45 protein-coding genes and 1 pseudogene (1 of these 46 running past the window's edge) are annotated in these 57,671 nt (G+C 34.8%); 26 read left to right on the top strand and 20 right to left on the bottom strand.

Features of this window, described 5'->3' with window-relative positions; all coding sequences use genetic code 11:
* A protein-coding gene (locus FUA22_RS17535; RefSeq protein ID WP_147769904.1) for a GSCFA domain-containing protein crosses the window boundary here: on the bottom strand, nt 1–368 show its 5' portion. 592 nt of this gene lie to the left of the window's left edge; the window shows 368 of its 960 coding nt (coding positions 1–368); its start codon is at nt 366–368; its stop codon lies beyond the left edge, outside the window.
* Between the two features lie 164 nt (nt 369–532).
* Nucleotides 533–3,175: an alanine--tRNA ligase gene (gene alaS / locus FUA22_RS17530; protein ID WP_147769903.1), complete on the bottom strand. Its 2,643-nt coding sequence runs from the start codon at nt 3,173–3,175 to the stop codon at nt 533–535.
* A 130-nt stretch (nt 3,176–3,305) separates the two neighbouring features.
* Here alaS and FUA22_RS17525 point away from each other — a divergent pair, with 130 nt between their 5' ends.
* From FUA22_RS17525 to FUA22_RS17500, 6 genes are all read left to right on the top strand, one after another.
* Nucleotides 3,306–4,277 (top strand): M23 family metallopeptidase, encoded by a 972-nt coding sequence (locus FUA22_RS17525; protein WP_147769902.1) that lies wholly within the window; start codon nt 3,306–3,308, stop codon nt 4,275–4,277.
* Nucleotides 4,277–4,606, top strand: a complete 330-nt coding sequence (locus tag FUA22_RS17520) for a MerR family transcriptional regulator (RefSeq protein WP_147769901.1) — start codon at nt 4,277–4,279, stop codon at nt 4,604–4,606. Before FUA22_RS17525 ends, FUA22_RS17520 begins: the two co-directional genes overlap by 1 nt.
* A gap of 88 nt (nt 4,607–4,694) precedes the next feature.
* Nucleotides 4,695–5,282 (top strand): LemA family protein, encoded by a 588-nt coding sequence (locus FUA22_RS17515; protein WP_147769900.1) that lies wholly within the window; start codon nt 4,695–4,697, stop codon nt 5,280–5,282.
* On the top strand, nt 5,282–5,719 hold the full coding sequence (locus FUA22_RS17510) for a TPM domain-containing protein (RefSeq protein ID WP_147769899.1): 438 nt from the start codon (nt 5,282–5,284) through the stop codon (nt 5,717–5,719). Before FUA22_RS17515 ends, FUA22_RS17510 begins: the two co-directional genes overlap by 1 nt.
* The gene (locus FUA22_RS17505; protein ID WP_147769898.1) at nt 5,719–6,528 is read left to right on the top strand and encodes a TPM domain-containing protein; all 810 of its coding nucleotides are present in this window, start codon (nt 5,719–5,721) and stop codon (nt 6,526–6,528) included. The genes FUA22_RS17510 and FUA22_RS17505 overlap by 1 nt, the downstream gene beginning before the upstream one ends.
* A 27-nt stretch (nt 6,529–6,555) precedes the next feature.
* The gene (locus FUA22_RS17500; RefSeq protein ID WP_147769897.1) at nt 6,556–7,035 is read left to right on the top strand and encodes a TPM domain-containing protein; all 480 of its coding nucleotides are present in this window, start codon (nt 6,556–6,558) and stop codon (nt 7,033–7,035) included.
* A gap of 38 nt (nt 7,036–7,073) precedes the next feature.
* On the opposite strand, the gene FUA22_RS18630 is transcribed toward FUA22_RS17500, so the two are convergent.
* From FUA22_RS18630 to der, 4 genes are all read right to left on the bottom strand, one after another.
* Nucleotides 7,074–8,288, bottom strand: a complete 1,215-nt coding sequence (locus tag FUA22_RS18630; protein WP_241664851.1) for an outer membrane beta-barrel protein — start codon at nt 8,286–8,288, stop codon at nt 7,074–7,076.
* Nucleotides 8,242–9,081, bottom strand: coding sequence for a hypothetical protein (locus tag FUA22_RS18625; RefSeq protein ID WP_241664850.1), 840 nt, complete (start codon nt 9,079–9,081; stop codon nt 8,242–8,244). The genes FUA22_RS18630 and FUA22_RS18625 overlap by 47 nt, the downstream gene beginning before the upstream one ends.
* A gap of 408 nt (nt 9,082–9,489) precedes the next feature.
* Nucleotides 9,490–9,906, bottom strand: coding sequence for a carboxypeptidase-like regulatory domain-containing protein (locus FUA22_RS18620; RefSeq protein ID WP_241664849.1), 417 nt, complete (start codon nt 9,904–9,906; stop codon nt 9,490–9,492).
* A gap of 185 nt (nt 9,907–10,091) precedes the next feature.
* Nucleotides 10,092–11,396, bottom strand: a complete 1,305-nt coding sequence (gene der, locus FUA22_RS17490) for a ribosome biogenesis GTPase Der (RefSeq protein ID WP_147769896.1) — start codon at nt 11,394–11,396, stop codon at nt 10,092–10,094.
* 143 nt (nt 11,397–11,539) lie between these two features.
* Between der and FUA22_RS17485 the strand changes: the two genes are divergently transcribed.
* A complete protein-coding gene (locus tag FUA22_RS17485; RefSeq protein ID WP_147769895.1) occupies nt 11,540–12,043 on the top strand; it encodes a GTP-binding protein in 504 nt (167 codons plus the stop codon).
* A gap of 9 nt (nt 12,044–12,052) precedes the next feature.
* Here FUA22_RS17485 and era read toward each other — a convergent pair whose 3' ends face one another.
* On the bottom strand, nt 12,053–12,937 hold the full coding sequence (gene era, locus FUA22_RS17480) for a GTPase Era (protein WP_147769894.1): 885 nt from the start codon (nt 12,935–12,937) through the stop codon (nt 12,053–12,055).
* Nucleotides 12,938–13,060: 123 nt separating this feature from the next.
* Entirely contained in the window at nt 13,061–13,789 is a 729-nt protein-coding gene (locus FUA22_RS17475; protein ID WP_147769893.1) for an FKBP-type peptidyl-prolyl cis-trans isomerase, read from the bottom strand.
* Nucleotides 13,790–13,968: 179 nt separating this feature from the next.
* Here FUA22_RS17475 and FUA22_RS17470 point away from each other — a divergent pair, with 179 nt between their 5' ends.
* Nucleotides 13,969–15,054 (top strand): sterol desaturase family protein, encoded by a 1,086-nt coding sequence (locus FUA22_RS17470; protein ID WP_147769892.1) that lies wholly within the window; start codon nt 13,969–13,971, stop codon nt 15,052–15,054.
* 55 nt (nt 15,055–15,109) lie between these two features.
* Here FUA22_RS17470 and FUA22_RS17465 read toward each other — a convergent pair whose 3' ends face one another.
* Complete coding sequence (locus tag FUA22_RS17465) at nt 15,110–15,778, bottom strand: bifunctional 4-hydroxy-2-oxoglutarate aldolase/2-dehydro-3-deoxy-phosphogluconate aldolase (protein ID WP_147769891.1); 669 nt, start codon at nt 15,776–15,778, stop codon at nt 15,110–15,112.
* 12 nt (nt 15,779–15,790) lie between these two features.
* Entirely contained in the window at nt 15,791–16,837 is a 1,047-nt protein-coding gene (locus FUA22_RS17460) for a sugar kinase (RefSeq protein WP_147769890.1), read from the bottom strand.
* Nucleotides 16,838–16,991: 154 nt separating this feature from the next.
* Here FUA22_RS17460 and FUA22_RS17455 point away from each other — a divergent pair, with 154 nt between their 5' ends.
* Together FUA22_RS17455 and FUA22_RS17450 are read left to right on the top strand one after the other, a co-directional pair.
* Complete coding sequence (locus FUA22_RS17455) at nt 16,992–18,014, top strand: LacI family DNA-binding transcriptional regulator (protein WP_147769889.1); 1,023 nt, start codon at nt 16,992–16,994, stop codon at nt 18,012–18,014.
* Between the two features lie 70 nt (nt 18,015–18,084).
* Nucleotides 18,085–18,381: pseudogene (locus tag FUA22_RS17450) on the top strand (glycoside hydrolase family 127 protein); the annotation flags it as partial.
* A gap of 264 nt (nt 18,382–18,645) precedes the next feature.
* Here the strand turns inward: FUA22_RS17450 and FUA22_RS17445 are convergent.
* From FUA22_RS17445 to FUA22_RS17425, 5 genes are all read right to left on the bottom strand, one after another.
* Nucleotides 18,646–19,056, bottom strand: a complete 411-nt coding sequence (locus FUA22_RS17445) for a nuclear transport factor 2 family protein (protein ID WP_206667124.1) — start codon at nt 19,054–19,056, stop codon at nt 18,646–18,648.
* 340 nt (nt 19,057–19,396) lie between these two features.
* The gene (locus FUA22_RS17440; protein WP_147769887.1) at nt 19,397–21,178 is read right to left on the bottom strand and encodes an arylsulfatase; all 1,782 of its coding nucleotides are present in this window, start codon (nt 21,176–21,178) and stop codon (nt 19,397–19,399) included.
* A gap of 23 nt (nt 21,179–21,201) precedes the next feature.
* Nucleotides 21,202–22,362: a mandelate racemase/muconate lactonizing enzyme family protein gene (locus FUA22_RS17435; protein ID WP_147769886.1), complete on the bottom strand. Its 1,161-nt coding sequence runs from the start codon at nt 22,360–22,362 to the stop codon at nt 21,202–21,204.
* A 140-nt stretch (nt 22,363–22,502) separates the two neighbouring features.
* Nucleotides 22,503–24,227 carry a RagB/SusD family nutrient uptake outer membrane protein gene (locus FUA22_RS17430; protein ID WP_147769885.1) on the bottom strand — a complete coding sequence of 575 codons (1,725 nt, stop codon included), beginning with the start codon at nt 24,225–24,227 and terminating at the stop codon, nt 22,503–22,505.
* A gap of 12 nt (nt 24,228–24,239) precedes the next feature.
* The gene (locus FUA22_RS17425) at nt 24,240–27,446 is read right to left on the bottom strand and encodes a SusC/RagA family TonB-linked outer membrane protein (RefSeq protein WP_206667123.1); all 3,207 of its coding nucleotides are present in this window, start codon (nt 27,444–27,446) and stop codon (nt 24,240–24,242) included.
* Between the two features lie 642 nt (nt 27,447–28,088).
* On the opposite strand from FUA22_RS17425, the gene FUA22_RS17420 reads away from it, so the two are divergent.
* Genes FUA22_RS17420 through FUA22_RS17375 form a run of 10 tightly spaced genes read left to right on the top strand, consistent with a single transcriptional unit; the run spans nt 28,089 to nt 38,699 of the window.
* Nucleotides 28,089–28,856 (top strand): 2-keto-4-pentenoate hydratase, encoded by a 768-nt coding sequence (locus FUA22_RS17420; protein WP_147769884.1) that lies wholly within the window; start codon nt 28,089–28,091, stop codon nt 28,854–28,856.
* A gap of 1 nt (nt 28,857) precedes the next feature.
* Complete coding sequence (locus FUA22_RS17415) at nt 28,858–30,573, top strand: IlvD/Edd family dehydratase (protein ID WP_147769883.1); 1,716 nt, start codon at nt 28,858–28,860, stop codon at nt 30,571–30,573.
* 17 nt (nt 30,574–30,590) lie between these two features.
* Nucleotides 30,591–31,928, top strand: a complete 1,338-nt coding sequence (locus FUA22_RS17410; protein ID WP_147769882.1) for a GntP family permease — start codon at nt 30,591–30,593, stop codon at nt 31,926–31,928.
* A 19-nt stretch (nt 31,929–31,947) separates the two neighbouring features.
* A complete protein-coding gene (locus tag FUA22_RS17405) occupies nt 31,948–32,289 on the top strand; it encodes a 5-carboxymethyl-2-hydroxymuconate Delta-isomerase (RefSeq protein WP_147769881.1) in 342 nt (113 codons plus the stop codon).
* 14 nt (nt 32,290–32,303) lie between these two features.
* Nucleotides 32,304–33,092 (top strand): 2-keto-4-pentenoate hydratase, encoded by a 789-nt coding sequence (locus tag FUA22_RS17400; RefSeq protein WP_147769880.1) that lies wholly within the window; start codon nt 32,304–32,306, stop codon nt 33,090–33,092.
* A gap of 10 nt (nt 33,093–33,102) precedes the next feature.
* Nucleotides 33,103–34,038, top strand: coding sequence for an acetaldehyde dehydrogenase (acetylating) (locus tag FUA22_RS17395; RefSeq protein WP_147769879.1), 936 nt, complete (start codon nt 33,103–33,105; stop codon nt 34,036–34,038).
* A gap of 2 nt (nt 34,039–34,040) precedes the next feature.
* Entirely contained in the window at nt 34,041–35,057 is a 1,017-nt protein-coding gene (dmpG, locus tag FUA22_RS17390; protein WP_147769878.1) for a 4-hydroxy-2-oxovalerate aldolase, read from the top strand.
* A 9-nt stretch (nt 35,058–35,066) separates the two neighbouring features.
* Complete coding sequence (locus FUA22_RS17385; protein ID WP_147769877.1) at nt 35,067–35,525, top strand: (2Fe-2S)-binding protein; 459 nt, start codon at nt 35,067–35,069, stop codon at nt 35,523–35,525.
* 2 nt (nt 35,526–35,527) lie between these two features.
* A complete protein-coding gene (locus FUA22_RS17380; protein ID WP_147769876.1) occupies nt 35,528–37,714 on the top strand; it encodes a xanthine dehydrogenase family protein molybdopterin-binding subunit in 2,187 nt (728 codons plus the stop codon).
* A 19-nt stretch (nt 37,715–37,733) separates the two neighbouring features.
* Nucleotides 37,734–38,699 (top strand): hypothetical protein, encoded by a 966-nt coding sequence (locus tag FUA22_RS17375; RefSeq protein WP_147769875.1) that lies wholly within the window; start codon nt 37,734–37,736, stop codon nt 38,697–38,699.
* Nucleotides 38,700–38,742: 43 nt separating this feature from the next.
* On the opposite strand, the gene FUA22_RS17370 is transcribed toward FUA22_RS17375, so the two are convergent.
* The 5 genes from FUA22_RS17370 to FUA22_RS17350 form a co-directional block, all read right to left on the bottom strand.
* Nucleotides 38,743–39,057: a c-type cytochrome gene (locus FUA22_RS17370; protein ID WP_206667122.1), complete on the bottom strand. Its 315-nt coding sequence runs from the start codon at nt 39,055–39,057 to the stop codon at nt 38,743–38,745.
* A gap of 97 nt (nt 39,058–39,154) precedes the next feature.
* Nucleotides 39,155–41,212, bottom strand: coding sequence for a glycoside hydrolase family 127 protein (locus FUA22_RS17365; protein ID WP_147769873.1), 2,058 nt, complete (start codon nt 41,210–41,212; stop codon nt 39,155–39,157).
* A 19-nt stretch (nt 41,213–41,231) separates the two neighbouring features.
* Nucleotides 41,232–43,325 carry a glycoside hydrolase family 127 protein gene (locus FUA22_RS17360; protein WP_147769872.1) on the bottom strand — a complete coding sequence of 698 codons (2,094 nt, stop codon included), beginning with the start codon at nt 43,323–43,325 and terminating at the stop codon, nt 41,232–41,234.
* Nucleotides 43,326–43,538: 213 nt separating this feature from the next.
* Nucleotides 43,539–44,396, bottom strand: a complete 858-nt coding sequence (locus FUA22_RS17355; RefSeq protein WP_147769871.1) for an AraC family transcriptional regulator — start codon at nt 44,394–44,396, stop codon at nt 43,539–43,541.
* A 41-nt stretch (nt 44,397–44,437) separates the two neighbouring features.
* Complete coding sequence (locus FUA22_RS17350) at nt 44,438–46,081, bottom strand: tetratricopeptide repeat protein (protein WP_147769870.1); 1,644 nt, start codon at nt 46,079–46,081, stop codon at nt 44,438–44,440.
* A 511-nt stretch (nt 46,082–46,592) separates the two neighbouring features.
* On the opposite strand from FUA22_RS17350, the gene FUA22_RS17345 reads away from it, so the two are divergent.
* The 6 genes from FUA22_RS17345 to FUA22_RS17320 all read left to right on the top strand — a co-directional run bounded on the left by FUA22_RS17345 (nt 46,593) and on the right by FUA22_RS17320 (nt 57,179).
* Nucleotides 46,593–47,594 carry an L-rhamnose/proton symporter RhaT gene (locus FUA22_RS17345; protein WP_147769869.1) on the top strand — a complete coding sequence of 334 codons (1,002 nt, stop codon included), beginning with the start codon at nt 46,593–46,595 and terminating at the stop codon, nt 47,592–47,594.
* A 50-nt stretch (nt 47,595–47,644) separates the two neighbouring features.
* Nucleotides 47,645–50,887: a glycoside hydrolase family 2 TIM barrel-domain containing protein gene (locus tag FUA22_RS17340; RefSeq protein WP_147769868.1), complete on the top strand. Its 3,243-nt coding sequence runs from the start codon at nt 47,645–47,647 to the stop codon at nt 50,885–50,887.
* A gap of 27 nt (nt 50,888–50,914) precedes the next feature.
* Complete coding sequence (locus tag FUA22_RS17335; RefSeq protein ID WP_147769867.1) at nt 50,915–51,235, top strand: VOC family protein; 321 nt, start codon at nt 50,915–50,917, stop codon at nt 51,233–51,235.
* A gap of 130 nt (nt 51,236–51,365) precedes the next feature.
* Nucleotides 51,366–53,474, top strand: a complete 2,109-nt coding sequence (locus FUA22_RS17330) for a glycoside hydrolase family 127 protein (RefSeq protein WP_147769866.1) — start codon at nt 51,366–51,368, stop codon at nt 53,472–53,474.
* Between the two features lie 129 nt (nt 53,475–53,603).
* Nucleotides 53,604–55,448, top strand: a complete 1,845-nt coding sequence (locus FUA22_RS17325; RefSeq protein ID WP_147769865.1) for an FAD-dependent oxidoreductase — start codon at nt 53,604–53,606, stop codon at nt 55,446–55,448.
* A 15-nt stretch (nt 55,449–55,463) separates the two neighbouring features.
* Complete coding sequence (locus FUA22_RS17320; RefSeq protein ID WP_147769864.1) at nt 55,464–57,179, top strand: sodium:solute symporter family transporter; 1,716 nt, start codon at nt 55,464–55,466, stop codon at nt 57,177–57,179.
* The last annotated feature ends 492 nt before the right edge of the window (nt 57,180–57,671 follow it).

The following is a 57,671-nucleotide window of genomic DNA, read 5'->3' as shown; positions in this document are numbered from 1 at the left end:
ATGATATGGGTGGAATTGGCAAGCCGTTTAGCTGTTAATTTGATTTGGTCGTTTAAACCGTTTAGCAAATTGTCTTTTGACGAACTACTTAATTTTGAATGGGCATCAAAACAATGCCATTGCTCATTATTGAAAAAGACGTCATCCTCAGTATACACTTTTCCTTGTAAAGCATTTTCAACCAAAGTCTCGATAGCTTTTGGATGAAACAAAATTCCAAAAGGGTTTATTTCATTCTTAAATTTAAAATAAGCCAACTTCTCACCTATATTTTCAACAAAACAGGAGCCCAATAATAGAATATCAGACTTGTAATCTATAAGATTATTAGATTGTTTAGATAATGGTATTTTGGTTTGAAGGTTCATTAAAAAAAATCTTAATGTAACATTTTCAGTTACTATAAGTCTAACATAGTAAATCTCAGAACAATGAAAAAATTAAAAAAGACTACCAGTTTAAAAAATAAACTTTTAAGGTTTTACAAATGTGAAATAAAAACGTTTAATAAAATTCTAGGAATTAAATAATCCTAATTCACAAACTCCTTTGCAGCCTTAAGAGCCTCTTCAATACCGTTCGGATTTTTACCTCCCGCAGTTGCAAAGAATGGCTGACCACCACCACCACCTTGAATATATTTTCCAAGTTCACGAACTACTTGTCCAGCATTTAATTCTTTATTGGTAACTAGCTCTTTGGAAATATAACAAGACAATAACGCTTTTCCGTTTTGTTCTGCTCCAAGTAATAGGAATAAATTGTCAAACTGACTTCCTAATTCAAATGCAACATCTTTAATACCAGCAGCATCTAAATCTACTTTTTTAGCTAAAAACTGAACACCGTTAACATCAGTCAATTCACTTTTTAAATCGCCCTTAATGTTTTTAGCTTTGTCTTTTAAAAGTACTTCAATTTGCTTTTTTAAACTAGTATTTTCCTCTTGTAAACTTTGAAGTGCTTTTACTGGTTCTTTAGCATTATTAAGCAAATCTTTCATTTCAAAATAAGCTCTGTTATTTTCATGATAGAAGTCCTTAACAGCATCATTTGTTATAGCTTCTATACGACGAATACCTGCTGCCACTGCACCTTCTGAAACAATTTTAAAATGCCAAATTTCAGATGTGTTTTTAACATGTGTACCACCACAAAGTTCAATAGATTGCCCAAATCGAACCGCTCTTACTGTATCTCCATATTTCTCGCCAAATAATGCCATAGCACCTTCAGAAATGGCTTGTGCCATTGGAATATTCCTCTTTTCCTCTAAAGTCAACTTTCCATCAATTCTGGCATTTACAAAATTTTCTACGTCTCTTAATTCCTCAACAGTCATTTTAGAAAAATGGGAGAAATCGAAACGTAAATATTTAGAATGTACCGCACTACCCTTTTGCTCAACATGAGTACCTAAAACCTCTCTTAAAGCTTGGTGTAACAAATGCGTTGCTGTATGGTTGCACTCTGTTCTGTACCGTTGTTTAGAATCAACAACTGCCTTGAAGGTTTCGTTTAAATGTTTTGGTAAATTTTTAGCAAAATGAATGATAACATTATTTTCCTTTTTGGTATCTAGAATATAAACCAAATCACCGTGAGTATCTTCTAAATATCCTTTGTCACCTACTTGACCTCCTCCTTCGGCATAAAACGGTGTTAAATTGAAAACAAGCTGATACATATCACCTTCTTTTTTAGAAGTCACCTTTCTGTATCTTGTTATTTTTACATTTGCTTCAAGCGCATCATAACCAATAAATTCTTGATCTGAATCTTCATCTAAAATGGTCCAATCATCCGTAGACATTTCGCTAGCTGCACGAGAACGAGCTTTTTGCTGGTTCATTTCACTATTAAAACCAGCTACATCAACTTCAAAACCTTTTTCTTTTGCAATTAACTCTGTTAAATCAAGCGGAAACCCATAAGTGTCATACAATTCAAATGCGTTCTTACCTGATAATATAGGCTTTATATTACTATCACTCATCTCCTGATAATTCTTCACTTCTTGCATTAAACTTTCTAGAATAAGTAACCCTGCAGCAATTGTTCTTAAAAAAGAGGTCTCTTCTTCCTTTATAACATTCTGAATGAGTTGCTTTTGAGATTTTAATTCTGGGAAAGCCTTCCCCATTTTCTCACTCAACACATCAACTAATCTGTAAATAAAAGGTTCTTTTTTATCTAGAAATGTAAAACCGTAGCGTACTGCACGACGCAATATCCTTCTAATTACATAACCTGCTCCTGTATTACTTGGTAATTGTCCATCGGCAATAGAAAATGCAACCGCACGTACGTGATCTGAAATCACGCGAATAGCAATATCTGCTTTTTCATCTTTACCATAATCTTTATTGGTAATGGTTTCAATTTCTCTAATTATAGGCGTAAAAACATCAGTATCATAATTACTTTGAACACCTTGCAAAACCATACATAAGCGCTCAAAGCCCATTCCTGTATCAATGTGTTTATTAGGAAGTGGCTCTAAAGAACCATTGGCTTTTCGGTTGTACTGCATGAATACCAAATTCCATATTTCAACCACTTGAGGATGATCCATATTCACTAATTCCTTGCCATCAATTTTAGCCTTTTCTTCGGCAGAACGAATATCAACATGAATTTCACTGCAAGGTCCGCAAGGTCCTTGATCTCCCATTTCCCAGAAATTATCCTTTTTATTACCTTTTAAAATTCGGTCTTCAGAAATATGCTTTTTCCAAAAATCAAAAGCTTCGGTATCCATTGGCAAACCATCATCATCACTTCCTTCAAAAACTGTTACATAGAGAATATCTTTGTCTATTCCGAAAACCCCTGTGAGTAATTCCCAAGCCCAAGCAATAGCTTCTTCCTTAAAGTAATCACCAAAACTCCAGTTCCCCAACATCTCAAATAAGGTGTGATGATATGTATCATACCCAACTTCTTCCAAATCGTTATGCTTACCTGATACACGCAAACACTTTTGAGTATCGGCTATTCTATTGTTTTTTGGCTCTGCATTTCCCAAGAAAAATTCCTTAAATGGTGCCATACCAGAATTTACAAACATTAAGGTGGGGTCATCTTTCAACACCATAGGTGCAGAAGGAACTATACTATGCTTTTTATCTTCAAAAAAACTTAAAAACTTAGATCGAATCTCTTGTGACTTCATTTATATATAGATATCCTCTTTCGTTAAATTATAGAAATTGTAAAACAATTTTTATCTTTGGTCGTTTAGCATAAAAAACCCAAGTTTTTAACTTGAATTTATTTCATGCAAAAATAGTATAAATAACGTAATGAGTAAGGTAAAATATTATTACGATCCAGAATCACTTTCTTACCGTAAAATTGAACGGAAAAAACGGCGTACTTTCAAGTTTGCCTTGGTGTTTCTTTTAGCAGCGGCTTTATTTGGTTTTGGTTTTGTTTTTATAGCTAGCCAATACATAGAGTCTCCAAAGGAAAAAGCCTTAATACGTGAGCTACAAAACTTAGAATTACAATACGACTTGCTAAATAAAAAAATGTCTGAAGCTGAAGCCGTTTTAGCTAACATAGCAGATAGAGACAATAATATTTATAGAGTCTATTTTGAAGCTAATCCCATTCCTGAGGCACAAAGAAGAGCTGGTTTTGGAGGGATCAATAGATATAAAGACTTTGAGGGCTATGATAATTCTAAGCTTATTGCTGAGAGTAACAAACGACTAGATATACTTCAGAAACAAATTGTGGTTCAATCTAAATCGCTTGATGAAATTGCAGTATTAGCTGAAGAAAAAGAAAAACTATTAGCTGCTATTCCTGCTATTCAACCAGTGAGTAATGAAGACTTAACAAGAATGGCTTCGGGTTATGGCATGCGCTCAGACCCATTTACTAAGGCAAGAAAAATGCATTGGGGAATGGATTTCACTGCTCCAAGAGGCACACCTGTTTATGCATCGGGTGATGGTAAAGTGGTTAGAGCAGATTCTAGAGCTACAGGTTATGGTAAACATATTAGAATAGATCATGGTTTTGGATATGTTAGCCTTTATGCACATTTGTATAAATACAATGTAAGAAAGAATCAAAAAGTAAAACGTGGTGATTTAATTGGTTTTGTGGGCAGTACCGGACGCTCACAAGCACCTCATTTACACTACGAGATTTTCAAAGATAAAAAACGAATTAACCCTATTAATTTCTATTACGGCAGTTTAACGGCTGAAGAGTTTGCTAAACTTTTAGAACACGCCTCTTTAGAAAACCAATCTCTTGACTAATGCATATAGATTTACCTGAAAAAAGATATTATGGCATTGGTGAAGTAGCTAAGGCTTTTGGGGTTAACACATCTTTAATTCGGTTTTGGGAAAAAGAATTTGATGTATTAAAGCCTAAAAAAAACGCAAAAGGCAACCGCAAGTTTACACAAGAGGATATAAAAAATCTTAAATTTATTTATCATTTAGTTAAAGAGCGCGGGTTTACTCTGGAAGGTGCTAAAATTCATCTTAAAGAAGATAAAAAAGAAGCTCTTAATAATTTTGAGATTGTTAGTAAGCTTGAAGATATTAAAGATCAATTAATTAAAATAAAAGAGCATCTTTAATTAAAAAGACACTCGCTGAGGTGTAACTTTTTACAAATTTTGGTGTCACATAGAAAATCGTTAATTAATAATATTAAACAATTATATCATGAAGAAATTTTTACCATGGATTATTATCGGAATTTTAGTATTTGGTTTATACTCTTGGGGAAAAGGATTTAATAACACAGCTGTAGAACATGAAGCTAATGCTAAAACAGCCTGGTCTAATGTGGAAAGTGCTTATCAAAGACGTGCCGACTTAATACCTAATTTAGTTGCCACCGTTAAAGGTTATGCAGCTCATGAAAAAGAAACTTTAGAGGGCGTAATCAAAGCACGATCTGAAGCTACAAAAACTACAATTGATGCCAATAACCTAACCCCTGAAACTATGGCGCAGTTTCAACAAGCACAACAAGGGTTAAGTGGAGCTTTATCTAGGCTTTTATTAACTGTTGAACGCTACCCTGATTTGAAAGCCGACAAAAGCTTTTTAGAACTGCAATCACAATTGGAAGGCACTGAAAACAGAATCAATGTAGAACGCAATAAATACAATGAAAAAGTGAATATTTATGATATTCACACAACCAAATTTCCAGGGAAATTATTAGCAGGTTTATTTGGCTTTGAAGAAATGCCAAGATATAAAAGTGATCCAGGAAGCGAAAAAGCACCTAACGTAGAGTTTTAATGTCTAAAATAGAAGCATTTCTTTCACCCGAAGAAGAACAAGACATTGTTGAAGCCATTCGACAAGCAGAATTAAATACCTCTGGTGAAATTCGAGTTCATATAGAAAAAACCTCAGAAGGTGATGCTACCGAAAGAGCCTTAGAGATTTTTTACACCCTCAAAATGGAGAACACCAAAGAACAAAATGGTGTGCTGATTTATGTTGCTGTAGAAGATAAATCTTTTGTAATCTACGGAGACAAAGGCATAAATGATGTGGTTGCTGATGATTTTTGGGATAGCACTAAGGATGTTATTCAATCTCATTTTAAATCTGGAAACTTTAAACAAGGATTGGTTGACGGCGTTTTAATGTCTGGTGAACAATTAAAAAAATATTTTCCATATACTGACTCTGACACAAACGAACTCTCAGACGAAATTTCAAAAGGCTAATGCAAAAAATTAAACTCACACTTCTTTTTGTTTTACTAAGTTTTGGAGTAAATCATACCATTTTTGCTCAATTTGACATTCCTGATAAACCAGAGTTTCAAACTAGTGTTTATGATTATATCAACTTATTAGAATCCTCTCAAAAAAGTAGTTTAGAACGAAAATTGGTTAAGTATTCCGATACAACCTCAACCCAAATTGTTGTTGCCATTATTAGTTCAACTAATGGTGAAAACATCAACTTTTTAGGAGCGCAATGGGGAGAAAAATGGGGTATTGGGCAAGCCGAAGAGGATAATGGCATTTTAATTTTGTTGGCTAGAGACGACAGAAGAATTGCGATTAACACTGGCTATGGTGTTGAGCATCTCTTAACTGATGCCATGTCTAAACGAATTATTGAACGAGACATTATCCCATTCTTTAAACGAAATGATTATTATGGCGGGTTAAACAAAGGAGCTGATGCTATTTTTGAAGTCTTAAGCGGTGAATACCAAGGAACACGACAATCAAATAATGATTTTCCTATAGGTTTCTTTTTAATCTTCCTTTTTATTTTTGTTATCATTCTTATTTCTATTTCTAAAAACAAAAGAGGCGGAAAAGGTGGAAATAGAGGGCGCAGGACAGATGGAACCAGCATCTTAGACGCAATAATTTTAAGCAACATGGGACGCTCCTCTAGCAGAGGCAGTAGCGGCTGGGGAAGTTCTGGCGGAGGCTGGTCTTCAGGTGGCGGCGGAGGTTTCGGTGGCGGCTTTGGAGGTGGCAGCTTTGGAGGCGGTGGTGCTTCTGGAGGTTGGTAAGTTCAATCTTATTTACTTTTAATAATTATGAAGAAGTGTTTACTTTTTATTTCATTCCTAACAATAATACTTTCTTGTAAAACTAATTCCCAAAACCATTTAGAACTCAGTCAAAGCGTTGTTCAGGATAATGCTTCATTTTTTTCCAAAGAGGAGGTTTCACATTTAACTAATAAAATAATTGATTATGAAGCTACATCTACTAATGAAATATGCATTTTCACTTTAGATTCTTTACCAAAAAACTTTACCGCTCTTCAATACGCTACTAAAATTGGCGCAGAACTTGAGATTGGCAAAAAAGAAAAAGACAACGGTCTTTTAATTCTCATTTCAAAATATGACAGACAAATAGGTATTGCAACAGGGAATGGTACCGAGAAGATTTTAACCGATGATTACTGTAAACAAATCATTGATATAATCATTGTTTCTGAATTCAAAAATGGGCTATATTACAAAGGCATTGATAAAGCTCTTGATTCTATTATTAATGACTGGAAATAAAAGAGTTAATTGTAACTGATAAATAAATTGTTAAAACATTAATACACCACCCTATAACCTCTGCCTCCTCTAACTTCTCCAGCTTTGCCTAATGTATTAAACTTCCAACTAAAACTTAACATAAAATACCGCTGTAACACTGTACTTTGTCTATCTTCTATAAAGTTTTGGTTTACTATACGTCTGGCATTATTATTCTGATTGAGAATATCATATGCCTTTAATGTTAAGGCAGCTTTATCTTTCATGAAACTATATGCTAAAGTGGCATTCCAAAACCATACACTTTTTTGAAATCCATCTGCAATATTAGGGTTGTAATTATAATTAATATTATTACTCCACTCAAAATGTTTACCAAAATTATTTCTCGAATTTAAGTTAACCCTATGCATTGTAATTTTTTGATTATTGAAAAAATCGGTATCAAAGGTGTTATCTGAAAATGCCAAATTATAATGAGAATTTAACTCCATAACATCTTTCCACATAAACCTTAACCCTAAACTAGGACCAATATTTTTTGTAAGTGTTGCGTACTGAACATCGTTTGTGAAATTCACAAATCTAGTAGTAGAATGTGATAACCCAATACTTGCATTTACAGTTCTTAAACTGTCAATTTTTATTTTTCTATTGAAGCCAGCATTAACGTGTAGGTCATAATTTCCATTTACATTTTCAAAAGTAGTTTCTCTTACTAAATCTTCATTTACACTAGTTTTAGAAACCACTGCGTTATTTCTAAAACTAGCATAAGTGTACATATGGAAACTTACGCCTTTTTGAAAATTATTTTTACTGAAATGCAAATTGAAATTATGATTATCAGTTGGTCTCAATTCCGGGTTACCAATAACTATGTTTAAAGGATCTGTAACGTCTACAAAAGTTTGCAATTGCCTTAAAGACGACGCATTATTATATAGATTGTAACTTAAACCTACTCTTGTTTTAGGGTTATTATAATTAATTCGATATCTAATAGCTGCTGCATTAAATTTTCGCTTTAAATCAAACTCAGGCCTTAGCGCATCTTTGTTTTCTAAAGTTCTCGATATAAAATCTGTTTTTATTGAAGTAGAAAACTTTTTCTTTTTATACTCTAAAGCTACCGTGGGTGTACTGGTAATATTGGCGTACTCAAAATCTGAATTAAATGCTGTATTTGTAGTTGGTTCATACTGCTGAGTTGTTTCATTAAAATCAAAGGTTGTTCTTTTGTTTTGTATTGTATTGTATTGTATTGTCACGGTAAGCATAGTTAATGTCTAAAAATAATTCTTTTGCTTTTAACGGTAGTCTATAGGAAGCCGCCAAAATAAAGGTGTTATTTCTGTTATCTGTTTCACGTCGCTGATTTAGATTAATGGTTTCTGGATTATTGCCAAAAATATTCACTTCATTGGCTAACAAATTTTCGTCATCTGTCTGTATAGTTCTATTGAAAATATCAAACTTTAAAAAAGAACCATTCTTACCTAAACGTTTAGCAATATTTGTATTATTCTGAAACTCTTTTTCATCGCTCTCAGTAAAAGAATTATTTGCTGAAGAATTGATAAGTTCATTAATTTCATTAAATGAATTTTCCGAACTATTCGAACTATTGAAACGACTGATTTTTCTTAATTGAGGCCGTAATGTTATTAAAAGCGTAGAGTCTATCTTAATCTTAAAATTTGAGTCTACACCGTGTTGTTCAGCACTTTGGTTTGAACTGGAGTTGGAATTTGTAAAAAACCTGCTGTCTGGCAAAATATTTTCGCGCTCTGAAATTGTTTGGTTAGTATTATCAGTATTAGATACAAAGTAACTTGCCGAAGCACCCACAGCATCTCCCCAATCATCTGCGTAGTTCACACCATAATTTCTAGACGTTATAACACCTCTAAGACCGTAATTAAACACTTGACTTCTGGTATCCCATGTTGCTCTTCCCCCAAACATTTTGTCAATTTCACCATAACTAAAACTAGGTTCATTCAAATTATTACTACCGGCTAGAACGCTTACTCGTAAATCATCATTAAATTGATTATACATGCCAGCAAATTGATACCGTTTATCTGTTCCGCCTCCTCCGGCTAAACGTCCAAAAACACCTTTATTGTTTTCCTTTTTAATGGTTAGGTTTATTGTTTTATTCTCACCGCTACCTTCTTCTCCTACAAATGCTTCCGTGTCAGTTTTTGTGTCAGAAACTTGAATTTTTTCAATGATATCCTTACTTAAATTTCTTGTTGCAATAGTGGGATCGTTACCAAAAAAAGGCTTGCCATTTACAAGAATTTTATTTACAACTTTACCATTTACTTTAATTTGCCCATTGGCATCAACCTCAACACCAGGGAGTTCTTTTAATAAATCTTCAATATTTGCATCTTTCTTGGTTTTAAAAGATTTTACATTGAATTCAAGCGTGTCTTTTTTTATGGTAATAGGAGCCTGAGACTATACAACAACTTCATCTAAAGTATTTGTACTTTCCTTAAGAAGAATAGTTCCTAGATCTATTATAGAATTATCTATTTTAATTAGTTTTTTATAGGTTTGATAACCTATATAGGAAACAAAAAAATTAGCTTCACTATCATTGGTTTTATTCTCTAACGTAAACTGCCCTTTTTGATTTGAAATAGTATACGTTATTAACGAGCTATCTTTTACACGTTGCAAATAAACTGTGGCAGATTCTAATGGGAGTTTACCCTCTTCTGATACCAGTGTTCCCGAAATTTCAAACGGTTTAACCCCCGCTTTAGTAGTGGCTGAATTTATAGACCTACCTGTACTAATTTGATAAGATGATGCTTGGGAAAAAGAAAACAGCACACAAAAAAGTGATAAACACAAACAGAAATTCCTCATGGTTTTGATTGATTGATTGATTGATTGATGGTTCGTTAATTGATTGATGACAGTTTATTCTAAATTGACGTATTTACCACAAAATTTATACCGTAAATTACTACAATCAAGAAAACCTATAACGAAGGTAAAACTAGTTTAGTATGAATTTTCTTAAAAAAAGATAAACTATTATTAAAGAAATGTTATTTCTTACGCATATAAACGCTTACAGGAACCCCTGAAAACCCGAAGTTCTCTCTTAATTTATTCTCAAGAAAACGTTTATAAGGGTCTTTAACATATTGTGGCAAGTTACAGAAGAAAGCAAACTGAGGCTGAGGCGTAGGCAATTGCATAATGTATTTAATCTTTACAAATTTGCCTTTGTATGCTGGTGGTGGGTAATGTTCTATTAGAGGTAAGAAAACATCATTAAGCTCGCTAGTTTTAATACGTTTAGAACGATTTTTATAAACATCAACGGCTGTTTCTATAGCTTTATATATACGTTGCTTGGTTAATGCAGAGATAAAAATAACTGGAACATCTGTAAAAGGCTCCATTTGTTTTTTAATTGCTTTTTCGTATTCTTTTACCGACTTGTGGTCTTTCTCTACCAAATCCCATTTGTTAACCAAAACTACAATGCCTTTGCGGTTACGTTCTGCCAGCCAAAAAATGTTTTGCACCTGTCCATCAAAACCTCTGTTAGCATCTAAAACCAATAGACAAACATCGGCGTGTTCTATAGCTCTAATACTACGCATTACGGAATAAAATTCTAAGTCTTCTTTCACCTTAGACTTTCTACGGATACCAGCAGTATCAACCAAATTAAATTCAAAACCAAAACGGTTATACTTGGTATCTATAGAATCACGTGTTGTACCAGCAATATCAGTTACTATGTATCGATCTTCTCCTATTAGCGCATTAATAAATGATGATTTACCTGCATTAGGTCTACCAACCACGGCAAACCGAGGTAAATCTTCTTCAATAACCTCTTCTTTTTCAGGTAAAGCTTCAATAAGAGCATCTAACAAATCACCCGTTCCACTTCCATTAATACTGGCAATGGTATAATAATCTCCTAATCCTAAGGAATAAAACTCAACGGCATCCTCTGCACGTTTGGCATTATCAACTTTATTAATCGCTAAAAAAACAGGTTTGTTTACTTTTCGTAATAATTTAGCAACGTCTTCATCCATTCCGGTTACGCCGGTTTCTACATCAACCATAAAAATTATGGCATCAGCTTCATCAATAGCTAATTCTACTTGTTTATCAATTTCAGCTTCAAAAATATCATCACTTCCAATTACATATCCACCAGTATCTATCAAAGAAAATTCTCTTCCATTCCAGTCACTTTTCCCGTAATGTCTATCTCTTGTAACACCGCTAACAGCGTCAACAATGGCCTCACGACGTTGTATAAGGCGATTGAAAAACGTTGATTTCCCAACATTTGGCCTACCTACAATAGCTACTATATTACTCATATCTTAAATGGTTTCTACTATATTTGAAACATTTTGCAAAAATAGAAAATATCCTGCCATAAGTACTTCTTTTTAGTAACTATTCGTGTATACAGTATTTTAAATAAAAAATAGTACTTTCATGACTCTAAAACATCAACTAAATGCCAACTACTAACGACATTGTTTTACGCCCAAGATTTAAAAAAGAACTTAATGAGCACAACGAAGTGGTTTTAAAAGCTTTTGAAGATTCTAAAAAGGAACAGTCTGAATTTATTGTTACCAGATTAGATAATCATGTTTTTATAAAATTCCCTAAAAAAGAACAGCAGTTTTGGACCCCTCAATTACATTTAGAAATTGACGAAATAGATGATAAAACAAGTATGTTACATGGGTTATTTGGCCCCAACCCCACGGTATGGACTATGTTTATGTTTTTCCACTTTATAGTGGCTTGTTTGTTTATTGCCTTTGGAGCTTGGGCTTACTCTAACTGGAAATTGGAAAATGATTTTGCGCTACAGATTAGTATAATGATTTTAATGATTATTATTTGGGTTGCTCTTTACTTTGCCGGAAGTATTGGAAAAGCATCTAGTAAAGGTGAAATGCACAGGCTTAATGACTTTATGAATCAAATAATTGCAAAAGAAAAGTCATAGTTTTCTAAATCAGTTATTATTATAACCAAAACGTTTTAATTGGTTTTGATTACTTCGCCAATTCTTATTCACTTTTACATAAAGTTCTAAATGAATTTGTTTCCCAAAGAATTTTTCTAAATCTTTTCTAGCTTCAACCCCAACACGTTTTAGAGCACTACCTTTATGACCAATAATGATACCTTTCTGAGTATCACGTTCTACCATAATAACAGAACGGATTCTAATAATCTTTTCTTCTTCAAAGAACTCCTCAGTTTCTACCTCTACAGCATAAGGTATTTCCTTTTTATAATGAAGTAGAATTTTTTCTCTAATACTTTCATTTATAAAAAAACGCTCTGGTTTGTCTGTTAACTGATCTTTAGGGTAAAATGGTGGTGATTCTGGAAGCAAATCTATAATCCTATTAAATACTTCTTTAACTTGAAATCCTTCTAAAGCAGAAATAGGATAAATCTCTGCATTGGGTACTTTTTCAGCCCAAATTTGCATTTGATTTTCTAATTGCTCTTGGTCTGAGTTGTCAATTTTATTCAATAGTAATAAAACGGGAATTTTAGAATTGGTTATTTTTTTAAAGAAGGCTTCATCCTTTAAAGCCTGTTCTCCAATTTCAACCATATAAACTAATATATCGGCATCTTCAAAAGCAGACTTAACGAAACCCATCATTGATTCTTGTAACTCATACGCTGGCTTGATAATTCCTGGAGTATCACTAAACAACACCTGAAAATCATCGCCATTTACAATACCTAAAATTCTATGTCTGGTAGTTTGTGCTTTTGACGTAATTATTGATAATTTCTCACCAACAAAAGCATTCATTAAAGTTGATTTACCCACATTAGGATTACCTATAATATTTACAAAACCTGCCTTATGAGCCATATATTGCCTATTTATTTTGACGCAAAGTTACAACCTTACCTGATTTATTGTACTATTAATTTTTAAAACAAAAAAAGCAGGAAGATAACTTCCTGCTTTAATATATTTTCAATTAAGTATTTACTACTTAACTATTTCTATTAATTCTACCTCAAAAACTAAAGGAGTAAAAGGTTTAATGTGTTGTCCTCTTTGTTGAGCACCATAAGCCAATTCTTGTGGTATAAAGAATTTATATTTAGAACCAACAGACATTAATTGCAAACCTTCTGTCCATCCTTTAATAACTTGACCAACACCAAAAGTAGTAGGCTCTCCTCTATCAACAGAACTATCAAAAACAGTTCCGTCAAATAAAGTACCATGATAATGTACTTTTACTCTATCGGCAGCAGTTGGTTTATCACCTTCAGCTTCTTCCAATACAATATACTGTAAACCACTTTCTGTAGTTTGAACACCTTCTTTGGCAATATTTTCTGCTATAAGTTTTTCTCCAGCTGCTTTATGCTCTCCAAATTGCTCTTCAGCTTTTTTAGCGGCCTCCTCTTGTTGTTTAGCCATCGCTTCTTGCTGCTTTTTCTGCATGTAAGATTGGATGATTCCTTGTACTAAAGTTTGGTCTATTTTAACATCAGAAGAATCAACTACATTTCTATAACCTTGATAAAAAAGATCGTGGTCAAATTCTTCTTGAAAAGTAGAACCTACATTTCTGGCAACATCCATTCCTATTGCATAACTCAATGAATCTGTAGCCGTCTTTAAAGACTTATTTTGAGCTCCATTTTTATTACATGACACTACTAATAACGCTACTGCAAATACGCTTAAAATTTTTCCTATTCTCATTTCTATTTGTTTATTGTTTTTTAATGCGTTGCGAAAATAACAAAATTAATCCAGCATAAAAACAGAAGTATCACATTTATAAAAAGAACAGCAATTACTTGTATTTGAACAGCTTATTTGCCTTAAACATATAATATTTATTAAATTGAAGCACAGTTAACTAACTAATATTAAAATAAATGTCTCATCAACAAAGCTCTTCTTTCTGGAAAAAGGTTTACAGTTATATTGAAACTCCTTTTTTAATAATAGAAAAAATAGGTTATAAATATATTTTGGGGCCTTTTAGATGGGTGCTTTCTTTAATTGATCCTTTAGCAGAAAAAATTGAAGGCACATTATTTAAAAGAATTCTTCAAGTAATAATCTACCCATTATTTTTAACCCTATGTATTTATATTGGGTTTGAACTTATAGAAGGTGGTTATACTATAAGGACATTTTTTGGAACCATTGTGATGTTTTTAATTTTCGGTGCCATTTTTGCGCCTTTAGAACATTTAATTCCTTTTAGCAAAAAGTGGCTAGATGATAAAGAAATGCCAACCGATGTTATGCTGTTTTTTGGGGGGAAATTTTGGGGAGACTATATTAACGCTCCTATAAAATTGGCAACCATAACATTAGTTGTGCAGGAAATATCACCAACTATTGGTCAAAATATTTGGCCTTCTGGTTTGTATCCTGTTTTACAAGTTTTCATCTTATTATCTGCTAAAGATTTCTTTAGATATTGGTATCACAGATGGATGCATGAATCTGAATTCATGTGGAGCTGGCATGCAGTCCATCATTCTTCTACTAGATTATATTGGTTTAATGGTACACGCTCTCACCCTTTAGAAGGCCTTATAGCGAGTATATTATGGGGAATTCCATTGGCATTCATTCAAGCGCCTGTAGAAATTGTTTTTGTAACAGGTATTTTAGGAAGAACAATAGGGCGGTTTCAGCACACCAATATGGATTTAATTTTAGGCCCTTTTGATTATATTTTTTCATCGCCAAAAAACCACAGATATCATCATTCAAAGAAAGTTGAAGAGGGAAATTCTAATTATGGTGGTGATGTCATCTTTTGGGATATTTTATTTGGAACCTTTTATCTTCCTAAAGGAAAAACTCCAAGTGATGATATAGGCGTTGGTGGCATGCCAAATTATCCACAAACATTTTTAGGGCTTATGTTAGCGCCTTTTAACTACCGGAAAATAAAACGTGAAGCCGAAGCAATTGAAGCTAGAAAAGTAAATGCAGATAAGTAATGATAAAAAAAAGAGCCGCAATACATTGCGGCTCTAATCTTCAAGAAACGTTTTCCTATTTTCTTACTGATTTAACGATTGCTAAAGCAGCTTTTACATCCTGCTCTAACTTTGCATAATCTTTATTTGCAATAATATCTTTTGATATTAATTTTGATCCCATTCCTACACACGTAACACCAGCATCAAACCACCCTTTAAGGTTTTCCTCTGTTGGAGAAACTCCACCAGTTGGCATTATGCTTGTCCATGGTTGAGGACCTTTAATTCCTTTTACAAACTGAGGCCCGTAAATATCACCAGGGAATAGTTTTACTATTTCACACCCTAATTCCTCAGCTCTAGTAATTTCTGTTAATGTACCACATCCAGGTGACCAAAGTACTTTTTTACGGTTACAAGCAATTGCAATATCTTCTCTTAAAACAGGTGTTACTACAAAGTTAGCACCTAAAGACATATACAAAGACGCTTGTCCTGCATCTGTAACTGAACCAACACCCATAATCATACCAGGTAATTCAGCAACAGCATATTTAGTTAATTCACCAAAAACTTCGTGTGCAAAATCACCACGAGCTGTAAACTCCATTAAACGCGCACCACCATCGTAACACGCTTTTAATACTTTCTTACTTAATTCTAAATCGTTACTAAAGAACAAAGGAATCATCCCTGTTTCTTTCATTGCTTGTGCAACTTCTAATCTTGAAAACTGTGCCATCTTTTAAATATTTTATCTTGCTACACGTCCAGAAGCGTCTCCGCCCATTAATTTTTCAACCTCAGCAACAGTTACTAAGTTAGCATCACCCTTAATAGTGTGTTTTAAACAAGATGCAGCAACAGCAAAATCTAATGCATTTTGATCATCTTCAGGATACTTTAATAATCCATAAATTAATCCACCCATAAATGAATCTCCTCCACCTACTCTATCAACGATATCCGTGATTTGGTACTGACGCGTTTCGAATAATGTTTTACCATCATATAATACACCTGCCCAAGTATTGTGAGAAGCAGAAATAGAACCTCTTAATGTAGTAATTACCTTTTTAGCTCTTGGGAATTTCTCCATCATTTGTTCACAAACAGATAAGAAAGCTTCTGCTTTAACATCATGACCTTGAGTTTGCACTGTGATTCCTTCTGGCTTAATTCCAAAATGCATCTCAGCATCTTCTTCATTTCCTAAAACAATATCACAATAAGAAGTTAACTCAGTCATTACAGCTTCTCTATGTGCAGCATCACAATATTTCCAAAGTTTAGCTCTATAATTCAAGTCCGTAGAAATTGTAATTCCTTTAGCGCTTGCCGCTTTTACAGCTTCTAAACAAACATCAGCAGACCCTTGAGATATAGCAGGTGTAATACCTGTCCAATGAAACCATTCAACACCATCAAAAACAGCATCCCAATCAATCATTCCAGACTCAATTTCAGACATTGCAGAATGTGCTCTATCATAAACCACTTTACTTCCTCTTGAAACCGCTCCAGTTTCTAAAAAGTAAATACCTAAACGATCTCCACCCCAAACAATTTTATCAACACCAACACCTCTTTTACGCATTTCCATCATAGCACATTCACCAATATCATTCTTTGGAAGACGTGTTACAAAATCAACATCAACACCATAATTTGCTAATGAAACTGCTACATTAGACTCACCTCCACCATAAATAACATCAAAGCTATTTGATTGAGAAAATCTTAAAAATCCTTGTGGAGCCAATCTTAACATGATTTCTCCAAACGTGACTACTTTACCCATTTTTTAATTCTTATTTTAATATAAATTAGTTTGCTTAAACGTTTAAGCATATTTTTAAAAATAAATCAAAACTCATTAAATAGACTAAGGGGTTTTGATTATTTCTATTAAAGCAATATATTTGCTTAAACGATTAAGCAAATATATAACAAAATTGGGAAACAAAAAAAAAGCCACCATAAAAGATATTGCAAACGTATTGAATATCTCACCAGCAGCGGTATCTAAGGCACTTCATAATGATTCCCGAATTAGTGAAAAGACCAAAAAAGCAGTAAGACAGGTTGCTAAAAATTTAAATTATCAACCAAATCATTTAGCCAGTGCTTTGAGATTAGGAAAAAGTAACCTGGTTGGTGTCATTGTACCAAGAACTAATAGTAACTTCTTTTCTTCTGTCATTCAAAATATTGAAGAGGTTTTAAACAAAGAAGGCTACAACATTATTATTACTCAATCAAACGAATCGTATAAAAAGGAATGTGATAATATAGACACTTTACTATTTACACAGGTAGATGGTATTATTGCTTCCATGGCCAATGAAACTGTAGATTTAGATTATTATGAAAAGGTAAAGTCAAAAGGCATTCCTTTAATACTATTTGACCGAGGTGAAAATGATTTGAACGTTGACTATATAGGAATTAACGATTACGATAGCAGCCATATGATAATTGAGCATTTAGTTAACCAAGGTTGCAAACGAATTGCCCATATTGGAGGATTTAAACGAACCAGAATTTATAATAATAGAATAAAAGGGTATACCGATGCTATTAAAAAGCATAATTTACCATTGGATGATGAACTACTTATTGAAAGTAGTTTAACAATCAAAGATGGCAGAAACAAAATGCTACAATTATTAAATCTAAACAAAAGACCTGATGCTGTTTATGTTGCTGGTGACTATGCTGCATTGGGGGCACTTCAAGTTTTAAACGAAAACAATATCAAAATCCCAGAAGATATAGCTCTCGTTGGTTTTGGAGATGAACCCTTTACAGCCATGGTGACTCCAACAATTTCTAGTATTAATCAGCATAGCGCAGAAATAGGAAGACTAGCGGCACTTACGTTTTTAGAGCACGCTAAAAAAGATGTAATTACCCAATCACTTAATAAGAAAATATTAGATGCTGAACTGATTGTGAGGGATTCTTCGGGTAAATAATTAATTTGACATTCATTGCTTTCCAAAGAAATATTCTTAGAAATCGCTACGTTCAACATCAACAAAAAGAGGCCCAATAGTTTATTGTTTGGAGTCTCCAGATCTTCCAAAAGACATTAAAATTGTTGATGCTTATTTAAAAAGTAATGCCACAATAAAACCAGAATTTAAACCAGGCTTTTTAAAAGGGGTAACTACTATAGATACAGAGGTGTTACTAAGAAAAAATAGTAATGAGAAAAGCATGTATAGTAAAGTAGAAAAACCTGTTTTTGAATCATATAAAGCTCAATTGGCACCATATTACTCATGGAGTAATAGAGCACAAGCAGAAATGTCGGTTTGGTTTCCAATAATTTGGGAGTAATACACGGTTTTTCTTTCTTTTAGAATTTAAGTAATGAAATACTTTTCTAGAATTATTGACAAGAGAAACCTAGATCAGTTTTATAACAACTATAAGAATAAGTTGTAAATAATTAAGAAAGGATAAATAAAAACGGTTTAGAAAAACCTAAACCGCTTGCTTACTTGACTTTATACTTTGGTACGGGAAGCCTCAAAATATTGAACCTAAATGAATTTTTGAATTATTTTATAGCAATAAAAAAATTTATTAAAAAATAAGAAACTATATTTTCATCCAACCAAGTTCTCGAAAGGCCCATGATGAATTCCATATTTTTGTCATGTTTTCAACCATTCCTTCTTCATTCATTTTTATAGAATAAACATAATGTGTATTCGTTGTTTTATTTGTTGGCGGAATCGGCCCACCATCGCCAGAATGTGTTCCTGTGAAGGTTGCAAAAAATAGTGCAGTATTATTTACCTCATCAAAGGCAGAGGAATGTATTTTATAACTACTTCCAGACATAGTTGCATTTGCTAATCCTGCCATTGCATCTACATAAACTTTTACTTTATCAACACCAGTAAAAGCTTCACCTTGGGCTTCAAACGAAGCATCTTCTATCATATAATCCTTACAAGAATCCCATCCTTTTTCCAGATTCACAATTATGGAAGAATGTTGTCGCATTTTCAAATGATTTCATAATTCTAATCTTTATTTAGTTACATTTTAAAGATACAGAAATAAATACTTAATAAAAAAAGCCTCACATTTCTGTGAAGCTTTCAGTTGTAGCGGGAACTGGACTCGAACCAGTGACCTTCGGGTTATGAGCTCTCTGATGACAAAATCACCAACACATTTACTGGGCTCACAGCCTATAATTTTATAAAATCGTATGCAAAAACATATGCAGTTTTAGGTTTCTGATTAATTTAAAAAAATACTATTGCAATTTAAAGATTAAACACCAAATTCATCTATTAAAGACAGTAAAATTAATAATATTTTTTGATGAATGACCTACCTAATTTATTAAAAGTACACGCTTAACATCGACAAAAAGTGGTCCTATAGGAAGTCTTTTATTTCTTATGAATACATGAAAATTACCCTTGCCTTTTGGAAGTATAACATTTTCAAAAACAACTTGGTTTTGACTTTTTTTAACTGGGGCTTTTAAATGTAAATCATTATATCTAACATGAGTGATTGCGTCAGTATTTATCTCAGGCAAATGAATGGTTATTTTATAACTCCCAGCTTCTGTTTTAACACGCCAAAATCCTAATTGATTATCCTCTACTACCCTGGGACCGCCATAATCGAAGCGTGATATAACTCGCGGGCCTCCCCAATCAAAACGTGATAAATTAACTTTAGGTTGTTTTTTGGTTCCTAAATGAATTCTTTGAATTCCTTTAGAATCACGTTCTTCGGAAACTTCGTCGAACCAAATTTCATACCGCTCTAACATAGCTTCAACTATTTCTGGATTTTCTTTAGCAATATTAATACGTTCACTTGGATCATTTTCTACGTTGTAGAGTTCAAGGTTTTTCAAAACATGATTTAAAGTGAAATCTGTTGGTTGGTGAACTATGCCATGTGGAAAATCATGCGGACTCACTAGTTTGTATTTGGACGTTCTTACAGCAAAATGCATATATTTAAATGGGGTTGGCCCGTAATGCATTTGTACAAAGAAATCTCTATTTTCAATATTGTCAGAATCTCCTTTTATCCAAAGGGGGAGTAGTGATTTTCCATCAATATGTATTCCCTTTGGTTTATCTACATTAATCGCATCTAGCAATGTTGGCATTAAGTCTATAATAGCACCCATTTGAGATGTTTGTTTTTTTGGGTCAATCTTACCTGGCCATTGCACATAGAATGGAACGCGAATACCGGCATCATAGACACTTGTTTTAGTGCCTCTTAAGTTAGCTACCCAACGCCCAGGATAAGAATCATTTTTTGTCCTTCTGTGCCTTGGACCATTATCTGAAAGGAAAACAACAATGGTATTATTTTCAATGCCTAATTCTTTTAACTTATTAAGTACTCTACCAACATTATAGTCAATGTTATCTATCATGCCATAGGTTAAAGCATTGTCCTCATGTAATCCAATCTGTCTATAAGGTTCTGCTCTTGAATTTGGCACTTGTAAAGGGAAATGAGGTAGATTGGTAGCTAAGTAAGCAAAAAAGGGTTTATCACTTTTTAAACTTATAAAATCTAACGTCGCTTCGGTAAATATGTCATCGCAATAACCTTCATATTTTTTTGAAGTTCCATTATGTTCTAAAATGGGATTAAAATAAGTGTTTCCCGCAGGTCCAGCTGCCTGTCCTATACCTCCTCCTCTGTGCACTAAAGTTTCTTGAAAACCCTGATCAATTGGCCGCATTGGGGTGTTATCACCTAAATGCCATTTTCCAAATATACCCGTTCTATAACCATTATCACTCAATATTTCAGCAATTGTTACCTCTGAAGTATTCATAAAATGATCTACCTGAGTTACTGCCGTTACTCCTGTTCTATAAGGATATCGACCAGTTAAAAGAGATGCTCTTGATGCAGAACAATTAGGATAAGAGAAGAAATGGGTCATTTCTAAACCTTGAGTGCCTATTGATTCAATTTGCGGAGTTTTTAAATAAGGATTACCGTGAGCACCTATATCGCCATAACCTTGATCATCAGTCATCATAATGATAATATTGGGTTTACTCTGAATTTGAGCGTAACCTAAAGAACTAAAAAATAGAATTGTTATTGATATGAGGAAATGTTTCATTTTTTTATAATTATAATTTTAAACTACCAATTAGTAAAGGAACCATCTCGTCGTTTTAATCTCGGAGTTTCTACCATTTCGAATTTAGTGGCCAAGGCGAGTTCTTCATTGAATTCTATTCCTAGACCTGGCTCGTTTTGAACTTTATATCTATTCCCTTTAAGCTGCGGTTGTACAGTGTAATAATTGGCATCGTCTAACCCTGGATTATCTACCGGGGTATTCATTTCTTCTAGCCATGTGAAATTTGGACAGGCTGCCGCTAAATGAATAGTTGCCGCAGTACAAATTGGTCCAATGGGGTTATGAGGTAATAAATCTATATAATGGGCTTCGGCCATATGTGCAACTTTCATTGCCTCTGTAATTCCTCCCACATTGCAAACATCAATTCGAGCAAATTGGGTAATATTCTTTTCTATATAAGGTAAAAATTGCCATTTACTTGCAAACTCTTCACCAATAGCAAACGGCACATTGACCATTTTGCGTAATTCCTGATATACCTCTGGTGATTCATCTCTAATAGGTTCTTCTATGAAATCGAGAGTTCCTAAAGGCATGCGTTGAATGAACGATACGGTTTCCGGTACAGATAACCTATGATGGTAATCAATACCAATAGTTACTTTTGTTCCCACTTCCTTACGTAAAGCGGTAACCCATTCTGCAATAACCGCAATAGAATTTCGAGGCTCAAATTCGGAAGCATATTTACTTTCTTCGTATTCGGCTGGCGCCAATCTTAGCATATTCCATCCTTCTTTAATTAGGGTTTTTGCACTAGCAATTAGTTCTTCTTTACTACTAAATCTTAATGATGCAAAACACTCAATATAGTCTCTTTGTTTGCCACCCAAAAGTTCATAAACTGGAATCCCTAAATCTTTTCCTTTAATGTCATAAAGCGCAATATCAATTGCTGAAATAGCAGCTGTTAGTACACGACCTCCTTCAAAGTATTGTCCGCGATACAAATTTTGCCAAATTGCTCCGATTTGTTTAGGGTCTTTTCCTATCAATAAAGGGCGATAGTGATCAATAACTCCTATAACCGCCAATTCCCTTCCTGTAATTCCAGATGCTCCCCATCCATAGATACCAATGTCCGTTTCAATTTTTACATTTAATTGGCTTCTACCTGCAATGTTAACCGGGAAAACTTTAATATCGGATATTTTCATTTTACATTTTTTAAAAAGTAAATGTTCAAGGTAAAGAAAAAAACCGAGGTCTTTGAGGCCTCGGTTTTCCAAACTAAACTACTAAACAATTTGACTAAACTTAATTTTTATAATAAAAAATTAATAAGTTCAAATATTTGTTAATTGGTATACCCATCGTTTTGGATAAGACCAGCTTTCTCTACCTCATCAAAAGGAATTGGTAGGTAATAATCTTCTTTATTAAATGTTCTTTCTTCTAAAACATTTTCAGGAATCATAGTAAGCGTTCCATTAATATCTAAATCTCCACTTGCGTTTCTCTTTTCCCATTGAACTCCTAAAACATCTTCACCCATCTTATCTTCATCCATCCATCTTCTTAAATCATAATATCTGTGATGTTCAAAGAATAGTTCCATTTGCCTTTCATACTTTATATCTTCAAGTAATGCAGGTCCAGAAGATGTGATAGCTGGTAAGCCAACACGTTCTGCTACCATACTTACGTAAGTTCTAGCCTCGCCTTCATTACCTAACATATATTGAGCTTCAGCATAGTTTAAGTAAATCTCTGGTAACCTTGCCAAAGGAAATGGTCTGTTAGAAGACTGTGTAACATCAATAGTAATAGATTCATCTAAGAATTTGCGTAAGTTGTAACCGGTTAACGCAAAGTGTCTTCCATCATTTCCTAAGAGGTCTTTACTGTTATTTCCGAAAGGAGACCAGTACTCTAGCTCTACCCCGTGGAAAGAAGAACCTTGAAAGTTAATGTTTGCATAGAAACGCATTTCTCTATTAGCGTAAATATCATTAACATCGTATCCACTTCCAGCATCGCCAATTCTCATACCGTTGGCCATTTTGAAATCTTGCACAAAATTGTGAGTAGGGTTACTTAATCCCCAACCCCCATTCGCTACCGGAGAGTGCGCTTTGTCTGGCAATGTATTAAAGTCATTTGGTACATTAGGAAACTCAGGGCTATATGGTCTTGCAAAAATAAGCTCTGAATTAGGGCTTAAGAACATGTTATGATATTCTTCAGCAGTTGTTACTGGAACCAACGAGTAGTGTCCGTAATCTATTAATGCTTTTGCTGCGTTTGCAGCATCTTGCCACTTAGAAGGTTTTGTATAATCGTACAAAGGACCTCTAGGAGCACCAGATTCACTTGGGTCATGTTGTGCACTTGCGGCATATAATAACATACGTGATTTTAAGGCCATACAAGCTCCTTTGGATACTCTACCAAATTCAGCACCACCACGTGTACCGTCTGGTAATAATGCAATGGCTTCGTCTAATTCGCTTACAATAAAATCAATACAGTCTTCATAAGAAGCTCTGGCTACAGTAAAGTCATCAGCATCAAAAGCAAATGGCTCGGTAACTAAAGGTACGCCTCCCCAAAAATTAATCATTTGGGCATAAGCTACGGCTCTAAGGTATTTCATTTCTCCTTTTAAAACAGCAACTTCGTCTGGGCTATTAGTAGCAACAGGACTATCATCAATTTTACTTAGAAAATTATTTGCTGCACCAATATATCTATAATATACCGGCCAAGTATTACGGAAAAAGCCCATATTACTAGGAGTGGTGGTAGAATAATTATTGGTGTATCTAGAACGGGTTGGCCAGTGGAACCAACACTCATCAGAGGCGTTTTCAATTCCTATACGTCTTGTCCACCAATCTACAAAGTTCATTCCCCAGTTTTCTGTTACGTTATAGTTATAGAAAACTAGACTTTCAGTAAGAGCAATGTCACTGTAAATTACAGCTTCGTTATAAGAATCTCCAGGAGCACTTTCCAAAACATCCTCGCAACTAATAAAGCCTAATACGGCAATTGCTAATATTATTTTAAATTTTTTCATCTTAATTTTTTATTATAAGTTAATATTTACACCTAAACTCCATGTTTTCAATGGTTGGTACAACCCTTGTTCAAAGTTTCTGTAACCTGGCATTTCAGGGTCTAAATCAAGACCTTTCAATTTGTCCCATGTAAATACATTAGAGCCTCTTAAGAACACTCTTAAATCCGCAAATTTAGTTGCGCTTTTAGGAATGTTATAACCAATTTGTAACTCTCTTAATCTTAAGAAAGAAGCGTCGTGAATCCAAGTGTCTGCTGTAATAGCATTGTTTGCAGATGACTTAGCATTAAATGTGTCTGCTCTTTCATATGCTCTTGGGTATCTGCCATTCGGGTTTTCTGGAGTCCATCTTTGCTCAAATAAATAAGCAGGTCTGTTTCCTGAATTATCAAAGAAAATAGCAATATTAGCATTAGCTTGCCCTTGAAACAATAGGTTTAAATCAAAATTCTTGTACTTTAAGCCTGTGTTAAAAGAATATGTTATTTCTGGTACGTTAGAGGTGTACCTTCTAACTACATCATTACCTGTAATTTGTCCATTTCCATCTGTGTCTACATATTTTATGTCTCCGGGTAATGTACCTGCTCCAGCGGCAGGATCAGCATCGATTTCTGCTTGAGTCTGGTAAATTCCATCTGTTGGGTATGATTGGAAAGAACCTAAAGCGTGCCCTTCTTGTTTTCTCCAATCAGGAACTCCAGCAGCTTCTGCCATATAAACAATTTCATTCTGGGCGTTTGCTATATTTCCACCTATGCTATAAGATAAGTCTTCGTTAATTTCGTCGGCATAGTTTAATTCAAATTCCCATCCCCAATTATCAACAATACCAATGTTTTCATTAGGTAATGCACCTAAATCTAAACCTGCATGAGAAGGGATATCTGCTGCACTACTTGTTAGGATGTCAGATCTATCTCCCCAGTAGTAGTTAAAGTCTCCGTTAAGCTTACTGTCAAATAAAGAGAATGACAAACCAATATTCTGTGTGGTAGCAGATTCCCAAGTAACGTTAGGGTTTCCAATACTGTTTAAGTAGAACGAATTTGCCAATCCTGGTGATTCACCAAAAATGTAATAATTTCTGTTTTGAACAGATCCACCACCTAAACCAAATTGGTCAAGGTATGCAAATGGGGCAACACGATCATTACCAATTTGTGCCCAAGATGCACGAAGTTTTAAGTTATTTAACCAACCGCTAGTTCCTTCCATAAAAGGCTCTTTGGTGATTACCCAACCAACTTGTACCCCTGGGAATGTTCCATATTTCTGACCTTCAGGGAAAATATCAGATCCGTCATATCTTAAAGTGAAATCAATTAAATATTTCTTTTGGTAGTTATAAGATAATGACCCAAAGTAATTTTGACGTGCTCTTCCAGGGTTGGAAACACCAAAAGCTGTTCTACCTTCGTCTCCACCAGCAAATAAATCTGGTAATAAGGCAGAAGGTAAATCTCTTTTATATGCGTTAAAGTTTCTACCTCTCCATTTTGTTTGCTCAACGGCAACAAAACCTCTTAAAGTATGATCTCCAAAAGTTCTATCATACTTAAGCTGTGCATTTATGTATTCTTCATTGTATTTCCAAAAACTATCACGTACTGCAATGGTATTTCCAGAGTTGAAATCAAAACCTACTTGAGGTACATATTCATCTATAGTAGGGTTATATGCATAATTAGTCCAAGGTTGTGTAAGGTGCTTGGCATCTCCTGTTCTCCTAGTAATAGTTGTATTCGCGTTTAATCCTAACCCTTCAGTAATAAAGCCTAAGTCTACGTCTAAATTAAAACGAGTTCTAAACTCAGTATTTCTTTCATCGTTAAATCCACCTGCAAAACTTGACATAATAGCTGGATTAGCTCCATCTTCTGCTGCAACTCCGTATAAACCATTTGGATATTGGCCAACTTCTGTAGGTAATGTAACTGTTAAATGCTTGTAAATAAATCCTCTACTAACACCAGGTTGTACGCGTTTGCCACTCAATCCATATAAATCAACACCCAATTTAATTCTGTCATTTACTTTTATATCTAAGTTAGTACGCAATTGATATTGCTCAAAGCTTAAATCTCCAGATTTATACTGTCCACCTTGGTCAAGCATGTCACCATTAACAAAATATTTAATGTTCTCTGACCCTCCAGAAACATTAATGCTATGACGCTGTTGGTGAGCCCAATCATTCATGGTTAAATCAAACCAATTAGTATCAGGATATTGAATTGGGTCATTCCCTATTCTAAAGTTTTCAATATCTTGATCTGTGAATTGTAAGGGGTTACCATGTCTTGAATCTACCTCATTTTGGTAAGTCGTATACTGGAATGAATTCATAAATCTTGGCGTACGCGTAAATTGCTGTATTTGTTGCGTAGTGCTTAAAGATATTTTTGCCTTTCCAGATTTACCTCTTTTTGTTGTTACAAGTATAACACCATTTGCAGCTCTTGCACCATATATGGCAGCAGCAGCATCTTTTAATACCGACATGTTGGCTATGTCTCCAGGTGCTAAGAATGAAAATGCCTGTGAATTTGAAGGCACACCGTCAATAACATATAAAGGAGCATTGTTTCCTAATGTAGCACGTCCTCTCACAAATACCTGTACATTATTTTCACCAGGATAACCACCACGGTCATTTACTGTTAATCCAGGAATTTTACCAGCTAAAGATTTGGAAAGGTTTCCACTAGAGGTTCTTTCAATCTCTTCAGATTTTAGTGTGCTTACTGCACCAGTAAGTTCGCCTCTAGTTCTTGTTCCATATCCTACAACAACTACTTCATCAAGTCCAGCAACGTCTGCCTCTAAAGTGACGTTAATTGTAGTGTTGTTTCCTACCGCAACTTCTTGAGTTTTATACCCTAAATAAGAGAATACCAAGATTGCTCCATTTTCAGCTGAAAGACTATAGTTACCATCAAAGTCCGTTTGGGTTCCTTGAGAAGTTCCTTTAACCAAGATGTTAACACCTGGTAAGGGGCCATCAATATCAGATACAGTACCAGAAACAGTGATTTGTTGAGTTGATACTTGATCTGATGCAGGCTCTATGTTTTCAGAAGATGTGCTTGCATTAATGTTTAGAAATGATATTGCAAACACAACAAAAGAAAGTTTGAATTTTGAATCAAACTTTAAGGACATTAGTTGCCCTAAATAAGACATTAGTGGCCTTACATAAAAGTGATTTTTCATATTTTTGATTTGTTAGAGTTAAAATTACCCACGACAATGGGTTTTTTTCTTTTTGAATTCATGCGACAACATGAATTTTACTAATAGGAGGGTATTTTGATACTCTCCTTTTTTATTTGTGATTAATTCATTTTAAAGTTTGTTTATGTCATAAATTTAGTTTAGTTATTAATTGTTTTTTTTATTAGTTAAGTATATAACAAGTAGTAAATCAACAGCTTGTAAGTTTTGTTGTATCTTCAAAAGAAACCCGTTCTTTGCAAAGAAATGATAATTTCATGATGAAAGAATTGCGAAATTTACCTTTCAATAATATTATTTTACCCTTTTGTTAACATTAAATTAAGGTTTTATATAAATCGTATTGTTAATATTCTTTTTGGCATGGTTAAATGGAATAGTTATTAAGTTAGATATTAAAAGGAGCATGAAAATCCTCTGTCCTTCAATTATGTTTATTACAAATAACAAACATGAATGATTACTACTTTTATATTTAGTAACAGATTATAAAAGACTTAATTCAAGTTTATCTATTAAATCAATGACTTCCGTAACTCATAAAAAAGGTGTGGTAAAATTAGACGAGAGAAGGGTAAAACTAAAGAGTATTTAGTTCTTAATATTTGATTTGTTTGTATTATGGAACAAATCATAGAAAACTTTTCGACTATACTGGATGATGCAGCTAAGGTAGCCAACCCAGTAATTCAAATAAGCAATACCTCAAAAATAACATTAAATCAGGCTTATGAAATTCAAGCTTTAAGTATTCAACGAAGATTAGCTCGTGGTGAAAATTTAACTGGTTTAAAAATGGGATTTACTAGTAAAGCCAAAATGGAACAAATGGGTGTTCATGATATGATATGGGGAAGGCTAACTAATAACATGCATTTTGAAAATGAAGGTGATATACCAATGAATAAATTTATTCACCCAAGAGCTGAACCAGAAATTGCATTTCTTTTAAAAAAGGATATTACCAGTAATATTACCATTAATGAGGTTGAATCATATATTGATGGACTTGCACCAGCTATTGAGATTATAGACTCTAGGTATAAAAACTTTAAGTTTTCCTTAGAAGACGTAATTGCCGATAATTGCTCTTCTTCTGGATATGTTTTGGGTAAATGGTATTCCCCTGATACCGATGTGTCTAATATTGAAATTACTATTGGGACAAATGGAGAAGTTAAGGCAATTGGCAATTCTAAGGCAATATTAGACAATCCTTTTCAATCACTTGTTGAAGCAGTTCGATTGGCTCTAAAATATGGGCAAGAGCTTAAAAAGGGAATGGTTATTCTGGCTGGGGCGGCAACATCAGCAATCCCTGTAAATGATGGTGATACGGTACAAGCAACTTTTGGAAATCTAGGAAGTTTAAGCTTTCAAGCTAAATAAAATGAAGGATAAAGAACATAAAAAACTAAGAAGTCAAGAATGGTTTGCACCTTCAGGAGGAGGAAAAGGAGGATTTGTACATCGTAAAGCATGGCGAAAAAATCAAGGACTACCAGCAGATACATATGGCAAACCAGTAATTGGTATTTGTAATACATGGTCTGAGCTTTCTCCATGTAATACACATCTTCGTGATTTAGCAGAATCTGTTAAAAGAGGCGTGCTTGAGGCTGATGGTTATCCCTTGGAATTCCCCATTATGAGTACAGGGGAATCCATTATAAAACCAACGGCAATGCTCTTTAGGAATTTGATGAGCATGGATGCAGAAGAGAGCATTGGTTCAAATCCATTGGATGGTGTCGTTCTATTAACAGGATGTGATAAAACCACACCAGCTACCATTATGGGAGCCGCCAGTGTAGATATTCCGACCATTGTGGTGCCTGGGGGCGCTATGTTGAATGGAAGATTTAGAGGAAAAAATATTGGCAACGGTACCTATGTCTGGAAACTAAAAGAGAAAATTAATAGTGGAGAGTTGACCGAAGACGATTTAAAAGATGCTGAAGTATGTTCTGCTAGAAGTGAGGGGCATTGTACCACAATGGGAACAGCTTCCTCCATGGCATGTATGGCAGAGGCTTTAGGTCTTACGCTTCCTGGTGCTGCAGCAATTCCTGCAGTAGACGCTAGAAAAAAAGTCATGGCTCAACTTTCTGGAAGACAAATAGTAGACATGGTCAAGGCGGACCTTAAAATGTCCAATATTCTTACTAGAAAGGCTTTTGAGAATGCCATTATTATTAATGCTGCTATTGGAGGTTCTACAAATTTCATTGTTCATCTACAGGCCATTGCCGGAAGAATGGGAGTTGAATTGAATTTACAAGACTTTGACGATTTAGGGAGTAAAATTCCGCTTCTAGTGAATTTAATGCCTTCTGGTAAATACCTCATGGAAGAGTTTTATGATGCCGGCGGTTTACCAGTTGTACTTAATTATATGAAAGAACATCTTCATAATGATGTCATTACAGTGAATGGAAAAACGTTAGGTGAAAACAATGCTAATGCCATTTGTTTTAGAGAAGATGTTATTTATAAACCATCTGAACCTTTACAAAAAGAGGCTGGTATAGCTGTTCTGAAAGGAAATTTATGTAAAAATGGGGCTGTGATAAAGCCATCGGCTGCTACGGAATCCTTGTTAGTTCATACAGGAAAAGCAGTTGTTTTTGAAAATATGAATGATTTTAGAAATAAAATTGATGATCCCGATTTAGATATTGATGAAAACAGTGTGATGGTCTTGAAAAATGTGGGACCTGTGGGATTCCCGGGTATGCCAGAAGTAGGCAATTTGGACTTACCTAAAAAAGTCCTTGAGAAAGGTTTTAAAGATATGGTGAGAATCTCTGACGGAAGAATGAGTGGAACCGCCTTCGGTACTGTGGTGTTACATGTTTCGCCCGAATCTGCAGTTGGAGGTAACTTGGCATTGGTTGAAAATGGGGACCTTATCATTTTAGATGTCCCAAATCGTAAATTGAATGTAGATATTAGTGATGAAGAGTTACAAAGACGACGCGAAAAATGGGTGGCTCCAGAATCAAAAGCGAAAAGAGGGTATCCAAACTTGTATGTAAATACTGTAGAACAGGCGCATCTTGGTGTGGATCTTGACTTTTTAGTTGGTAATTCTAAAGATAATTAAAATCATTTAATTTCAATATGGCAATTTTACTTCTATTTTTAAGTATTGGCATCATCATTTGGTTAACGGCCAAACTCAATATACATCCTTTTTTAGCACTTTTGGCGGCAGCGTTTTTCTATGCACTTTGTTCTGGACTACCTTTTGAATCCATTGTTGATTCGGTAAATGGAGGATTCGGGAAAACACTTGGGAAAATCGGTTTAGTTATTATTCTTGGGGTTATTATGGGAACATTCCTTGAGAAATCCGGAGCGGCATATAAACTTTCTGAAGTTATTTTGAGGGTTATTGGAAAAAACCGCGTTCATGAGGCTATGGGGTTAACCGGTTTTATAGTATCAATACCGGTATTTTCAGATAGTGGGTTCATTATTCTTTGCCCACTTAACAAGAGCTTAACCAAACGTGCAGGATTATCATTGGCAGGAACAGCTGTAGCCCTTAAATTAGGGCTTTTTATATCACATATTTTAATTCCGCCAACACCAGGTCCTATTGCGGCAGCTGGTATTTTAAAAGCAGACGTAGGTTTGGTAATGCTAGCAGGATTATTAGTGGGTATTCCAACCTTGGTTGTAGCCATTATTTATTCAAAATATATTGGAAAGCGAACTTACATTGACCCCAATCCAGATGTAACCGAAGCTGAAGTAAAGGAAAAACTAAAAAATGCCCCAAGTAGTTTCAAGTCTTTTTTGCCTATCCTTGTACCAATTGTGTTAATTCTAATCAAATCGGTGTTAGATTTTCAATTAGGAAAAGAAGCCATGACAGAAGGGTTTTTATACTTCATAAGTTTCATTGGCACACCTACAATAGCCCTTTTAATAGGTATGCTCCTTTCGTTTATGCTTCCTAAAAAAATTGATGCTAAAATGTTTTCAGGTTCAGGATGGATTGGAAAATCATTAGGAGAAGCTTCAAACATTTTATTGATTACCGGAGCAGGAGGTATTTTTGGAACCGTATTACAAAATAGCGGAATGGCAGATTCGGTTACCAACTTAGTGTCGGGTCTAAATTTAGGTATATTACTACCGTTTCTATTATGTGCTGTAATTAAAACGGCCCAAGGGTCTTCAACGGTAGCTTTAATTACCACAGCATCTATTATGGCTCCTTTATTAGGAACTCTTGGTTTTGATACAGAAATTCAAAAAGTATTTGTGGTTCTAGCTATAGGAGCTGGAGCAGCCGTAGTATCTCATGCTAATGATAGCGGATTTTGGGTGGTAACATCTATGTCAAATTTCGATACAAAAACAGGATACAAATTGTATACTAGAGGTACCTTAGTTGTAGGACTAACCTCTGGTCTAATAATTTGGGGCGCATCATTATTTATTTGTTAAACAGAAAATTAAATTACTAATGCCACATTTAATTGTAGAATGTTCAGAAAATATTTTAAAAAAGCTTGACCCTGATAAAATAATTCAAAGTATTTATAATACGGTAACTGCTGTAGATTCATTTGAGAATAATGTAATGGTTAGGATTATTCCTTATAAATATTATACTACTTTAGGAGGAAAAGATGATTTCATTTACATTTTTGCCAATATTTTGGAAGGGAGAACCTTGGATAATAAAAAAACCTTTTCAAAAAATGTTATTGCTTTACTCAAAGAAATGTTTCCTGATGTTCCAAAAATATCAATTAACATCAGAGAATTTGAGAGAGCCACATTCGTTAATAATTCAATGTTATAAAGAAGATAAAAACAATGGATAATAATAAAATTAAAGAAATGGCCAATAGGCTATATGAAGCTTCTCAAACAAGAAGCTATTGTTCTCCAGTAAGAGAGGTTATTGGAATTGAAGACATTGAGGCAGCTTATGCTACTCAAGATATTAATACAGAACGCCGCCATAAAGCAGGTGCCAGAATAGTTGGTAGTAAAATAGGTTTAACTTCGGTTGTTGTACAAAAACAATTGGGTGTTGATCAACCAGATTTTGGAGTGTTATTCGACGATATGGAGTTGGAAAATGGGTCTGAAGTAGATTATAATTTACTAATGCAGCCTAAAGCTGAGGCTGAAATTGCTTTTGTTTTAAAAGAAGATTTGTCTAACTCGCAAATAGGAGCAGCTGATGTTATTTCGGCTATTGATTATGCATTGGTATCTATTGAGATTGTTGGCAGCCGAATAGCCAATTGGGATATAAAGATTACGGATACTATTGCAGATAATGCCTCGGCAAGTCATTTTGTGTTAGGGCATAAGCCAGTGAAACTTGAGAATTTAGATTTGACTGGTTGTAGTATGGAAATGTTTGTTAATGGTGAAAAAGTATCTGAAGGTACCGGTGCCGCATGTATGGGGTCTCCTATTAATGCCACATTATGGTTGGCAAAAATCATGGCAAAATTAGGTCGTCCTTTAAAAGCAGGTGATGTTATTCTTTCTGGAGCTCTTGGTCCAATGGCAACTATTAGTCCAGGAGACGAAGTTGTGACTACTATAAGTGGATTAGGCAGTGTTTCGATAAAATTTAGTGATAGGTAGAAATATAACTATGGAAAAAGTAAAATGTGCAATTATCGGTTCTGGTAATATTGGAACAGATTTAATGATAAAAATATTAAGATATTCTGATGTTTTGGAGATGTCTGTTATGGTTGGAATTGACCCTAATTCAGATGGCTTAGCCAGAGCAAAGAGAATGGGAGCAGCAACAACTCATGAAGGTGTTGACGGACTTATAAAAATGGATGAATTTAGAGATATTAATATCATATTTGATGCTACTTCGGCAAAAGCCCACCTTTACAATTATGACAAGATAAAGGCATTTTCAGATAAACAAATGATTGATTTAACGCCAGCTGCGGTGGGGCCATACTTAATTCCCCCGGTTAATTCCGATGCTATTACAGAAGGAGATAATGTAAATATGGTTACTTGCGGAGGTCAAGCTACCATTCCAATTGTGGCTGCAGTTTCTAAGGTCGCAAAGGTTCATTACGGTGAAATTGTAGCCTCTATTGCAAGTAAATCTGCAGGACCGGGAACCAGAGCCAATATTGATGAGTTTACCGAAACGACTTCAGAAGCTATTGAAAAAATTGGAGGTGCTGATAAAGGCAAGGCCATTATCATTTTAAATCCTGCTGAACCACCTTTGATGATGCGCGATACCGTATTGACTTTAAGTGAACATGGTGATAAGGATGCTATCAGACAAAGTATAACCGATATGGTAACGGAAGTTCAAAAATATGTGAAAGGTTATCGATTACACCAAGAGGTTCAGTTTGATGAAATTCCAGAAGATAAACCTGTATTTATCGAAGGTTTAGGTTATCGGTATGGTCTTAAAACAATGGTGTTATTAGAAGTTGAAGGTGCAGGGCATTACCTGCCAGAATATGCAGGAAATTTAGATATTATGACTTCAGCAGCTAAAGCCACAGCCGAAAAAATAGCCCAATTAAAATATCAAAATGCTTAATCATGAATCAAAAACTATATATACAAGATGTTACTTTAAGAGATGGTATGCATGCTATACGTCATCAATACTCTAAAGAACAAGTTGCAGAATTGGCGAAAATATTAGATGATGCAAAAGTTGACGCCATTGAAATTGCACATGGAGATGGGTTAGCTGGAGCAAGTTTTAATTACGGATTTGGAGCTCATACAGATTGGGAGTGGTTAGAAGGTATTGCAGATAGTTTGACTCATGCAAAATTAACTACGCTTTTACTACCAGGAATAGGAACTATAGAAGATTTGAAAAAAGCGAGAGATTTAGGCGTGGAAAGCGTGAGAATAGCTACCCATTGTACCGAAGCTGATGTATCTGCCCAGCATATAGAAAAGGCAAAATCGTTGGGGATGGACGTAGGCGGTTTCTTGATGATGTCTCACATGGTTGAGCCATCTGTTTTAGTAGAACAGGCTAAATTAATGGAATCTTACGGTGCCAATTGTGTTTATTTAACAGATTCTGCTGGTGCTCTTCTTATGGACGGAGTTGCAGAACGTATTAAAGCCTTCAGAAATGAATTAAACCCAGAAACAGAAGTAGGTATTCACTGTCACCATAACCTGAGTTTAGGGGTAGCAAATACTGTTGTAGCCATGCAACATGGGGCTACTAGATTGGATGCTTCCTTAGCCGGTATGGGAGCAGGTGCTGGTAATTGTCCGTTGGAAGTATTGGTTGCCGTATTAAATAAAATGGGTGCTAAACATAATAGTGATTTATACATCCTTATGGATGCGGCCGATGATATTATTCGTCCGTTACAACAGCGTCCTGTACGTGTAGATAGGGAAACCCTATCTTTGGGATATGCTGGCGTATATTCCAGTTTTTTATTGCATTCAGAACGCGCTGCCAAGCGCTATGGTATAGATACGAGACATATTTTAGAAGCCCTTGGAAAGAGAAACATGGTAGGAGGTCAAGAAGATATGATAGTAGATGTGGCATTAGATATGCTTAACGATTCTAAAAAATAAAATCTCTTTATGATAACATTAAAAATCAATGGAAAAGAACATCAAGTGGATGTGGACCCTTCCATGCCTTTATTGTGGGTAATCCGAGATATCATTGGGTATACAGGAACTAAGTTTGGATGTGGTAAAGGTTTATGTGGTGCTTGTATGGTTTTAATGGATGGTACTGCTGTTAATTCATGTCAGATGCCTGTTTCTGCTATGCAAGGAAGGGAAATCATAACCATTGAAGGGGAAACCGAAAATTTACAGGCCCTTCAGAAATCTTGGGCGGAATTGAACGTGCCTCAGTGTGGCTTTTGTCAATCAGGACAGTTAATTACGTCCACTGCTATGCTGAATAACAATCCCAATCCTAGTGAGGAAGATATAAACAGCAATATGTCCCGTAACATATGTAGATGTGGTACATATACCAGAATAAAGGGAGCCATTAAACATTGTGTTGAACAAAACAATAAAAGTTAAGTATGGAGCCCATTAAAAATATAAGTAGACGTGGTTTTATAAAAGGTATTGGATTGGCCTCTGGAGGATTGGTATTGGCTTCTACGGTGTATTCATTTTCAAAATTTGAAGACGAAGCTGAAGTTATTTCAGAATTTAATCCCAACCTTTTTGTTCAGTTAAATTCTGATGGTAGTTTGATATTGGTTGCTTCACGCTCCGAAATGGGACAGGGCGTACGTACGTCTTTAACCTCAGTCATTGCAGATGAAATGGAAGCTGATTGGGATAAGGTAACTGTAAAACAAGCCACTGGCGATAAAAAATACGGTAATCAAAATACCGATGGTTCCCGAAGTGTTAGAACGCTCTTTCAAAAGATGCGTCAAATGGGAGCTACCGTGAAATCGGTGCTAATTACTTCGGCAGCTAAGTCATGGAATGTTCCTGAATCTGAGTGTACTGCAGAAAACCATTTTATAGTTCATACCAGTGGAAAGAAAATAGGCTTTGGGGAATTGGTAGATATTGCTAAAACCTTAGAAGTCCCTGAAAAAGTAAAACTAAAATCACCTAAAGATTTTAAATATATAGGCAAGAACCTGCCAAGTATTGATGTAGAGAGTTTATCAAATGGAAGTGCCGTATTTGGATTGGATAAACGGATACCAAATATGAAGTTTGCCGCCATTAAACGTTGTCCGGTAGCACATGGAACCGTAAAATCTTTTGATAAAACCGAAGCATTAAAGGTAAAAGGTGTTGTTGATGTTGTTGAGGTGCCCATGTTAAGAAAGGCTTTTGGGCCTTTAGGTGGTGTAGCTGTGATTGCTACCAACACTTGGGCAGCATTTAAAGGTAGAGATGCTTTGAAAGTTGAATGGGATACAGGAGCCAATGACTCTTATAATTCCGAAGCTTACATGAAAAGCATCACGGCCAATGTTCATAAACCAGGCCATGTTGAAAAGAGCATTGGCAATATTGAAAGCGCTTTCCAAAGTTCAAATAAATCAGTTGAGGCCACTTATCGGTTACCTCATTTGGCCCACTCTCCAATGGAAGTGCCTAATGCTGTAGCATCAGTAAACGGTAACACCTGTGAGGTTTGGGCACCTATTCAATCACCGCAAGCTGCTCGAAGAGAAGTCGCTAATTTTTTGAATACAGAAGAAGCCAACGTTACCATTAACGTTACTTTTTTAGGTGGCGGTTTTGGTAGAAAGGCGAAGCCCGATTTTATTGTTGAGGCTACAGCTATTTCTAAGGCTATCAATGGGCCAGTTCAAGTGGTATGGTCACGCGAAGATGATATTCAACATAGTTATTATCATACCGTTTCATCCCAATATTTAAAAGGTGCTCTAGATTCAAAAGGCAATGTAACAGGTTGGTTGCATCGTTTTGCATTACCAACTATTGGCTCAACTTTTACACCAGGAAAAAATTTGCCACAAGCTTGGGAAGCCAGAAGTGCTAAGGATGTGCCTTATGATGTGCCAAACATGCAAATTGAAACAGGAAAGGCCGATGCTCATGTTAGAATAGGGTGGTTGCGTTCCGTAATCAATATTCCTCATGGGTTTGCCATTAATGTGTTTGCTGATGAGTTGGCACATGTAGCAGGAAAAGACCCGCTTGATTTTAGATTGAATTTAATAGGAAGAGACCGTATACAAGATACTAAAGACCCTTATAAGTATAACACAGCAAAATTAAAACATGTACTAAAAACTACGGCTAAAAACGCTGGTTATGGTAAACCATTACCAGAAGGACATGCTATTGGTCTGGCGGTACATTATAGTTTTTACTCACATTTAGCTGCTGCGGTTGAGGTTTCAATTACTGATGGCAGTCTTAAAGTCCATAAAATAAATATGGCGATTGATTGTGGTACTGCAATTAACAAGGATACTATTACAGCCCAGATGGAAGGTTCGGCTATTTTTGGAATGTCATTGGCTTTCTATGGGAAAATAACAGCTAAAGACGGAGCCATTGAGCAGAGTAATTTCCATGATTACCGAATGACAAGAATGTCGCAAGCGCCTGATATTCACGTTGAAGTCATTGATAGCAATGAGCCTCCAACGGGGGTTGGTGAACCCGGAGTACCCATAATAGCACCGGCTATAGTTAACGCTATATTTAAGGCAACTGGTAAACGTTATAGAAGTTTGCCTTTGTCTGACCACGGATTGGTTTAATCAAAAATTTAGATTTATAATGATTGGATATAAAAGACCAATTCAATTGGGAGCGCTATTGTTTTTGACAGTTTCGTGTAGTTCAAAACAGAAGCAGCAGAATACTGTTGACAAAAAAGAGTCTCCAAAATACATCACGGCTACATTACCAAACCAAAACCCTGAAGGTATTGAGTTTGATAAAAATAAGGGAGTGTTTTTAGTGAGTGCTATTAATGTTAACCCCAATATAGCTACTGTTGGGTTTTTTGGTGAAACTTCTCAATTTTCGAAAAACCAAGGTTCTATACCCGGAGGGAGTTTCGGACTTCAGGTGGATTATAAAAACAATAGACTACTCGCATGTACTAATAACGACGAAGCAGCTCATGTGGCCATTTATGACCTAGATAGAGGTGATTTGGAAAAGCTCGTTAATTTATCCCAAATATTGCCAGAAGGAACCGAATATCAAGCTAATGATTTGGTAGTAGTGGGAGACGATATTTATGTTACAGGGCGATTAGAAAATACTATCTACAAAGTGAGCTCTGATTTTCAACCGATTGCGTTTTTTCAACGAGAAGGACTTGAGCGTCCTAACGGCATTGTATATATTGATAAAGGCTATTTAATTGTGGCTTATTATACCAATAGCGAAGCATATTTGGTAAAAATTCCAATTGACAATCCATCAGATTCTCAAATAATAGAAATTAAAAACTTTGAATTCAGAGGTTTGGATGGCATGCTCTTAACTGAAAGAGGAAGTTTAATTGGTGTTACAAAAAACTTTGAAGACCCTAAAAAAGGATTCGTTTTGGAGTTTTCAAGTGATGACGACTGGAAAACAGCTTCTTTGATCGATTCAATAGATATTAATAGAAGTACTACTATAGCACAAGTAAATCCTGGTGAATATTATGTGATGAACCAAGATTGGAAGACACCAAATGCCGAGAATTGGACTTTAGAGCGCGTTGAAATTAAAAAGGCAATCAAGTAAACCTCGATTGCCCTTTTCATAAAACTAACTCAAATTAAACTAACTATCTATTCTTTTTTATTTCTGTTGCTGCTATAATATCTCCTTTATTACCCCAACTGTTTCTAATGAAATTCATAACATCAGCAATTTCTTGGTCCGATAGATAATTGAAGCCTACCATAACGCCATAATATGTGACATCATTTACTTTCATTTCGCCATTGGCACCATTTAAAACTACTTTGATACTACGGTCTATATCTGCCATTAGGTAATCTGATTTGGCAATAGGAGGGAATGCGTTTAAAACACCTTCACCATTTGCCATATGACATGCTATACAATTAGTTTTGTATAAACTTTCACCTCTTTCCATGCTCTCTGAAAGTTGGCTCTGTCCGATGGCCTTAAATGAAAAAGCCAAGGTTATGAGAAAGTATATTAAATATATCTGTCTATTCATTGCAGGTGAATTATTTCCAAACGACTGGTAGCCAAACCGACATGTCCACAGGACCGCGGTTGCTCCAAGTATAATAAGGAATGAGGGTTATGTCTACCTTATCTATTTTTTTAGGCTCTAACTTCTTATAAAGGCTCTGGTTAGACCAAGTTTTATTATTAAGTACTTCGGCTTCACCTTCTAAAACTGTAACTCCGGATAATAGGTTGGCATCATATCTAGGAGAAAGTTTAATGTTTTGTGGAATTACAACGTCTTGTACTTTGGTCCCTTCTGGTAAATCCTTTGATTCTAAACAATACACTAATGGACCGTATTTTACAGCTACTTGGTTGCGCGCTTGCTCCACATGCGGATTTGCTTCAATCAATTGAGCTTCCATAGGTAAATTAAGTTCTAAAACATCTCCTTTTTTCCAGGTACGTTTTAAATCGAAATAAGTTCCAGGTGTCAAGACTTCAGTTATAGGTTCTCCATTCACTTTTAAGGAGGCTCCTTCAACCCAAGCAGGAATTCGCAATTTTAAAGAAAACTCTTTTTTCCTCTTAACATCAATTGCAATCTGAATTTGACCGTCCCATGGATAATTTGATTTTTGGGTCAGCTTAACGTTTGTGCCATTCGCCAAATCAGTATCTAAGGTATTGCTACCATACAAGTTCATCCAAATGGCATCTTCAGATTTGCTATAGGCGTAGCTATGCATTTTGGCAATAGTTCTAATGATGTTTGGCGGACAGCAAAACACCGGCATAAATTCTCTTCTTTTACCAAAATCCCTTGTTTTTTGAGGTTGTCCTTGTACATAACGTAATGGGTTGGTATAATAGTAGTTTTTACCTTCTAAATCTATTCCAGATAATGCACTGTTGTAAAAGATCAATTCCATGGTGTCTGCAAAACGAGATTCCCCATTCAGTAAAAACATACGCCAGTTGAACATACCGTTTCCAATATTAGCACAGGTTTCGTTATAGGAAACAGTGTTGGGTAAATCATAGATTTCAGCATAGCCTTCACTGATTTTATCATTATTTCTAGAAACCGTATGATGGTAAGAACCGGTAGCCCCTGTAATAAACATTTTTTGGTTAACTAGGTTGTTCCATATTTTTTCTAAAGCATCAAATAGGGCCTGTTCACCAGTTTCCGCATATAAATCTGTAGCTCCGCAGTATAAATAGTTGCCATGACCTGCATGACCTACGGCTTCTGTTTCCTTCCTAAACGGAGTTCGTTTTTGACTATGGTCTAAACCTCTTGACTTCCATGCTCCTGTTACTTCAGTTGAACCTAGCATGTCTATAAAGGTTTGAGCTAGCTCAAGATACTTTCTGTTTCCAGTAGTTCTATACATTTCAACCAGTCCCATATAATGAGGAGGATTCCAATCTATAGCAGCTAATTCTGGAGATGGTTTATGAAATTTATCATAAATGTGATCACTTGCTTTAATAGCAATATTTAAGAAGTTCTTTTTTCCAGTAATTCTATGGTGTACACATGCTGCAGACATTAAATGACCAAAGTTATAGAACTCATGATCAAAATCTATTGTGAATGGATCATTGAATGAATCAAAAGCGACTTGATCTTGACGAGGGAACTTATTCTTACCATGACCTATCTGGATTTTGGTATGTATATAACCGTTATCTCTTTGCCCTTTGGCTATAACTGCAATGTATTCATCCATTTTAGTGTTGATACTTTCGTCTTTAGTAAGTCCGTAGGCATACGAAAGGGCTTCGATGTATTTGTAAAAATCCCCATCATGGAATGAAAAGCCTCTGAATTCTCCATCAACTAATCCCGCTGCCACTTTAAAGTTGTTAAAGGCATGGATAGTGTTAGGGTCTTCCATGAGCTTCCCAAGATTGGGAAGCATGGTTTCATGACATAGTTTTTGTTTCTCTGCCCAAAAACCATCAGTCCAAACACAGTCGTCAAAATCAACTGTTTTTAGCTTCATGTTAGGGGACTCAGCATTATTGATAACTCCTAGTTTTTGAGCAAAGGATGTTCCCATAACAAATACCAGGGCACTTGTAATTACTATTTTTTTCATAATGGTAGTACCTTTAGAATTATTCCCAAACAATTGGTACAAATACGGTCATTTCAGCTTCACCACGGTTACTCCAAGCGTAATATGGAACAAATGATGATTTTACTTTTTTCCAAGATGGTTCTTCTAATTTCCTATACATGCCTTCCTCTTTTTGAGTACGTAGCATCACATCTGCATCAATCATGGTAACTCCACCTAAGAAGTCAGGTTTATGATTAGTTTTCAACTTAGAATCTTGGGAGATGTAAACATCCAAAATATTAGTGTCTTCCGGTAAATCAGGAGACTCTATACAGTAAACAATAGGTCCTCTTTTTACTGCCACTTGGTTTCTGGTTTCCTCAATTCTTGGGTCGCCTTCCACAAAGTTGATGTCCATTGGGATGTTCATGGTTACCACATTTCCTTTTTTCCATTTACGCTCTACTTTAGCAAAGGTCTTTGGAGTGATGTCTACTCCTGAATCTTTACCATTAATTTTTATAGTTGTTCCGGCCGCCCATTCTGGGATTCTAAACAAGATTTCAAAAGCCTCCTCTTTACATTCCTCTATGGTGAATTCTACGGCACCTTCCCAAGGATATTGTGTTTTTTGGCTAAGTTTTAATTTAGAACCGTCTAATAAAGTCGTTTCTAATTGATTCCCGCCATAAAGGTTAACGGCAATGCCATTTTCAGATTTGCTATAAGCCCATCCAGCCGATTTAGCAATAGTTCTAGCTAAGTTTGGTGGACAACAGAATACCGGAATGTAAGGTACTCGGTGTCTTCTTTCTGTTGTGGCATGGGTATAATCAATTCCACCGTCTAACATTCTCAAAGGGTTAGAATAGAAATAGTCTTTTCCTTCCACACTGATTCCTACAAGTGCACTATTGTACATTACTAATTCCATGACATCGGCAAATTTGGATTCTCCTTTTGCTGATAGTAATCGGTAATTGAACATGGCATTAGAGATGTTAGCACAGGTTTCGTTGTACGCTGTTTTATTTGGCATTAAATAGTCATCTTGAAAAGCTTCGTGAACCATATCATGTCTACCAGCTGCACCTTGACTGGCACCATGGTGGGTTTGTCCTTGAGCACCAGTTAAATACATTTTTCTATTAACGGCACTGTCCCAAATTTGTTCTAAAGCGTTTATTAAAGAATCTTCACCAGTTTCAGCATAAAGATCGGCTGCTCCAGACCATAAATAATTTGCTAGTACAGCATGTCCTTTAGCTTCAGTTTCTTTTCTTAATGGGGTTCTCATTTGGTTGTGATCTCCCAAGAAATTAGGGTTCACCGTTGGATGTTGATCCATAGGAACAGAACCTCTCATGGTTACGAATATATCTGCCAATTCTAGATATTTTTTGTCTTTGGTGGTTCTATATAATTCAACTAACCCCATGATCTGAGAAGGATTGAATCCCATACGAGCCAATTCTGGGTCTCTTGGAGCAAATACAGTATATAGATAATCTGCATTCTTAATGGCGATTTCCAAGAAATTTGTCTTTCCTGTAACTCTATAATGTATTGAAGCACTCGTGTATAAGTGACCTACGTTATAAAGTTCATGGAAATGCATATTACTCCAACGCTTTATGTTGTCTGTTAGCTGCACATGAGTAGACAGATAACCATCATCTTCTTGAGCTTTTCCAATGACTTCAATGATTTCATCAAGGTCGTCCATAAGTGCTTCGTCACCATTTTCGGCATATAAATACATGGTAGATTCCATCCATTTATAGAAGTCGCCGTCATGCCAATATTTTCCAAGGGCTTCACCCTCCATCATCCCAGCAGCCTTTTTAAAGTTGTCATAGGCAAACCCGATATCTCCTTTAAAAATGGTCCCCATGTGTGGAATCATAACCTCTTCAGCCATTTTGTGTTTATCGGCCCAAAAACCTTCGGTCCACTTACAATCACCTATTTCTATACTTTTAAGTTTAAGGTGTTTACTATCATTATGGTTTACAATACCGCCACTTCTGTCAAAATTAACAGCCAGTTCTTTAATATCTTTTTTAGGTGCTTCTTCCTTCTTTTCACAAGAAGTGATAATAGCTACTCCGGTAAGGGCAATAGCTAATGTTTTTAGTGTTGATTTCATGAGATTTTTTAATGTCTTAGTTTAATTGAAGAGTGTTTTTGAAAAAAGTGAATTGAATCTTTCAATCTTGTTTCAAAGTAAGTGATTGTTGCAAACCAAATATGTTTCATATTTACCTGCGCTTAATTGAAAATTACCTTATGAGAGTTTTTTGGTGAAAAAAAAGGAGATGTCTGCCATGATATCTCCTTTTTGTAAATTTATGTTTCTTACTTATATAGCCTCGAGGAATCTTGATGGTGTACAGCCCATAATTTGTTTAAAACGTTTATTGAAATTGGTTGGTGTATTAAAACCAACTGTATAACCAACCTCAGCTATTGATAAATTGTTTTGGACAAGTAGCCTTGAGGCATGTCTAATTCTAACTTCATTTAAGAATTCCGTGAATGATTTATTAGTCATTCGCTTAAAAAAACGACAAAAAGAATTGGTTGTCATAGTGGCAACTTGAGCAACATCCTCAAGAGTAATATAATTTGTGTAGTTGTCAGAAATAAATTTTAGAACTACATCAATTTTTTGCTCATTCTCAGTTTTAAGCTGACGCATGTCAGAAGAAGATAATAATGTTTGATCTTTAGCTAATGACAAACGATAGAGAATGTTTAAAAAATTGATTCGTTGCTCTATTGGCGAGACATATTCCAAGTTCATTAAGTCATCATGGAGGGAACTTGATGTCTCCTTTCCAAATGACACGCCATACCTAGAATCTGAAAGAAGTCTTTTTATATCCTGAAACACGGGTATTTTGAAGGTCTCCTCGCCTAAAAAGTTTTGGTTAAATTTAATAACTAAAGTTAAAACATTGTTCTTTTGTTTTTCTTCGTAATAAGAAGCGTCATTTCTCCATAAATGGGGTAAATAAGGCCCCACCAAAACTAAGTCTCCCGGAGAAAAATGAGAAACACTGTCTCCTACAAAACGAATTCCAGTGCTTTTTGTAATGTAAATTAGCTCACACTGTGCGTGGTAGTGCCATGAGCTTTCAAGGCAAGCTACATCCTTTTTAATAATATTCATCCGGTTGTTGACAATCGCATCCGGTGTTTTAAATACTAATTTCATGGTGTTAGAGTTTGTTTAGTTGTTTTTTAATTTTTGCTATCTCAAATATTAGCAATGAATTGTTTTAAGTTCATATTTCGAGGTAGTTCTAATTTTTTTCTTAATCGGCTTCTAGTAGTATGTACACTATCTGGAGACATATTTAACAATCTGGCTATGTCTTTACTAGAGAAGTTTAACTTTACTAATGCGCAGAGCCTTTGGTCATTTAATGTAAGGTTTGGGTGTTCTTCTTTTAAATTTTGATAAAAACTTTTATTAATAGCTACGAAACGCGCCTCAAATTCATTCCAGTTTTCAACATTATTACTAGAGATAGAATGAATAATTTGCTTTGCTTCATGTCTGTTAATATCACCTTTACCGTTTGAAAGTTTATTTTTTAAAGTTTCTATAAAAGCGTCTTTTTCTATTAGTTTTAAAACAGAGGCAGCTAGCTCTTTGTTTTTTAACTCAATAATTTCAGTATTTTTTTGTACTTCTAACTCTCTTTTTTCTTTAATGACTTGCTTTTCTGCTCTATGCTTAGATCTGACATTGTTAAAATAGATGAGGCCGAATAGAATTAAAATGATAATAAAAGTTGATAATATTGTCTTTTGTAAAAACAGGACTTTTTCATCTTGTTCCATTTGATTAAGACGTTGTTCTTTAGCTAAATCTTCTTGAAGTTTTTTCTCCTTGAGAAATGCATCCTGAATTTCCAATAAAGGACTGTTATTTTCACTACGACTATCAAAATATAAGGCGTCCAATTCCTTTGCTTTCTTAATACTATTGTATGCTTCTATATGTTTGTTTTTAGAGAAATATAAATCAGATAAACGCTCATATATAAGAGGAGTAAAGTCCATGTGTGAGCCCCTAGTTTCTGAGACTACCAAGGCCTTATTATAATAATTTTCACTCTCTGTAAATCGTCCTAGGTCTCTATAACTATCACCCAAATAAGTAAATAGTAGAACTTGATATGTTGGGTAGTGTTCTTTGAACCAAGGAGCAATTTCTTTAAATTTTGTTAATGCTTCCTCATGGTTTTTAAGGTTATTGACACTTACCGCTTCTTCAAACTTATAAAAATACCTACTAGTACTTGTAGGTTCCAAATAAGACAAATAAAGCTGGCAACTGTCTAAGTAAATTTTGTTAAGGTTCCATTCATTCATTTCTCTAAAAGTAGCAGCAAATGCTAAATAACCATCTACAAGCACACCTTTATCAGTCCCTTTGTTAATCATTTTTTTTCTCGACTCAAGAGAAAGATTAAGAAATTTCAGAGCTTCCTCACGTCTATTATAATAGCTGTAATGACGACCAATATCTTTATAAACTAATGATTTACCTAATTCGGTATTAGAAGCATCAGCAAGCATTAAGGCAGACCATAAATGGTCGTAAGACAGTTTGTGATTTCCTTGATGACTATATACATGAGCTAATTCCCTTAAACTATTAATTGCTTGTAGTGTGTCAGAGTTTTTTAATGAAGCCTTATATAATAATTCTAATGCATGAGCCGAACTATCTGGATTTTGATAACCTAAAGTGTTTATTTGCTGATAAAGGAACAAAGCATTGTTATTGGAATTTTGGTTAGAATCAAAATCAGCGAATGCAAAAGTTCCATTTACTAAAAATAGCAATGTTAAGGTGTTTTTTATAAATAGCTTACCTAATTTAGGCATGTGATTGATTGTTTAATTCTGTTAAACCTTATATTTAAAAGGAGTTTAAATGTATAATTTATATTATATGTTTAGAATATTTTTCAATAAAATCCAATAATGTTTAGATTTTATTTAGGTTTTATTGTGTGATTTTTACTATGTTTAGGTTTTTTAACTCGTTTTGACTTCAATTTGGTTTATAGAAAATCTAAACAAAAAAAGTAAAAAGACTAAACAAGTATAAATTCTATTTGTATTATTTCTAGGGTTTAATTCTCTCTTTTCTCAATTACTTTAAATTATAATTAGTAAAGTAACTTAGATCATGGTTTTTAATCATAAAACCAATTTTCGTCGTGTAGAAATTATTTAAAAACTATCAAAATCAAAGTGAGGTAAAATTGATTGTTTCTTGGGTAAAATAAGAGATTATATTAAAAAATATATCCTATAGATTAGCCGTTAATTTCAAATGATTTTTTCTAAATCATTTTTTAATTATGTATATATCAACTAGAATATTTTAAATATGGAATTTTTACCTCTTTTATTAGTGATTTTTGCAAGTATATTTCAAGGTTCTTTCGGGCTTGGAATGAAATTCATGGCACCTCTTAAATGGGAAGCTTGGTGGCTTGTACATAGTGTTTTTGCCTTGATTCTAATACCAACAACTTGGGCCTATATTGTAGTACCAGATTTATTTAATGTTGTAACGTCTGCATCATCTGGAGCTATAATTACAGCCATGGTTTTTGGGGCTCTTTGGGGCATAGGTGGTATTATGTTTGGGAAAAGTGTACCTTATATTGGTTTGTCTTTAACCTACGGCATTGTTATGGGAGTGTGTTCTGCAGCCGGTGGTTTAATTCCTTATTTTACCGCAGATAATCCAACCCAATCCCCGGCGTTTCCTTATGTTATAGGGGGTGTAATTATAATGTTAGTTGGTGTAGCTATAACTGCTTATGCGGGTGTTTTAAAAGATAAAATTCAAGGTGCTGCTCAAGGCAAAATAAATTTAAAGGCCGGATTAACAATTGCTATTTTAAGTGGTTTGTTGTCTGCGGCATTGGCAATAGGGTTTGCCAAAGGAAAGGATATTGGCGCTTTAGCCGAAGCCGCCGGCGCCATTTCCCGCAACGGAAGTTTAGCCATTTGGGTTGTTGTGCTCTGGGGAGGATTTATTGTTAATGCTGGGTATTCTATTTTCTTATTGGCTAAAAATAATACCTGGAGTTCATTTTCTACGCCACAGGCTAGTAAAGCTTATATGTGGTCTATTGGAGCAGCTTTGTTATGGTTTGGTGCCTTAGGTATCTACGGTCAAGGGGCTACCTTAATGGGGGCAATTGGAGATGTTATTGCTTGGCCAATCATGTTAGGGTTATCGTTAATTGTAGGGAACATTTGGGCTTATTTAAATAAAGAATGGGAGAATGCCAAAAAACCTTTCAACATTATGTTATTGGGGGTTTTGGTGATTATAATTGCCGTTGTTATTATGAGTTATTCAAAAACAGTTGGCTAAGGTTGTTAATGTAATTTAACCAGAATATTATAAAAGAATAAATATAGTTTATGTACAGGCTTAAAGTTAAAATTGCAGTTCTTATCTGCAGTTTGTCAGTGTTCGGTTCGTTTGCGCAACAAAATGATTGGGAGAACGAGTTGATGTTTGAACAAAATAAAATGGATGCTAGGGTACCTAGTTATTCATATTCAAATCATACAGATGCTCTTACAGGTGATCGGGAAAAAGCAAGAATAAAATCTCTGAACGGTACTTGGAAATTTCATTTTTCAGAAAGATCACAAGACAGGCCCCAAGATTTTTATGCTAAAGATTTTGATGGAAAATGGAACGATATTCCGGTGCCATCAAATTGGGAGTTAGAAGGTTATGGGCAACCTATTTATTCAAATATTATTTACCCGTTTACACCAGATATATTAAAAGGCGGTTCCAGACATTTTAGTTATTTGGGACCACATCCACCACAATATCCATATATAGAAAAATACAGAGACAATCCAGTTGGAAGCTACTATCGGGATTTTACAATTCCTGAAAACTGGAAAGAACAATCAATAGTATTGCATTTTGGAGGGGTTTCATCGGCCTTTTATGTTTGGGTTAATGGTAAAAAGGTGGGTTATAGTCAAGGTAGTAGATTAGCTGCAGAATTTGATATTTCAAGCTACCTTGAAGAAGGGGTTAACCGTTTAGCTATTCAGGTTTTTAGATGGTCTGATGGTAGTTATTTTGAAGATCAAGATATGTGGAGATTAAGCGGTATCCATAGAGAGGTTATGTTAATGGCACAACCAAAAGTATCACTTAATGATTTTTTTGTGAGAACTAAGTTTAATGAAAATTTAACTGATGCTAAATTAGAAATTAGACCTAAAATTTGGGTGTCTGAAGAAAAAGAAAATGCTCTTAAAGACTGGAAGATTAAAGCCCAATTATACGATGCTCATAATAATTTGGTTAATGAGTCTATGAGTGCCGATTTGGAGTCGATTTTCTATGAAAGATGGCATCAACGAGATATTACAAAGTTTGCATTTTTAGAAACAATAGTTAAAAATCCTCAAAAATGGTCGGCAGAAAAACCATATCTGTACACGCTTGTTTTTGATGTCATTGATGACAACGGGAATGTTGTTGAGTCCAGAAGTGAAAAAGTTGGATTTAGACAAATTGATTTCAGTTCAAAAAGTGAATTGCTCGTAAATGGGGTTCCTGTAAAAATAATGGGGGTAAATAGGCATGATCATCACCCTAAGCGAGGAAAAGCACTTACAAGAGAGGATATGGAAGCAGATGTTAAATTGTTAAAGCAATTTAATTTTAATGCAGTTAGAACATCTCATTATCCTAATGATCCATATTTCTATGATTTATGTGATAAGTATGGTCTTTACATAATGGATGAAGCCAATATAGAAACACATCATTTAGGTAGTTATGTACCTCAACAAGCAAATTTAGCTATCCCTATTTTAAGGCGAATTACTAGAATGGTAGAACGTGATAAAAATCATCCATCTATAATATCATGGTCTATGGGGAATGAATCAGGTACTGGTCCTGCATTTGCCGCTGCCGCAAGTTGGATTAAAGACTTTGATACTTCAAGATTTGTTCATTATGAAGGTGCACAAGGAGATCCAACAAGTCCTTTTTATAAGGAGGGAGACGAAGGGCAAAAAGTATTTCGTGAGGGTCAACATGCTAACCCTACAGATCCGGCATATGTAGACGTTATAAGTAGAATGTATCCTGAGTATGTACAATTGAAAAACCTTTCTGAGAGTCCGCATATTCAAAGACCGATAATTATGTGTGAGTATGCACATGCCATGGGTAACTCTATGGGTGGCTTAGGAGAATATTGGGATTTAGTGCGTTCAAAGCCAAATTTAATTGGTGGTTTTATTTGGGATATGATTGATCAAGGAATAGAAACTATTAACGATAAAGGTGAAAAATACTTTGCTTATGGAGGTGATTTTGGAGATGTGCCAAATGATAAAAACTTTTGTATTAATGGCGTATTTACACCTGACCAAAAACCAAACCCTCATGCATGGGAGGCAAAATATGTCTTCCAACCCTTTGCTTTTGAAGGGGTTAATATTTTGAACAGAGAAGTATTGGTTACAAATCGTTTTGATTTTACAGATATAGCAGATTATAATGTTGAATGGACATTATCTGAAAATGGAACTCAAATTCAATCAGGGTCATTAACAAACATCACTGTAGCTCCAAACAGTTCTAAACTTATTAGGGTGCCTTTCAAGGCTGTTAAATTTAAGGACGACAAGGATTATTGGATTACGTTTACTGTTTCTGAAAAACAAGATCGTTGGTGGGCTAGCAAAGGATATGAAGTTTCAAGGGATCAGGTATTATTGAAAGCTAGAAAAAAACAAACTGCTGATACTTCTATATCTAAATCAACAATTTCATCTGAGGAAAATAATGATAATATTGTTATTTCTGGAAAAGGTTTTTCAGCCAAAATTTCTAAAAAAAGCGGACAACTAACATCTTATATAATTAATAGTAAAGAGCAGCTTATATCACCATTAAAGCCAAATTTCTATAGGCCTCCTGTTGATAATGATATAAGAGGTTTTAATAGACGTCATTTTATCAAATCTGTCGAACTATGGCAAGATTTTCCCGAAAAACTAAAAATGCACTCTATTAAAATTGAGGAAGCTAGTAAAGAAATCAAGGTTGTAGTGAAACAAGGCTATCAAGAACAAGTAAAATTGAATACTATATACACCTTTTTTAATGATGGTAAGATTGGGGTTAAACTCGATTTAGATGCTGATAAAAATGGACCTAATATGATTAGATTTGGAGTTACTTTAGGTATTCCAGATGATTATAAGAATACTTCGTTTTATGGAAAAGGTCCATGGGAGAACTACCTTGATAGGAAACGAAGTACGATAGTAGATCAGTTTAATTTTAAAACGGATGATTTATTCTATAACTATGTAAGGCCACAAGAAAATGGTAACAGGAGTGATGTAAGATGGTTAGAATTAACTTCAAATAAAAACAAAGGTCTTAAAATTACAGGATTACCAGAGTTTGGGTTCTCTATTTGGCCATATTCTTCTAAAAACATTGAAGAGGCCGGACATCCTTATAATCTAAAAAAACAAGGGTTTTACACCTTGAATTTAGATTTGGTTCAGCAAGGTGTAGCAGAAACTTTATCTGAAATATTACCAGAACATATTATAAAACCAGGTAAATATACTTTTGAATTTTTGATAGAATCATATAAATAATTTTTAACCTTTAAATTAAATAGCATTATGGATTATAAATTTAGTCACGTAGGAATACCAACCACAGATGATAAAAACTGGGATGGATTTTATGAACCTTTAAGAATTCATTATACAGAGTTTGATAAAGACGAATATAATATTGAATGGGTAATGTTTGAAAAGGATAGTACCATGCACCCATTGGTTCAAAATTTACCACATACGGCTTATTACGTTGATGATATGGAAGCTGCATTAGAAGGTAAGAATATCATTGTAGAAACTTTTTCTCCTGGAGAAGGAGTTAGAGTGGCCTTTATTGAACATAATGGGGCACCAATTGAATTTATGGAAATAAAACAATAATTTAAATACTCTAATCTCTTTTAGTCGAAAAAGAAGTTTTTTATTTAGTTGAATTTTAGTTTCAAATAAATCTAGAAATAAGAGCATGGTTATATATAGTAACTATTATATAATTGAAAATTTAGTAAAAATGATGAAAAAATCAATTCTAGCAGTTTTAGTGCTTCTAATATATTCTTGTGGAAAACAGACTAAGTCTAATGACCAGAAGCAAGAAATTATTACTAATCAAGAAATTCAAATAAATTCCAATGATGTTACATCTAAACCTTTGCAAGAATCTGGTATCATTAATTATTCTGAAAATTCTCATGTAGCTTTAAAGAGTATAAATATTGGGGATTGTCAATGGACAGAAGGTTTTTGGGCTGATAAGTTTAATGTTGCAAAGAATGTTATGGTGCCCTATATGGGGGAGGTATTATGCGGTGATGTTGGGCATGCTTTAAATAATTTTAAGATTGCCGCAGGAGAAAAGGAAGGAGATCATAAAGGAATGAAATGGCATGATGGTGATTTTTATAAGTTCATGGAAGCTAAAGCCTATGTTTATGCACAAACAAAAGATCAAAAACTTTTAGATGAGCTTGATGAATATATTAGAATTATAGGAAAAGCCCAAGCGGAAGACGGGTACCTTCAAACTCAAATTCAATTAGAGCCAAAGGTTAATAGATATCAAAATAGAAGATATCATGAAATGTATAATACGGGTCATTTGTTAACCAGTGCCTGTATACATCATCGAGTAACAGGAAAAACCAATTTTTTAAATATTGCAGTAAAACATGCTGATTATCTATACGAAATTTTCATGCCTGAAGATGAGAATTATGGCCGCTTTGGTTTTAACCAAACTCAAATTATGGGATTGGTAGAATTATATAGAACAGTTGGAGATAAAAAGTACTTGAAATTAGCAGAAAAGTTTATAAATAACCGCGGGAAGTATAAAGTTGTAGAAACACCATCAACTAAAGGATATCCTATAGGAGATATGGTCCAGGAGTTTACACCTTTAAGAAAATCTAAGGAGGCTGTTGGACACGCTGTTTTAGCTTTATATTATTATGCAGGTGCTGCAGATGTATATGCTGAAACGGGAGAAAAAGCTTTAATAGATGCCTTAGACGGACTTTGGGAGAACGTCACCCAGAAGAAAATGTACATTACTGGGGCTCTTGGTCAAGCTCATTATGGAGCTTCTACTAATAGACAAATGATTGAAGAAGGTTTCATAGATGAGTATATGATGCCTAACATGACGGCGTATAATGAAACATGTGCTAATATTTGTAATTCTATGTTTAGTAAGAGAATGCTCGATATTCATGGAGAATCTAAATATGCAGATATTATGGAATTAGTTGTTTATAATAGTGGTCTTTCTGGGATAAGTTTAGAAGGAAAAGATTATTACTACGCCAACCCTCTGAGAGTTATTGACGGCTCTAGGGATTATTCAAAAATGAATACGGAGTTTCCCATTCGTCAGCCTTATTTAAACTGTTTTTGTTGTCCTCCAAATTTGGTGAGAACAATTTGTAAGCTTTCAGGATGGGCATATAGTAAATCAGAAAATGGTATCGCCGTTAATCTTTATGGTGGCAACAAATTATCAACCACATTACTAGATGGATCAAAAATTGAACTAATTCAAAAAACTGACTATCCTTGGGAAGGAGAAGTAAACATCTCTATAGCAAAATGTAAGGAGGAAGCATTTGATATTAAATTACGAATCCCTGATTGGACACAAGGGGCACAGATTTTTATAAATGGTAAGGATGCAAAAGTAGATGTAAGTGCAGGTAATTTTGCAGTTATTAATCGTAAATGGACCGAGGGAGATATCCTCACTTTAAATATGCCAATGGATGTTACTTTTATTGAAGGGCATACAAGAATTGAAGAAGTTAGAAATCAGGTAGCCGTTAAAAGAGGCCCAATAGTATATTGTTTGGAGTCTCCAGATCTTCCAAAAAATACTAAAATTGTTGATGTTTATCTAAAAAGTAATGCCACATTAAAACCAGAATTTAAACCAGACTTTTTAGAAGGGGTAACTACTTTAGATACAGAGGTGTTACTTAGAAAAAACAGTAATGAGAAAAGCATGTATAGTAAAGTAGAGAAACCTGTTTTTGAATCATATAAAGCTCAATTGGTACCATATTATTCTTGGAGCAATAGAGGTCAAGCGGAAATGTCTGTTTGGTTACCAATAATTTGGGAGTAATACATGGTTTTGTCTTTCACTTAGCGTTTAATAACCAAATATTTTTAATGGAATTGGCAAGAGAAACTTGTTCGGTTTTATAATGCCTAAAAAATAAGTTGCAAAAATTTAATGTAGCAAATCCTATAAATGAAGAAATTAATTGACTTAACCGATCGATCGTCAGACAATTGGATACAAATGGGTTCTGATGAAAAAAGAATCCCAATTAGAGACAAAAATGTTCAGACAGATGTAGCCGTAATAGGAGGTGGGATGGCAGGTATTTGTGCTGCTGTTTCTGCTGCAAGAAATGGTTCAAAAGTAATTTTGGTACAAGATCGTGCGGTACTTGGTGGAAATGCATCAAGTGAGATTCGTGTGATTGTACACGGTGTAACCAAACTTAAAAGCGGTTTACCAGAACGAGAAACAGGAATCATTGAAGAGATATTACTACTTAATAGATTTTGTAATGAGCAACACTCTTTTACAGTTTGGGATCATGTGTTATATGATTATGTTACGCGGGAAACTAATATAACATTAATACTAAATACTCAAGCGGTAAGAGCTATTACAGAAAACTCAAAAATTGTTTCTGCTGTTTGTTGGCAATTATCAACTGAAACTCTTTTAACCATTAATGCTGAATTGTTTATTGATTGTTCAGGTGATGGATTATTAGCCGCTAGTTCAGGTGCTATTTATAGAACAGGAAGAGAAGGAAAAGCAGAATTTAATGAGAAATATGCCCCTGATAAACCAGACGGCTGGCAAATGGGAGCAACTATTCTTTTATCATCAAAAGACATCGGCAAACCAATACATTACAAGGCTCCTACTTTCACTTTAAAATTCGATGCTGATAAAACACATCCAGATAGAAGGATTATTCCTTTTGTAGAAGGTTTTTGGTGGGTTGAAGTAGGCAGTAATGATGACATTATTAAAGATGCCGAAGTAGATATGCATCGTTTAATGGGGTTTGCTTATGGTGTGTGGGATTATGTTAAAAATTCCGGTAAATTTCCTGAAGCTGAAAATTTTGCCTTGGATTGGGTTGGTTCTTTACCAGGAAGAAGAGAGTCACGACGATTCATGGGTGATTATATTTTGAAAGAGTCGGACCAATTAGAGCATAAAACATTTGAAGATGCAGTGGCTTTTGGGGGCTGGCCATTAGATGAACATAACCCAGGTGGCATTGAAAATTTAAGTCAACCTCCAAGTTTTTGGCATGAGCATTTTGATAGAGTATATCAAATACCTTTAAAATCACTTTATTCTAAAAATATTTCAAACTTATTATTTGCTGGTAGAAATATAAGTCAGACACACGTAGCATTGTCATCATCACGTGTTATGGGTACATGTGCCACTATGGGGCAAGCTGTTGGTACCGCTGCGGCGTTATGCTTTAAAAAGCATGTTACACCAAGAGACCTAGCTAACACTCATATTAGAGAATTACAAGAGCAATTGCTCAGAGATGACGCTTTTATTCCAGAAAGGCCAGCAAATGACCCTAACAATTTAGCAAAATCAGCTAATCATCTTTGGGCATCTTCAACCACTTCGGGAGATGTAAAATTATTAATTGATGGTGTGTCTAGAGATGAAAATGGCAAAGTCCATCATTGGGAATCAGATGGCTTAAATGCCGAAGTGATTTTTGAATGGGATAAACCAATTACAATTTCAGAAGTAGAAATAAAGTGTGATACCAATGTTAAAAAAAACATTATGATGCTTAAAAATACACGTGAAAATGAAGCTTATACTACTATTATTCCACCTGAGCTATTAAAATCAATGAGTTTACAAATATTGATTAATGGAGAATGGGAGGGTTATGGAAAGATTGAAGATAATCAACGGCGCTTATTGAAATTTAATTTCGACAGAGTTTCAACGAAAGGGTTTAAATTGATTTTGCATGAAACCTATGGTGCGGAGAATGTGAAATTATTTGAAGTTAGAGCCTATAACTAATGGAAAATCAATAAGATGCAAACAGCGGATTATTTAGTTATTTTAATATACATGATTGGTGTGGTAGCCGCTAGTGTATTTTTATCCAGTAAGATGAAAAACTCTAAAGATATGTTTGCTGCCGGAGGACAGTCTCCTTGGTGGGTTTCAGGACTATCTGGATTTATGACTATTTTTTCAGCTGGTACGTTTGTTATATGGGGAGGAATAGCTTACCAATACGGTATTGTAGCAGTAGCTATTAATATGTGTTACGGAATTGCCGCATTGCTTGTCGGATATTTCTTAGCTGGCTATTGGCGAAAACTTGGAGTTAATTCCGCATCAGAGTTTTTACAGTTACGTTTTGGAAGTTCTATTGTGCAATTTTACACATGGTTTCAAGGTACTTTTGGAGTATTTGCCGTTGGAGGTGCTATATATGCTCTGTCAAAAATTATTTGTGCTTTAATCCCACTACCTGAGGGACACCTGTTGGCAGATGCAGGTACAGGTTTGTTATCAGTACCATTCACTTCCGTAATACTATGTTTGATAGTAATCATAATTACCTTTTCAGGTGGGTTATGGGCAGTATTGGTTACAGATGTTTTACAATTTGTTATACTAGTCATTTCTGTACTTTTCGTAGTGCCCCTAATATTTATGGAAGTAGGAGGTGTTGGAGAATTTTTGGAAAAGGCACCCGATGGTTTTATGTCTCCGATAGCTTCAGACTTCACATGGTGGTTTTTAGTAGGTTGGGTAGTAATCCATTTTTTTAAGATTGGAGGAGAATGGGCCTTTGTGCAACGATACACATGTGTCCCTAAGCCCAAAGACGCAAAAAAGGCGGCTTATATTTTTGGAGTTATGTATCTAATTAGCCCAATCTTTTGGATGCTTCCTGCATTGGTTTACAGAGTTATTGATCCAGGCCAAGATACAGAACAGGCTTATATTTTAGCTTGTAATCTCGTTCTTCCTGCTGGTATGATGGGGCTTATGATAGCATCAATGGCATCAGCCACAGCAAGTGCTGCTACATCACAACTTAATGTATTTGCTGGAGCATTCACAACAGAGGTGTATCAGCGACTTTTTAATGAGGATGCTACTGAGAAGCAACTTGTTTATGTAGGCCGAATTTTTACAGTGATTCTTGGCGGTATAGTAATTGCAGGTTCTTTACTGATACCTAGGTATGGTTATACTAGTTTCATTATAGACCTTACAACTTTATTAACAGGTCCTTTAGTATTACCAACAATTTGGGGACTATTTTCAAAGAAGATAGGTATGAAATCTGTATGGGGAACAACCTTAGTCGGGTTTATTTCAGCGGCTATAGTGAAATTCGGACTGACTGAAGGAGGATTTCTTTCTAGAGTGGAATCTTTAAGATCATTATCAGAATGGGTTATAAAAAACATGCGAATAGCCGATTTAACTGTTGGCATCATAGTACCATTGATTATTTTAGTGTTTTTAGAAATGGTTTTAAAAAGGACTAATCCTAATTGGAAGAAAGTTGAAGTTTCAAAAGATGATTTTCAAGTAACGGAAATTGCCACTCCGTCATTATTACCTGCTAAAATGGTTATGATAACCTTAGCAGTAATAGGCTTAATAATGTTTGTTTTAGGCCTTTTAAATGTAGAAAAGATGAACGTACTTTTAACTTTTGCTTTTATTTTACTTTTTCTAGCTGCTATTACTTTTGCTATTCTTAAAAGAAAAATTAACAGTTAACTCATATAGATTTTTAAAAAAGAAAGAAAATCAAGCAGATAAATTTGTTTTGGCTATTTGGCAGGATTATATGGAGTAAGGATTAAATAAGGCTGATTTATAGCAAATCGTTACAGTTGTCACGAGTTTTAAGGCACAATACGTTACAGAAGTAACGTGTTCTAGGTGAAATCAACAGTTCAACTTGAAGTAATCAACAGTTCAAATTTTAAAATCAACAGTTCAAATCAGTTCGATTTTGAGATATCAACAGTTCAATTTGAAGTAATCAACAGTTCAGTTGAAACCAGCAACGGTTCATTTTGAAACTTGCAACACTTCATTTTGAAGCTTGCAACAGTTCAATCCTTTAGATAACCTCTTCTCTTTGGTAGGTAATCAGCACCACATTTTGTGCATATTTCTGTCTTCTTAATCTTTATACGTTAATCAAACGTTTAATTTACGTTTAAAACTAATTTAAATTATCAATATTGAAAAATGTGTGGAGTA

It is taken from the genome of Seonamhaeicola maritimus (genome assembly GCF_008056315.1).
Lineage (GTDB): Bacteria > Bacteroidota > Bacteroidia > Flavobacteriales > Flavobacteriaceae > Seonamhaeicola > Seonamhaeicola maritimus.
Note: the sequence above shows the minus strand (reverse complement) of the source record. Positions and strands in the feature narration are given on the sequence as shown.

Bases quoted from the DNA above. Each gene is read 5' to 3' on its own strand.
- era (WP_147769894.1), bottom strand. From the start codon at position 12,937: ATGGCTCATAAGGCAGGTTTTGTAAATATTATAGGTAATCCTAATGTG.
- FUA22_RS17405 (WP_147769881.1), top strand. From the start codon at position 31,948: ATGCCACATTTAATTGTAGAATGTTCAGAAAATATTTTAAAAAAGCTT.
- FUA22_RS17445 (WP_206667124.1), bottom strand. From the start codon at position 19,056: ATGCGACAACATTCTTCCATAATTGTGAATCTGGAAAAAGGATGGGAT.
- FUA22_RS17355 (WP_147769871.1), bottom strand. From the start codon at position 44,396: ATGAAATTAGTATTTAAAACACCGGATGCGATTGTCAACAACCGGATG.
- FUA22_RS17330 (WP_147769866.1), top strand. From the start codon at position 51,366: ATGATGAAAAAATCAATTCTAGCAGTTTTAGTGCTTCTAATATATTCT.
- FUA22_RS17440 (WP_147769887.1), bottom strand. From the start codon at position 21,178: ATGAAACATTTCCTCATATCAATAACAATTCTATTTTTTAGTTCTTTA.
- FUA22_RS17485 (WP_147769895.1), top strand. From the start codon at position 11,540: ATGCCAACTACTAACGACATTGTTTTACGCCCAAGATTTAAAAAAGAA.
- FUA22_RS17505 (WP_147769898.1), top strand. From the start codon at position 5,719: ATGCAAAAAATTAAACTCACACTTCTTTTTGTTTTACTAAGTTTTGGA.
- FUA22_RS18625 (WP_241664850.1), bottom strand. From the start codon at position 9,081: ATGTATAATCAATTTAATGATGATTTACGAGTAAGCGTTCTAGCCGGT.
- FUA22_RS17415 (WP_147769883.1), top strand. From the start codon at position 28,858: ATGAAGGATAAAGAACATAAAAAACTAAGAAGTCAAGAATGGTTTGCA.
- FUA22_RS17520 (WP_147769901.1), top strand. From the start codon at position 4,277: ATGCATATAGATTTACCTGAAAAAAGATATTATGGCATTGGTGAAGTA.
- FUA22_RS17335 (WP_147769867.1), top strand. From the start codon at position 50,915: ATGGATTATAAATTTAGTCACGTAGGAATACCAACCACAGATGATAAA.
- FUA22_RS17500 (WP_147769897.1), top strand. From the start codon at position 6,556: ATGAAGAAGTGTTTACTTTTTATTTCATTCCTAACAATAATACTTTCT.
- alaS (WP_147769903.1), bottom strand. From the start codon at position 3,175: ATGAAGTCACAAGAGATTCGATCTAAGTTTTTAAGTTTTTTTGAAGAT.
- FUA22_RS17525 (WP_147769902.1), top strand. From the start codon at position 3,306: ATGAGTAAGGTAAAATATTATTACGATCCAGAATCACTTTCTTACCGT.
- FUA22_RS17365 (WP_147769873.1), bottom strand. From the start codon at position 41,212: ATGAAAAAAATAGTAATTACAAGTGCCCTGGTATTTGTTATGGGAACA.
- FUA22_RS17325 (WP_147769865.1), top strand. From the start codon at position 53,604: ATGAAGAAATTAATTGACTTAACCGATCGATCGTCAGACAATTGGATA.
- FUA22_RS17350 (WP_147769870.1), bottom strand. From the start codon at position 46,081: ATGCCTAAATTAGGTAAGCTATTTATAAAAAACACCTTAACATTGCTA.
- FUA22_RS17515 (WP_147769900.1), top strand. From the start codon at position 4,695: ATGAAGAAATTTTTACCATGGATTATTATCGGAATTTTAGTATTTGGT.
- FUA22_RS17420 (WP_147769884.1), top strand. From the start codon at position 28,089: ATGGAACAAATCATAGAAAACTTTTCGACTATACTGGATGATGCAGCT.
- FUA22_RS17370 (WP_206667122.1), bottom strand. From the start codon at position 39,057: ATGGAAAGAGGTGAAAGTTTATACAAAACTAATTGTATAGCATGTCAT.
- FUA22_RS17460 (WP_147769890.1), bottom strand. From the start codon at position 16,837: ATGGGTAAAGTAGTCACGTTTGGAGAAATCATGTTAAGATTGGCTCCA.
- FUA22_RS17470 (WP_147769892.1), top strand. From the start codon at position 13,969: ATGTCTCATCAACAAAGCTCTTCTTTCTGGAAAAAGGTTTACAGTTAT.
- FUA22_RS17320 (WP_147769864.1), top strand. From the start codon at position 55,464: ATGCAAACAGCGGATTATTTAGTTATTTTAATATACATGATTGGTGTG.
- FUA22_RS17435 (WP_147769886.1), bottom strand. From the start codon at position 22,362: ATGAAAATATCCGATATTAAAGTTTTCCCGGTTAACATTGCAGGTAGA.
- FUA22_RS17475 (WP_147769893.1), bottom strand. From the start codon at position 13,789: ATGAGAATAGGAAAAATTTTAAGCGTATTTGCAGTAGCGTTATTAGTA.
- FUA22_RS17395 (WP_147769879.1), top strand. From the start codon at position 33,103: ATGGAAAAAGTAAAATGTGCAATTATCGGTTCTGGTAATATTGGAACA.
- der (WP_147769896.1), bottom strand. From the start codon at position 11,396: ATGAGTAATATAGTAGCTATTGTAGGTAGGCCAAATGTTGGGAAATCA.
- FUA22_RS17425 (WP_206667123.1), bottom strand. From the start codon at position 27,446: ATGAAAAATCACTTTTATGTAAGGCCACTAATGTCTTATTTAGGGCAA.
- FUA22_RS17345 (WP_147769869.1), top strand. From the start codon at position 46,593: ATGGAATTTTTACCTCTTTTATTAGTGATTTTTGCAAGTATATTTCAA.
- FUA22_RS17430 (WP_147769885.1), bottom strand. From the start codon at position 24,227: ATGAAAAAATTTAAAATAATATTAGCAATTGCCGTATTAGGCTTTATT.
- dmpG (WP_147769878.1), top strand. From the start codon at position 34,041: ATGAATCAAAAACTATATATACAAGATGTTACTTTAAGAGATGGTATG.
- FUA22_RS17410 (WP_147769882.1), top strand. From the start codon at position 30,591: ATGGCAATTTTACTTCTATTTTTAAGTATTGGCATCATCATTTGGTTA.
- FUA22_RS17360 (WP_147769872.1), bottom strand. From the start codon at position 43,325: ATGAAATCAACACTAAAAACATTAGCTATTGCCCTTACCGGAGTAGCT.
- FUA22_RS17510 (WP_147769899.1), top strand. From the start codon at position 5,282: ATGTCTAAAATAGAAGCATTTCTTTCACCCGAAGAAGAACAAGACATT.
- FUA22_RS17380 (WP_147769876.1), top strand. From the start codon at position 35,528: ATGGAGCCCATTAAAAATATAAGTAGACGTGGTTTTATAAAAGGTATT.
- FUA22_RS17340 (WP_147769868.1), top strand. From the start codon at position 47,645: ATGTACAGGCTTAAAGTTAAAATTGCAGTTCTTATCTGCAGTTTGTCA.
- FUA22_RS18620 (WP_241664849.1), bottom strand. From the start codon at position 9,906: ATGAGGAATTTCTGTTTGTGTTTATCACTTTTTTGTGTGCTGTTTTCT.
- FUA22_RS17400 (WP_147769880.1), top strand. From the start codon at position 32,304: ATGGATAATAATAAAATTAAAGAAATGGCCAATAGGCTATATGAAGCT.
- FUA22_RS17375 (WP_147769875.1), top strand. From the start codon at position 37,734: ATGATTGGATATAAAAGACCAATTCAATTGGGAGCGCTATTGTTTTTG.
- FUA22_RS17385 (WP_147769877.1), top strand. From the start codon at position 35,067: ATGATAACATTAAAAATCAATGGAAAAGAACATCAAGTGGATGTGGAC.
- FUA22_RS17465 (WP_147769891.1), bottom strand. From the start codon at position 15,778: ATGGCACAGTTTTCAAGATTAGAAGTTGCACAAGCAATGAAAGAAACA.